General features: G+C 63.1%; 53 protein-coding genes (2 of these 53 cut by a window edge). 13 read left to right on the top strand and 40 right to left on the bottom strand.

What is annotated here, in order from left to right:
- The 4 genes from JFU57_RS05715 to JFU57_RS05730 all read right to left on the bottom strand — a co-directional run.
- Window positions 1-20: the start of an SGNH/GDSL hydrolase family protein gene (locus JFU57_RS05715; RefSeq protein ID WP_078473508.1), read on the bottom strand. It extends 1,207 nt beyond the left edge of the window; only the first 20 of its 1,227 coding nucleotides appear in the window; the start codon lies at window positions 18-20; its stop codon lies off the left edge, out of view.
- Between the two features lies 1 nt (window position 21).
- A complete protein-coding gene (locus JFU57_RS05720; RefSeq protein WP_201128429.1) occupies window positions 22-1,215 on the bottom strand; it encodes an SGNH/GDSL hydrolase family protein in 1,194 nt (397 codons plus the stop codon).
- Window positions 1,202-2,602, bottom strand: coding sequence for an MBOAT family O-acyltransferase (locus tag JFU57_RS05725; RefSeq protein WP_238596238.1), 1,401 nt, complete (start codon window positions 2,600-2,602; stop codon window positions 1,202-1,204). Before JFU57_RS05725 ends, JFU57_RS05720 begins: the two co-directional genes overlap by 14 nt.
- A gap of 189 nt (window positions 2,603-2,791) precedes the next feature.
- The gene (locus JFU57_RS05730; RefSeq protein ID WP_201128430.1) at window positions 2,792-3,850 is read right to left on the bottom strand and encodes a haloacid dehalogenase-like hydrolase; all 1,059 of its coding nucleotides are present in this window, start codon (window positions 3,848-3,850) and stop codon (window positions 2,792-2,794) included.
- 241 nt (window positions 3,851-4,091) lie between these two features.
- Between JFU57_RS05730 and JFU57_RS05735 the strand changes: the two genes are divergently transcribed.
- Entirely contained in the window at window positions 4,092-5,483 is a 1,392-nt protein-coding gene (locus tag JFU57_RS05735; protein WP_078473504.1) for an L-cystine transporter, read from the top strand.
- A gap of 116 nt (window positions 5,484-5,599) precedes the next feature.
- Here the strand turns inward: JFU57_RS05735 and JFU57_RS05740 are convergent, their stop codons facing one another.
- Complete coding sequence (locus JFU57_RS05740; RefSeq protein WP_201128432.1) at window positions 5,600-6,112, bottom strand: dihydrofolate reductase; 513 nt, start codon at window positions 6,110-6,112, stop codon at window positions 5,600-5,602.
- Between the two features lie 96 nt (window positions 6,113-6,208).
- On the opposite strand from JFU57_RS05740, the gene JFU57_RS05745 reads away from it, so the two are divergent.
- Window positions 6,209-7,588, top strand: a complete 1,380-nt coding sequence (locus JFU57_RS05745; protein ID WP_201128434.1) for a DUF2868 domain-containing protein — start codon at window positions 6,209-6,211, stop codon at window positions 7,586-7,588.
- Window positions 7,581-8,957, top strand: a complete 1,377-nt coding sequence (locus tag JFU57_RS05750; RefSeq protein WP_201128437.1) for a GTPase/DUF3482 domain-containing protein — start codon at window positions 7,581-7,583, stop codon at window positions 8,955-8,957. Before JFU57_RS05745 ends, JFU57_RS05750 begins: the two co-directional genes overlap by 8 nt.
- A gap of 42 nt (window positions 8,958-8,999) precedes the next feature.
- Here the strand turns inward: JFU57_RS05750 and JFU57_RS05755 are convergent, their stop codons facing one another.
- From JFU57_RS05755 to JFU57_RS05785, 7 genes are all read right to left on the bottom strand, one after another.
- Window positions 9,000-9,611 carry a phosphonate degradation HD-domain oxygenase gene (locus JFU57_RS05755; protein ID WP_078473500.1) on the bottom strand — a complete coding sequence of 204 codons (612 nt, stop codon included), beginning with the start codon at window positions 9,609-9,611 and terminating at the stop codon, window positions 9,000-9,002.
- Window positions 9,611-10,744: a TIGR03364 family FAD-dependent oxidoreductase gene (locus JFU57_RS05760; RefSeq protein ID WP_078473499.1), complete on the bottom strand. Its 1,134-nt coding sequence runs from the start codon at window positions 10,742-10,744 to the stop codon at window positions 9,611-9,613. Before JFU57_RS05760 ends, JFU57_RS05755 begins: the two co-directional genes overlap by 1 nt.
- A 217-nt stretch (window positions 10,745-10,961) precedes the next feature.
- Window positions 10,962-11,987: a putative 2-aminoethylphosphonate ABC transporter substrate-binding protein gene (locus JFU57_RS05765; RefSeq protein ID WP_201128439.1), complete on the bottom strand. Its 1,026-nt coding sequence runs from the start codon at window positions 11,985-11,987 to the stop codon at window positions 10,962-10,964.
- 40 nt (window positions 11,988-12,027) lie between these two features.
- Window positions 12,028-13,752 carry a putative 2-aminoethylphosphonate ABC transporter permease subunit gene (locus tag JFU57_RS05770; RefSeq protein WP_020295856.1) on the bottom strand — a complete coding sequence of 575 codons (1,725 nt, stop codon included), beginning with the start codon at window positions 13,750-13,752 and terminating at the stop codon, window positions 12,028-12,030.
- Window positions 13,752-14,828, bottom strand: a complete 1,077-nt coding sequence (locus tag JFU57_RS05775; RefSeq protein WP_020295857.1) for a putative 2-aminoethylphosphonate ABC transporter ATP-binding protein — start codon at window positions 14,826-14,828, stop codon at window positions 13,752-13,754. The genes JFU57_RS05770 and JFU57_RS05775 overlap by 1 nt, the downstream gene beginning before the upstream one ends.
- A gap of 137 nt (window positions 14,829-14,965) precedes the next feature.
- Window positions 14,966-15,829, bottom strand: a complete 864-nt coding sequence (locus JFU57_RS05780; protein ID WP_201128441.1) for a LysR substrate-binding domain-containing protein — start codon at window positions 15,827-15,829, stop codon at window positions 14,966-14,968.
- A 15-nt stretch (window positions 15,830-15,844) separates the two neighbouring features.
- Window positions 15,845-18,181, bottom strand: a complete 2,337-nt coding sequence (locus tag JFU57_RS05785; protein WP_201128443.1) for a heavy metal translocating P-type ATPase — start codon at window positions 18,179-18,181, stop codon at window positions 15,845-15,847.
- 86 nt (window positions 18,182-18,267) lie between these two features.
- Here JFU57_RS05785 and cadR point away from each other — a divergent pair, with 86 nt between their 5' ends.
- On the top strand, window positions 18,268-18,717 hold the full coding sequence (gene cadR / locus JFU57_RS05790; RefSeq protein WP_020295860.1) for a Cd(II)/Pb(II)-responsive transcriptional regulator: 450 nt from the start codon (window positions 18,268-18,270) through the stop codon (window positions 18,715-18,717).
- Between the two features lie 23 nt (window positions 18,718-18,740).
- Here cadR and JFU57_RS05795 read toward each other — a convergent pair whose 3' ends face one another.
- The 4 genes from JFU57_RS05795 to JFU57_RS05810 all read right to left on the bottom strand — a co-directional run bounded on the left by JFU57_RS05795 (window position 18,741) and on the right by JFU57_RS05810 (window position 22,210).
- Window positions 18,741-19,328, bottom strand: a complete 588-nt coding sequence (locus tag JFU57_RS05795; RefSeq protein WP_201128444.1) for an undecaprenyl-diphosphatase — start codon at window positions 19,326-19,328, stop codon at window positions 18,741-18,743.
- Between the two features lie 183 nt (window positions 19,329-19,511).
- Complete coding sequence (locus JFU57_RS05800; RefSeq protein ID WP_201128445.1) at window positions 19,512-20,483, bottom strand: thymidylate synthase; 972 nt, start codon at window positions 20,481-20,483, stop codon at window positions 19,512-19,514.
- A gap of 48 nt (window positions 20,484-20,531) precedes the next feature.
- Entirely contained in the window at window positions 20,532-21,344 is an 813-nt protein-coding gene (lgt, locus tag JFU57_RS05805; protein ID WP_020295863.1) for a prolipoprotein diacylglyceryl transferase, read from the bottom strand.
- A gap of 83 nt (window positions 21,345-21,427) precedes the next feature.
- Entirely contained in the window at window positions 21,428-22,210 is a 783-nt protein-coding gene (locus JFU57_RS05810; protein WP_020295864.1) for a sulfite exporter TauE/SafE family protein, read from the bottom strand.
- Between the two features lie 123 nt (window positions 22,211-22,333).
- Here JFU57_RS05810 and JFU57_RS05815 point away from each other — a divergent pair, with 123 nt between their 5' ends.
- Window positions 22,334-23,080 (top strand): NRDE family protein, encoded by a 747-nt coding sequence (locus tag JFU57_RS05815; protein WP_201128451.1) that lies wholly within the window; start codon window positions 22,334-22,336, stop codon window positions 23,078-23,080.
- Window positions 23,081-23,141: 61 nt separating this feature from the next.
- On the opposite strand, the gene ptsP is transcribed toward JFU57_RS05815, so the two are convergent.
- Window positions 23,142-25,421, bottom strand: coding sequence for a phosphoenolpyruvate--protein phosphotransferase (gene ptsP / locus JFU57_RS05820; protein ID WP_020295866.1), 2,280 nt, complete (start codon window positions 25,419-25,421; stop codon window positions 23,142-23,144).
- A 22-nt stretch (window positions 25,422-25,443) separates the two neighbouring features.
- Window positions 25,444-25,923, bottom strand: coding sequence for an RNA pyrophosphohydrolase (locus JFU57_RS05825; RefSeq protein ID WP_007927344.1), 480 nt, complete (start codon window positions 25,921-25,923; stop codon window positions 25,444-25,446).
- A 144-nt stretch (window positions 25,924-26,067) separates the two neighbouring features.
- On the opposite strand from JFU57_RS05825, the gene JFU57_RS05830 reads away from it, so the two are divergent.
- Window positions 26,068-26,724, top strand: coding sequence for a histidinol-phosphatase (locus JFU57_RS05830; protein WP_078470568.1), 657 nt, complete (start codon window positions 26,068-26,070; stop codon window positions 26,722-26,724).
- A gap of 55 nt (window positions 26,725-26,779) precedes the next feature.
- Here the strand turns inward: JFU57_RS05830 and JFU57_RS05835 are convergent, their stop codons facing one another.
- Genes JFU57_RS05835 through ilvA form a run of 4 tightly spaced genes read right to left on the bottom strand, consistent with a single transcriptional unit; the run spans window position 26,780 to window position 30,495 of the window.
- On the bottom strand, window positions 26,780-27,247 hold the full coding sequence (locus tag JFU57_RS05835; protein ID WP_078470567.1) for a DUF2269 family protein: 468 nt from the start codon (window positions 27,245-27,247) through the stop codon (window positions 26,780-26,782).
- Window positions 27,244-28,500, bottom strand: a complete 1,257-nt coding sequence (locus tag JFU57_RS05840) for an SDR family oxidoreductase (protein ID WP_201128452.1) — start codon at window positions 28,498-28,500, stop codon at window positions 27,244-27,246. Before JFU57_RS05840 ends, JFU57_RS05835 begins: the two co-directional genes overlap by 4 nt.
- A gap of 18 nt (window positions 28,501-28,518) precedes the next feature.
- The gene (locus JFU57_RS05845) at window positions 28,519-28,941 is read right to left on the bottom strand and encodes a DUF2269 family protein (protein ID WP_201128453.1); all 423 of its coding nucleotides are present in this window, start codon (window positions 28,939-28,941) and stop codon (window positions 28,519-28,521) included.
- A gap of 39 nt (window positions 28,942-28,980) precedes the next feature.
- On the bottom strand, window positions 28,981-30,495 hold the full coding sequence (ilvA, locus tag JFU57_RS05850; RefSeq protein ID WP_201128454.1) for a threonine ammonia-lyase, biosynthetic: 1,515 nt from the start codon (window positions 30,493-30,495) through the stop codon (window positions 28,981-28,983).
- A 136-nt stretch (window positions 30,496-30,631) separates the two neighbouring features.
- Between ilvA and rpiA the strand changes: the two genes are divergently transcribed.
- On the top strand, window positions 30,632-31,303 hold the full coding sequence (gene rpiA / locus JFU57_RS05855; protein ID WP_078470564.1) for a ribose-5-phosphate isomerase RpiA: 672 nt from the start codon (window positions 30,632-30,634) through the stop codon (window positions 31,301-31,303).
- 58 nt (window positions 31,304-31,361) lie between these two features.
- On the opposite strand, the gene JFU57_RS05860 is transcribed toward rpiA, so the two are convergent.
- The 4 genes from JFU57_RS05860 to JFU57_RS05875 all read right to left on the bottom strand — a co-directional run bounded on the left by JFU57_RS05860 (window position 31,362) and on the right by JFU57_RS05875 (window position 35,599).
- On the bottom strand, window positions 31,362-32,276 hold the full coding sequence (locus tag JFU57_RS05860) for an SdiA-regulated domain-containing protein (protein WP_078470563.1): 915 nt from the start codon (window positions 32,274-32,276) through the stop codon (window positions 31,362-31,364).
- Between the two features lie 117 nt (window positions 32,277-32,393).
- Complete coding sequence (locus JFU57_RS05865) at window positions 32,394-33,320, bottom strand: SdiA-regulated domain-containing protein (RefSeq protein ID WP_078470562.1); 927 nt, start codon at window positions 33,318-33,320, stop codon at window positions 32,394-32,396.
- 178 nt (window positions 33,321-33,498) lie between these two features.
- Entirely contained in the window at window positions 33,499-34,164 is a 666-nt protein-coding gene (locus JFU57_RS05870; protein ID WP_201128456.1) for a fumarylacetoacetate hydrolase family protein, read from the bottom strand.
- A gap of 40 nt (window positions 34,165-34,204) precedes the next feature.
- Window positions 34,205-35,599, bottom strand: a complete 1,395-nt coding sequence (locus tag JFU57_RS05875) for an FAD-binding oxidoreductase (RefSeq protein WP_078470560.1) — start codon at window positions 35,597-35,599, stop codon at window positions 34,205-34,207.
- Between the two features lie 204 nt (window positions 35,600-35,803).
- On the opposite strand from JFU57_RS05875, the gene serA reads away from it, so the two are divergent.
- Entirely contained in the window at window positions 35,804-37,033 is a 1,230-nt protein-coding gene (gene serA, locus JFU57_RS05880; protein WP_020295877.1) for a phosphoglycerate dehydrogenase, read from the top strand.
- Between the two features lie 60 nt (window positions 37,034-37,093).
- On the opposite strand, the gene JFU57_RS05885 is transcribed toward serA, so the two are convergent.
- Window positions 37,094-37,387 carry a hypothetical protein gene (locus JFU57_RS05885; protein ID WP_201128458.1) on the bottom strand — a complete coding sequence of 98 codons (294 nt, stop codon included), beginning with the start codon at window positions 37,385-37,387 and terminating at the stop codon, window positions 37,094-37,096.
- Window positions 37,388-37,409: 22 nt separating this feature from the next.
- Entirely contained in the window at window positions 37,410-37,847 is a 438-nt protein-coding gene (locus JFU57_RS05890; RefSeq protein WP_201128460.1) for a DUF4399 domain-containing protein, read from the bottom strand.
- A 132-nt stretch (window positions 37,848-37,979) separates the two neighbouring features.
- Between JFU57_RS05890 and JFU57_RS05895 the strand changes: the two genes are divergently transcribed.
- The gene (locus JFU57_RS05895) at window positions 37,980-38,753 is read left to right on the top strand and encodes a transporter substrate-binding domain-containing protein (RefSeq protein WP_201128461.1); all 774 of its coding nucleotides are present in this window, start codon (window positions 37,980-37,982) and stop codon (window positions 38,751-38,753) included.
- Window positions 38,754-38,875: 122 nt separating this feature from the next.
- Here JFU57_RS05895 and JFU57_RS05900 read toward each other — a convergent pair whose 3' ends face one another.
- Together JFU57_RS05900 and JFU57_RS05905 are read right to left on the bottom strand one after the other, a co-directional pair.
- Window positions 38,876-39,364, bottom strand: coding sequence for a DUF523 domain-containing protein (locus JFU57_RS05900; RefSeq protein WP_078470557.1), 489 nt, complete (start codon window positions 39,362-39,364; stop codon window positions 38,876-38,878).
- 2 nt (window positions 39,365-39,366) lie between these two features.
- Entirely contained in the window at window positions 39,367-39,999 is a 633-nt protein-coding gene (locus JFU57_RS05905; RefSeq protein WP_020295882.1) for a 2OG-Fe(II) oxygenase, read from the bottom strand.
- 159 nt (window positions 40,000-40,158) lie between these two features.
- Here JFU57_RS05905 and JFU57_RS05910 point away from each other — a divergent pair, with 159 nt between their 5' ends.
- Window positions 40,159-40,911, top strand: a complete 753-nt coding sequence (locus tag JFU57_RS05910) for a DUF2059 domain-containing protein (protein ID WP_020295883.1) — start codon at window positions 40,159-40,161, stop codon at window positions 40,909-40,911.
- A 174-nt stretch (window positions 40,912-41,085) separates the two neighbouring features.
- Here JFU57_RS05910 and JFU57_RS05915 read toward each other — a convergent pair whose 3' ends face one another.
- On the bottom strand, window positions 41,086-42,024 hold the full coding sequence (locus JFU57_RS05915) for an alpha/beta hydrolase (protein WP_078470556.1): 939 nt from the start codon (window positions 42,022-42,024) through the stop codon (window positions 41,086-41,088).
- A 107-nt stretch (window positions 42,025-42,131) separates the two neighbouring features.
- Between JFU57_RS05915 and JFU57_RS05920 the strand changes: the two genes are divergently transcribed.
- Complete coding sequence (locus JFU57_RS05920; RefSeq protein WP_201128463.1) at window positions 42,132-42,713, top strand: DUF6436 domain-containing protein; 582 nt, start codon at window positions 42,132-42,134, stop codon at window positions 42,711-42,713.
- A gap of 105 nt (window positions 42,714-42,818) precedes the next feature.
- Window positions 42,819-45,230, top strand: coding sequence for a penicillin acylase family protein (locus JFU57_RS05925; protein WP_201128465.1), 2,412 nt, complete (start codon window positions 42,819-42,821; stop codon window positions 45,228-45,230).
- 17 nt (window positions 45,231-45,247) lie between these two features.
- Here the strand turns inward: JFU57_RS05925 and JFU57_RS05930 are convergent, their stop codons facing one another.
- The gene (locus tag JFU57_RS05930) at window positions 45,248-46,213 is read right to left on the bottom strand and encodes a GlxA family transcriptional regulator (protein WP_078470553.1); all 966 of its coding nucleotides are present in this window, start codon (window positions 46,211-46,213) and stop codon (window positions 45,248-45,250) included.
- A 222-nt stretch (window positions 46,214-46,435) separates the two neighbouring features.
- On the opposite strand from JFU57_RS05930, the gene JFU57_RS05935 reads away from it, so the two are divergent.
- Window positions 46,436-47,077, top strand: a complete 642-nt coding sequence (locus tag JFU57_RS05935) for an HD domain-containing protein (protein ID WP_078470552.1) — start codon at window positions 46,436-46,438, stop codon at window positions 47,075-47,077.
- Between the two features lie 64 nt (window positions 47,078-47,141).
- Here the strand turns inward: JFU57_RS05935 and JFU57_RS05940 are convergent, their stop codons facing one another.
- From JFU57_RS05940 to JFU57_RS05975, 8 genes are all read right to left on the bottom strand, one after another.
- Window positions 47,142-48,032, bottom strand: a complete 891-nt coding sequence (locus JFU57_RS05940; protein WP_020295889.1) for an ABC transporter permease subunit — start codon at window positions 48,030-48,032, stop codon at window positions 47,142-47,144.
- Window positions 48,029-48,910 (bottom strand): ABC transporter permease subunit, encoded by an 882-nt coding sequence (locus tag JFU57_RS05945; protein ID WP_177326759.1) that lies wholly within the window; start codon window positions 48,908-48,910, stop codon window positions 48,029-48,031. The genes JFU57_RS05940 and JFU57_RS05945 overlap by 4 nt, the downstream gene beginning before the upstream one ends.
- 35 nt (window positions 48,911-48,945) lie before the next feature.
- Complete coding sequence (locus JFU57_RS05950; protein ID WP_020295891.1) at window positions 48,946-50,088, bottom strand: ABC transporter ATP-binding protein; 1,143 nt, start codon at window positions 50,086-50,088, stop codon at window positions 48,946-48,948.
- 71 nt (window positions 50,089-50,159) lie between these two features.
- Complete coding sequence (locus tag JFU57_RS05955) at window positions 50,160-51,254, bottom strand: polyamine ABC transporter substrate-binding protein (protein ID WP_078470551.1); 1,095 nt, start codon at window positions 51,252-51,254, stop codon at window positions 50,160-50,162.
- A gap of 254 nt (window positions 51,255-51,508) precedes the next feature.
- Window positions 51,509-52,606 carry a polyamine ABC transporter substrate-binding protein gene (locus JFU57_RS05960; protein ID WP_078470550.1) on the bottom strand — a complete coding sequence of 366 codons (1,098 nt, stop codon included), beginning with the start codon at window positions 52,604-52,606 and terminating at the stop codon, window positions 51,509-51,511.
- 200 nt (window positions 52,607-52,806) lie between these two features.
- Entirely contained in the window at window positions 52,807-54,171 is a 1,365-nt protein-coding gene (locus JFU57_RS05965; protein ID WP_078470549.1) for an aspartate aminotransferase family protein, read from the bottom strand.
- Window positions 54,172-54,224: 53 nt separating this feature from the next.
- Entirely contained in the window at window positions 54,225-55,583 is a 1,359-nt protein-coding gene (locus JFU57_RS05970) for a glutamine synthetase family protein (RefSeq protein ID WP_078470548.1), read from the bottom strand.
- 36 nt (window positions 55,584-55,619) lie between these two features.
- Window positions 55,620-55,948 carry the 3' end of a gamma-glutamyl-gamma-aminobutyrate hydrolase family protein gene (locus JFU57_RS05975; protein WP_020295896.1) on the bottom strand. It continues 448 nt past the right edge of the window, so the window shows 329 of its 777 coding nt (coding positions 449-777); the start codon falls outside the window, past its right edge; it ends in the stop codon at window positions 55,620-55,622.

Below are 55,948 nucleotides of genomic sequence, written 5' to 3' on the forward strand. Positions count from 1 at the left end.
ATGCCGTGCAGTCGCCGCATGTCAGTGCTCCGTTATTTGTTGGGTTGGAAAGTTGATCATGGAGATCACGCGTTCGGCGATCAGCCGTTGCCCGGTAGGGGTGAAGTGGATGCCGTCATCGACCCGGGTCTTGACCTTCTTCTGGTTGGCGTCCGTCAGGTAATAGGAGAACTGGTCGTTCTGATAGCCCAGGATCTCGTTGGCCGAGACAAAGTGCTGGTGGTACTGCTCGATCTGGCTTTTATACAGCACGTTGAGGTAGGCCATGGCCGCCGACAGCTTGGCTTTCTCCATATTCGGCGGACCGACCCAGATCACCTGCACGTTGTGCTCGCGCGCGGCGTCGAGGATCGAATCGATGCGCTGGCGGTAAGCCACTTCCCAGTCCGGCGCCTTGAAGCGCAGGAAGGGTTTGCCTTTGCCATCGGGCATGTCCCACGGGTCGTTGGGCCCGAGGAAAATCACCATCAGGCGGATGTTCGGATTGGCGGCCAGGGTGCTTTCCACGGTCTTGGGCCAGTTGAAAAAGTTCGGGTAGGCCAACCCCGTGCTCTGCCGGCTGAGGTTCACGCTTTTGACGTTGTAGCGTTTGCGCAAGGTATTGGCCATGTGCGGCGCCACGCCTTGCATCAGCGAGTCACCGACAAAAAAAACTTCATCGCCCAAGGCCAGGGACGCCATCAACGGCGTGACCTGGGCACTGTCACCAGGGGTGGGGCTGGCCTGGGTCGAGGGTTCGACCGCTACGGCCACTGCAGGTTCATGCACCGGCTCGTGCACGGCCGGCTGGGCCGGTTCATGTACCGGCGCCTGGACCGCCACCGGATGGCTGGCCGGGTGCGCGGCCGGCGCTACGGGTGCCAGGACCACCGGCTCGACAGAGGTCGGGGCGAGGGTCGGCAATGGCGCCAGCGGTTCGTCTTCCGAGGCTTCGGCCTGGGCCACCAGGTCAAGCCCGTCCTGCCCGGTGAACTGGCTGACCAGCCGTTGCCGGCCATCCTCCAGCGTCTGGTTCAACTGCGCGCCCCAACGCCACTGCGGGTTCTGCGCCAGCCCGGGAATCTCGCAACCCTCGTGGTACTTCTGCTGGCAGTACAGGCGGATCGAGTTCTGGTTGAACCACACCAGCATCAGGCTGATGACCAGCACGGCGTACAGCACTTTGGCGGCAGCGCCCTGGCTGCTCAACCACGGCGACCTGTTAGAAACTGGCATAGATAAACCCCGGTACGCCCGACGGCGAGGCAAAGATGACCAAGCAAATGAACAACCCCAACGGCAGCGGATACAGCAGCCACGGCAACCGGGTACTGGCATCGAACAGGCGGCGCAACAGCGCCACGATCTGCGGGTAAAGGGCGACAAACAGCAGGCACGCCAGGAGCGAGGCGCCCTGGCTGGTCAAGCCGGCCAGCGACAGGTTGCCAAGGCCGGCGAACATGTCCATGGCATCGCTGAAGGACGCACAGCGGAAGAAAATCCAGGCAAACGCCACATAGTGGAAGGTCAGCAAACGGGCCAGCAGGTCGGCGCCGATCCAGGTCGGGCGCTGCGGCAGCCATTGGCTGAAGAGCTTGTACAGCGCCAGGCCGATGCCGTGCAGGGCACCCCAGATAATGAAGTTGGCGCTGGCGCCGTGCCACAGCCCGGAAATCAGCATCGCCAGCAGCATGTTCAGGTTGCCGCGCCACACGCCCCGGCGGTTACCGCCCAGGGGGATGTACACGTAGTCGCGGATAAAGGTCGACAGGCTGATGTGCCAGCGGCCCCAGAATTCCTTGAGGTTGCGTGCCGCGTAGGGAAAGTTGAAGTTCTCCGGCAGACGGAAGCCCAGGAGCAGCGCGATGCCGGTCACCAGGTCGGTGTAACCGCTGAAGTTGAAGTAAATCAGGAACGAGTAGCCGTAGACGCTGCGCAGAATCTGCTCGGCGGAAAAGCTCACCGGGCTCTCGAACACCGGGTCGACCCATTCATTGGCCAGCCACGAGCTGAGGAAAAACAGTTTGACCACCGCCAGGGCAATCAGGCCCAAGGCACGCTGCGGCTCCAGCACCTGGCGCACGGTTTGTGGGCGGATCTGCGGCAGCATGTGGCTGGCACGGTTCACCGGGCCGGCGATCAGGCTTGGGAAAAATGCCAGGTACAGCGCCAGGTCGAAGGGCGATGCCGGGTTCATCTCGCGCCGGTTGATCGACACCAGGTAGCTGACCGAATGAAAGGTATAGAACGACAGCCCCACCGGCAGCAGCACTTCCAGCAGAGGCACCGACACTTCCAGGCCGAACTGGGCCAGGGCGCTTTGCAGGCTGCTGGTAAAGAAGTCCTGATACTTGAACAGGTAGAAGGTGCCGAGCACCAGCAACAGCATCAAGCCATTGACCCAGCCACGCCCCGGATACCGATGGCTCAACAGCCCCAGCAGGTACACCAGGCTGGTATAGCCGAGCAGGATGTACAGGAAGTTCAGGCTGAAGCTGGCGAGGATCGCGTAGCTCGCGCCCAATAGCAGCACGTTCTGTAGACGCGGGCTCGCGCACAGGCACCAGTACAGGACGAAAAACAGGATGAAGCAGAAGCCGAATTCGATCGAGAGATAGCTCACAACGTATTCCATTACGCGCAGACGGAAGGGAGCCCAGCACGCAAGGAACAAGCCGCGGCGTTAAGCGGCGGCGATTATGGCAGAGGGCCTTTATTTGTCACAAGTTGAAACACTCTGCAACGATCTTATCCACAACCCCGAGCCGGCACCTGCAACCGGAGGCTGCAGGATCCGGCGTCGGTCACCGGGTTACTGAATGTCCTCGGGCTTGACGATCACCCAGTTCTTGTCGGCGGTCACCGGCAGCCCTTCCTTGGCCTGGGCGGCGGCGTGCTTGGCCATCATGCCGTTGAGTTGGGTCATGTACTTGTCCTTGCGATTGATCCACAGGTGGATGCCGCCCTTGGCCACATCCACATCGTGAAACAGCATGTAGCCATCACTGGTCGGGGTGTCGCCGCCCACCAGCACCGGTTTCTTCCATTCGTCGATGTAGGTCAGGATCGCCGCGTGCTTGCCTGCCATCCAGGTGGCCGGGGTCCACAGGTAGGGGGTCAGCTCCAGGCCGAGGTTGGCCTTCTCGTCATATTTGCCGTCGCTGATCTGCTTGCGCGCGGTGGTCAGGGCGCCGGTCTTGCGATCCTTGAGCAGGGTGGTCACGCCGATCACGTTCTGCGGCTTGACGTTGTAGCCGTACTTGGGATCGGCGGCGACCATGCGCACCAGCTCTTCGGAAGCGGCGGTCATCACGTAGACCTCGATACCGTTCTCCATCAGCTTGTTGTACAGCTCGGCCTGGCCGGTGAAGACCTTGGGCGGGTTGACCTCGATGGTCTTGACCACGTCGCCGTCGTAATAGGTGCTCGGCACCGGCTTGCCGGACGCCATCAGCTCGTCGACGTAGCCCTTGAGTTCCTTGAGGGTGAAACCCGAGAACACTTGCGCGACCCAGGGGTAGCAGACCATGTCGTCGACTTCACACAGGCGGTAGTAGTAGCTGAACAGGCTTTCCTTGTGCTCGGCGGTGTCCTTGAACGGCATCAGTTTCAGTGACGGGTCGAGGGTCTCGCGGGTAATCAGGCCCTTGTTCTCCATAAAGGGCAGCAGGGATTCTTCCAGGTCGTAGCGGTAACTGGTGTTGTCCATGTCGAACACCGCGTAGTTACCCTTGTTGGCGTTGGCCGCAATCATCGCGTCCAGCTGCTTGGCCTGCGCCGCCGGCCAGTGCTTGAGTTCGGTAGCGGCAAGGGCCTGGCCAGCCAGGCCCAGGCAGAGTGCGACAGCCAGAAATTTCGGAGCAAGTTTCATCGGCGGTTCTCCCTGATTCAAAGAGATCGACGCTAACAAATAAGTGTGACGATCCTCGTCTCGACGCGACCGCCTGCGTCCTGATTCCGCCACCGACATTCGTCTGCACGCCAGCCGCTTATTCCAAAAACGACAGTCAACCTGCTTTTTTGGTATTAAATCTTTTAGTTATCAAGCTGTTAGGATTTCCGGTTCGCAATCGCAGCCACACTCGATTGGCACCTATCTTTTCGGAGCTTCAATGAATCTGCCGCTGATCCTCAATCTGCTGGTATTCCTCGCCTTGCTGCTGGGCCTGGCGCAAACCCGCCACAGCTCCTGGAGCCTGGCCAAGAAAGTGCTGCTGGCACTGGTCCTCGGAGTGCTGTTCGGGGTCGCTCTGCACAGCATCTATGGCGCGGGCAACCCGGTGCTCAAGGCCTCGATCGGCTGGTTCGACCTGGTCGGCAACGGCTACGTGCAGTTGCTGCAAATGATCGTGATCCCGCTGGTGTTCGCGTCGATCCTCAGCGCCGTGGCCCGTCTGCATAACGCCTCGTCCCTGGGCAAGATCAGCTTCCTGACCATCGGCACCCTGCTGTTCACCACCGCAATTGCCGCACTGATCGGTATCGGCCTGACCAATCTGTTCGGCCTCACCGCCGAAGGCCTGGTGGCCGGCACCCAGGAGATGGCCCGCCTGCAGGTGATCCAGAGCGATTACGCGGGCAAGGTCGCCGACCTCAATGTGCCGCAGTTGCTGCTGTCGTTCATTCCGCAGAACCCCTTCGCCGACCTGGCCCGGGCCAAGCCGACCTCCATCATCAGCGTGGTGATCTTCGCCGCCTTCCTCGGCGTGGCCGCCCTGCAACTGCTCAAGGACGATGTCGAGAAAGGCCAGAAAGTGGTCAACGCTATCGACACCCTGCAAGCCTGGGTCACCCGCCTGGTGCGCCTGGTGATGAAGCTCACGCCCTACGGTGTGCTGGCGCTGATGACCAAGGTCGTGGCCGGCTCCAACCTGCAGGACATCATCAAGCTCGGCAGTTTCGTGGTGGTGTCCTACCTCGGCCTGGGCCTGATGTTTGTGGTCCACGGTGTGCTGGTGTCCCTGGCCGGGATCAACCCGCTGCGCTTCTTCCGCAAGATCTGGCCGGTGCTGACCTTCGCCTTCACCAGCCGCTCCAGTGCCGCGAGCATCCCGCTGAGCATCGAAGCCCAGACCCGGCGCCTGGGTATCCCGCAGTCCATCGCCAGCTTTGCCGCCTCGTTTGGCGCCACCATCGGCCAGAACGGCTGCGCCGGCCTGTACCCGGCGATGCTGGCGGTGATGGTGGCTCCGACCGTGGGCATCAACCCGCTGGACCCGCTGTGGATCGCAACCCTGGTAGCCATCGTGACCCTGAGTTCGGCCGGCGTCGCCGGGGTGGGTGGCGGCGCGACTTTTGCCGCGCTGATCGTGCTGCCGGCCATGGGCTTGCCGGTGTCCCTGGTGGCGCTGCTGATTTCGGTGGAACCGCTGATCGACATGGGCCGCACCGCCCTCAACGTCAGCGGCTCGATCACCGCCGGCGCCATCACCAGCCAAGTCATGGCTCAAACCGACAAAACCCTGCTCAACGCCGACGAACACGAAGAACTGGCCCAAGCCTGACCCGTAGCCGCTGCCGAGCAGCGCGAGAGCAGAATGGGCGACGTGGGAGTGTCAGGTACAGGGATGTAGCTGCTCAGGGCCAGCGTCCAAACGCGGCCCGAGCCTCGCGGCAGCGGCTACCGCCGCTCCCAGACCTCAAAACTATAGGCGGGCTTGTCGCCTTCGGCCGGGGTCGGCAGGTCCGACACCAACTGCCACTGCTGCTGATCGAACTCGGGGAACCACGCGTCCCCCTCCGGGCTCAACGCCACGCGGGTCAGGTACAGGCGGTCGGCGTGCGCCAGCCCTTGACTGTACAACTGCGCCCCGCCAATCAGCATCAGCTCGCTTGCGCCCTGCTCCAGCGCCCATTCCTCGGCCCGGGCCACGGCGGCCTCCAGCGATGGAAAGACCTCGGCCCCTTCGAGCTGCAGCTGCGCCTGACGGCTGACCACAATATTCAAGCGACCCGGCAGCGGCCGACCCAGGGAGTCCCAGGTCTTGCGCCCCATGATGATCGGCTTGCCCAGGGTGGTGGCCTTGAAGTATTTGAAATCCCCCGGCAAGTGCCAGGGCATGCTGTTGTCGATGCCGATCACACGGTTTTCACCGAGGGCTGCGATCAGGCTGAGGGGGAGAGTTTTTTTCATGGCGGCGAGGATACCAGAGGCTCGCGCCCTCGCCACGTACCCCGATCAGCGTGACAGCGGTTATGCTCAGCGCACATTTGAGCAACGGACCACCGCGTGACAGACCTGACGCCCCTGCAACAACTCTGGCTCACCGAAACCGTGCGCCTGCGCGAGGAACACGCCGGCCCACTCGAGGATCAGGAAGCCAATCGCCTGGCCCGCCACGCCGGCGGCGACCTGGCAACCCGGGTCCACGCCCGCGCCCGCTGGCTGGCCGACCGCGATGGCCTGAGCGAGGCCCTGGGCCATTGGCTGCAAGGCGCGCGCCTGGCGCTGCTGGCCATGGCGCTGCTGGCAATCATCAGCGGCGCCGGCCTGGCGTTCGCCGCCCTGGGTGACGGTCAGCTCCCGGTCAATGTGTTCTGGGCCCTGGGCAGCCTGCTCGGCCTGAACCTGATCCTGCTCCTGAGCTGGGCCCTGGGCCTGCTGTTCGCCGGCGAACACGGCGCCAGCCTTGGCCGTTTGTGGCTGTGGCTCAGCGAGAAACTCGCGCGCGACGCCAAGGCCGCGCAGCTGGCGCCGGCCCTGCTGCTGTTGCTGCAACGCAAAAAGCTCAATCGCTGGGCCATCGGTCTGCTGGTGCATGGCCTGTGGCTGCTGGCGATGCTCAGCGCCCTGGTGCTGTTGCTGACGCTGATGGCTACCCGGCGCTACGGCTTTGTCTGGGAAACCACCATACTGCGCGGCGACACCTTCGTCGCCCTGACCCAGGCCCTGGGCGCCCTGCCCGCGCTGATCGGCTTCAGCCTCCCCAGCGAGGCCATGATCCGCGCCAGTGGCGACAGCGCCCTGAATATCGAAAACGCCCGCCAGGCCTGGGCCGCATGGCTGGTCGGCGTGGTGCTGGTTTACGGCCTGCTGCCGCGCCTGCTGCTGGCCCTGCTGTGCCTGTGGCGCTGGAAGCGTGGCCGCGCAGCCCTGAGCCTGGACCTCAACCTGCCGGGCTACAGTCAACTGCGCAAAGCGCTGATGCCGAGCAGCGAACGCCTGGGGGTCAAGGATGCCGCCCCACAGCAGTTGCATCGCGTCGAAGGCGCGACCGGCACCCAGGACAGCGACGGCGCCCTGCTGGTGGCCATCGAACTCGACGACCAATACCCCTGGCCGCCGCAATTGCCTCACGGCGTGAAAGACGCCGGCATCCTCGACAGCCGCGAGTCGCGCCAAAAACTCCTCGAACAGATGACCCGCTTCCCCCCGGCGCGCCTGGCCATCGCCTGTGACCCCCGGCGCTCGCCGGATCGCGGCAGCCTGGCGCTGATCGCCGAACTGGCGCGCAATGCCGGTGCCAGCCGCGCCTGGTTGCTGCCGGCGCCGCCCGGCCAGGCCCTGGATGCCGAACGCCTGGGCGACTGGCACGCTGCGCTGCAGCAGTTGGAATTGCCCTTCAGCGATGGCGCCCCCTTGAGTTGGCTGGAGACCGGTCATGACTGATACCCGCAAACCGCCCCTGAAACTGGCGGTGGTCGGCCACACCAATGTCGGCAAGACCTCGCTGCTGCGCACCCTGACCCGGGATGTCGGCTTCGGCGAAGTCTCCCACCGGCCGAGCACCACCCGGCATGTCGAGGGCGCGCGCTTGTCGGTGGACGGCGAAGCCTTGCTGGAGCTGTACGACACGCCCGGGCTGGAGGACGCCATCGCCCTGCTCGACTACCTCGAACGCCTGGAGCGCCCGGGCGAACGCCTGGATGGCCCGGCGCGGCTGACGCGGTTTCTTGAAGGCAGCGAAGCTCGCCAGCGCTTCGAGCAGGAGGCCAAGGTTCTGCGCCAGTTGCTGGCCTCGGACGCCGGGCTGTATGTGATCGACGCCCGCGAACCGGTGCTGGCCAAGTATCGCGATGAGCTGCAAGTACTGGCCAGCTGCGGCAAGCCGCTGCTGCCGGTGCTGAATTTTGTCAGCAGCGCCAACCACCGCGAACCTGACTGGCGCGAAGCCCTGGCACGACTCGGGCTGCACGCCCTGGTGCGTTTTGACAGCGTGGCGCCACCGGAAGACGGCGAGCGCAGGCTGTATGAAAGCCTGGCCCTGCTCCTGGAAAGCTCGCGCCCGCAGCTGGAACGGCTGGTTGCAGACCAACAGGCGCAACGCCAGGCCCGCGAGCAGAGTGCGAAGCGGCTGATCGCCGAATTGCTGATTGATTGCGCGGCCTGCCGCCGCAGCGTGGCCAGCGATGCGGCGCTGGAACAACAGGCCATCGGCGAACTGCGCAGCGCCATCCGCCAACGGGAGCAGCGTTGTGTCGAAGCCCTGCTCAAGCTCTATGCCTTTCGCACCGGAGACGCCGCCGCCAGCGACCTGCCGCTGCTGGACGGACGCTGGGGCGATGACCTGTTCAACCCGGAAACCCTCAAGCAACTGGGGGTTCGGGTCGGTAGCGGAATCGCGGCCGGGGCCGCCGCCGGGGCTGGCGTCGACCTGCTGGTGGGCGGCCTGACCCTGGGCGCGGCGGCGCTGGCCGGTGCAATTGCCGGCGGCGCCCTGCAAACCGCCCGCAGCTATGGCAGCCGCCTGCTGGGCAAGATCAAGGGCCAGCGCGAACTGACGGTGGATGACAGCGTGCTGCGCCTGCTGGCCTTGCGCCAACGGCAGTTGGTGCAGGCCCTGAACCAGCGCGGGCATGCGGCCATGGACAGCATCCAGGTGGCGACGCCGGAGGACAAAAGCTGGCGCGAAGGCAAGCTGCCCGACGCCCTGCACAAGGCCCGGGCCCACCCTCAGTGGTCGTCGCTCAACCCTCAGCCGCGGCTGAATCAGGCAGAACGCCAGGAACAGGTGGAGCTACTGGCCCAGTCGTTATAACCAACCTGTAGCCGCTGCCGAGGCACGAGGCTGCGCCGGCCATCACTGACGACGGGGTTCCCCCGGCATAACCTCGGCGTCCGAACCGCCCAGCGGCAGCGGCGCCAGCAGGGCCAGCGCCTTGTCCTTGAGGATCTGCATATCAATCACCGGCACCCACAGCTCCTTGGCCTGTTCGTCCCAGTGCCGCAAGCGCAGGCTGATGGCCCATAGCGGGTCTTGCTCGAAAGCTATCGCCTCCTGTGCACTCATCACCCCGCCCTGAAACTCCAGGGTCCGGCGGCTGGCTTCGCTGAGGCGCTGGTAATAACCCGGCTCCTTGAGGGTCAGGTAGCGCTTGGCCTGCACGTGATACTCCACCAGCCGCGCCAGGCGCTCGCTGAAGCCGATCCGACGCAGGTAGTCGGCACCGAGGCGCTCATGGCTGACCACGCCGAAACCATCCATGGTTGCCGCATCTTCGGCGCAAATGTGCCCGATATCGTGAAAGAACGCCGCCAATACCACTTCGTCGTCAAAGCCTTCGGCCATGGCCAGTTGCGCCGCCTGGGACATGTGCTCGATCTGCGATACCGGCTCGCCAATGTAGTCGTGGTCGCCAAAGCGCTCGTACAGCGCAAACACCTCGGCAACCGCCCGGGCTTGATGCTCCATCAGCTTTCTCCCAGCAGGCGGGCGATATTGTTTTCCGCCATCGCCGGACCAACGCTCATCCCCACTCCGGTGTGCATCAGGGACGCATGCACCCCCGGCGCCGCCTGCAGGAACGAAAACGGCTGCTGCCCGCGCGCGCCGTACACGCCCTGCCAGCGCTCCAGCACCTGAACCTTGCAACCCAGGGTCTGCTCGGCCAGCTCGATCATCCAGTCGTCCACTTGTTCGGCATTGAATGGCGAAGGATCGCGACCGTAATCGTGGGAGTCGCCGATGATCAACTCACCGTAAGGGGTCGGACTGATCAACAGGTGAATGCCATGCTCATGCAGATGGGGCGCCTGGGCCAGGATTTGCGCCTGGACCGCCGCCGCTTGCGGCAAGTCGGAAAACGCACCGTAGTGCACGCAACTCAGGCCGGTAAGCAGCGCGTGCTGCAGCTTCAGGTCGACTTGGGGCCGGGCGCGGAGCATTTGCAGGCGACAGATTTGCGGCTCGAGCCGGGCCAGGGGTTCAGCGAGCAGGGTCTGATAGTCGTGGCCGGAACAGAGCACGATCTGCGCGCCACGAAAGGTACCGGCGGTGCTGTGCAACTGCCCGGGTTCGATGTCGCGGACCAGGGTCGAAAAATGGAACTCCACCCCCAGGTCGCGGCGCAGGTACTCGATCAGCGTCGGAATCGCTTCGCGGGAATACAACTGCTGGTCGTCCAGGCCGTGGAGCGCCGCGCGATGATGACGAAACTGGCCGCCGTACAGGTCATTCAGGGCCGCGCCTCGCAGCAGCTCGACCCGATAACCGTGCTCCACTGCACGCCCATTGCAAAAGGCTTGCAGCAGATGCTCTTCGGCCTCGGTGCGGGCAAACAGGTAGGAGCCATTGCGCTTGAGCTGCAACCCCGCCAACTGCGCCCAGTCACCCCAGATCTCCCGGCTGGCCCGGGCCAGCTCAAGCATGATGCCCGGCGGCTGGCCGGTGACCAGGGCCTGGCCGAAGTTGCGCACCGATGCGCCCAGGGGTGTGGCGCTGCGCTCGAATACCCGCACCCGCAGGCCGCGCTTGGCGGCCGCATAGGCATGGGACAGGCCCAGGATGCCGGCGCCGATAATCAGCATATCGCTGTGTCGAGTCATGTACGTGTCCTGAAAAGATTAGGCGGGCGTGGCGAGGGAGCTGGCTCCCGCTGGACCGCTCAGCGGTCCCAAACCCGGGTACTGCGGTGCTTCAAAAACACCGCAAGCTCTGTTGCCAGGAGTGCGCTGCACTCCAGCGGAAGCACGCTCCCTCGCCACAAAAAGCCACTCGCCCCCCGCTGACAGGCCCTTGGCCAGTAGGGGTCGTCCCTGGCGCTTACTGCGCCGCCACTTTTTCCGACTTGCCGTCGTAGCGCTTGCGCCATTCAGCGAGGATCTGGTCGCGGTTCTTCGACGCCCAGGCAAAGTCGTTCTTGATCAGGCGCTGCTCATAGTCGGCCGGCAGTTCGGTCTGCGGCTTGGCGATACCCGGCTGGGCCAGCACGGCGAAGTTTTCCTTGTACAGCTCCATCGCCGCCGGGCTGGCGGAGAAGTCGGCGAGCTTCTTCGCCGCCTCTTCATGAGGGGTGCCCTTGATCACCGCAGTGGCTTCGATTTCCCAGCCCAGGCCCTCTTTGGGCAGCACGATGTCCAGCGGCGCGCCCTGGCGCTTGAGCTGCACCGCCGGGTACTCAAAGGAAATGCCGATCGGGAATTCGCCGGCAGCGGCCAGCTTGCACGGCTTGGAGCCGGAGTGGACGTACTGGCCGATGTTCTGGTGCAGCTCATCCATGTACTGCCAGCCCTGCTTCTCGCCGAAGGTCTGCAACCAGGCGCTGACATCGAGGAAGCCCGTGCCGGAGGACGCCGGGTTGGGCATCACGATCTTGCCCTTGTACTCGGGCTTGGTCAGGTCCTGCCAGCTGACCGGCTTGGTCAGGCCCTGCTTCTCCGCTTCCACGGTGTTGAAGCAGATGGTCGCGGCCCACACGTCCATCCCGACCCAGGCGGGCGGGTTGGCGGCGTCGCGGTAGTTGGGTCCGATCTGGCCCAGGTCCTTGGGGGCGTAGCTTTGCAGCATGCCCTGTTGATCGAGGATCGCCAGGCTCGACGCCGCCAGGCCCCAGACCGCATCGGCCTGTGGCCGGGCTTTTTCCGCCAGCAGCTTGGCGGTGATGATCCCGGTGGAATCGCGCACCCACTTGATCTCGACGTCCGGGTTGGCCTTTTCGAAGGCTTGCTTGTAGGACTTCAGCTGCTCGGCTTCGAGGGCGGTGTACACCGTCAACTCGGTCTTGGCGGCAAAGGCATTCAGGCTGAAGGCGGTGAGGACAGCAGCGGCAAGAGCCAGGGGCTTGAACATGGTGCGGTTCCTTTTAATGAGTGTGGGTGGAGGGGCGTAATCAGTGGCCCGGCGCGGTCTGGCGCCAAGCCTGGGAGCGGCGCAGCAAACCGCGCGAGGCCCAGGCCAGCAGCAGCGAAACGCCGGCCGAGGTGAAGAGGATCAGGGTCGACATGGCCGCCGCGCCGCCGACGTTGCCGGCGTCGTCCATGTTCAGCACGGCGACGGCGGCGAGAATGGTGTCCGGGCTGTAGAGGAAAATCGCCGCCGACACCGTGGTCATGGCCGAGACGAACAGGTAGCGCACGATGTCCAGCAGTGCCGGCAGGCAGATCGGCAGCGTGACCCGCCAGTAGTGCCGGTACAGCGGCGCCTTGAGCGACAGCGCGGCAGCTTCGAATTCGGCGTCGAGTTGGCGCAGGGCGGTGGTGGCGGTCATCTGCGCGGTGGTCAAATAGTGAGCGATGGTGCACACCACCAGCAGGCTCATGGTTCCGTAGAACACATGCAGCGGGTTGCCGTTGAGGTTGAAAAAGAACACGTAGCCCAGGCCCAGAACCAGGCCCGGCACTGCCATCGGTACAAAACTCAGCATGCGCAGCAGCAGGTTCAGGCCGCGCTGCCCCTGGGTCTTCTCCATCAGGTAGGCGCCGGTGAAAATCAGCCCACTGCCGATCAGGGCGGTGCACAGGGCCATGGTCAGGCTGTTGCGATAGGCCAGCCAGCCACCGCCGGCGGTGTCGCTGAACTGGTAGTGATTGAGCGATAGCGACAGGTTGTACGGCCAGAATTTGACCAGGGACGAGAACACCGCCATGCCGAACACCAGCAGCAACGCCGCGCAGATCAGCAGCACGATGGCCAGGTAGCAGCCATCCCGGACGCGACTCGGCAGCGGCTTGAAGACCTGGGCCCGGCCGCTCATGGAGTCGCCATGGCGCCGGCGCAACCAGGCATCGACCGCGAAGCTGAACAGCGCCGGCAGCAACAACACCATGCCGATCAGGGCACCACGCCCGAACTGTTGCTGACCGACCACCGCCTTGTAGGCCTCCAGTGCCAGCACCTGATAGTCGCCGCCGACCACCACGGGCACGCCGAAGTCGGTGATGGTCAGGGTGAACACCAGGCAAAACGCGGCGAACACCGCCTGCCGGGTCGCAGGCCAGGTGATGCTGCGAAAGGCCTTGGCCGGGCTCGCGCCCATGCTCGACGCTGCGTCGAACAGCCGCGCATCGGCCAGGGACAGCGCCGAGAGCAAAATCATCAAAGCGTGGGGAAAGGTGTAGATCACCTCCCCCAGGACAATCCCCCAGAAGCCGTAGATGTTGTCCGACAGCAGCCCGCGCAGCAGGCCCTGGTTGCCGAACAGATACACCAGGGCGATACCCGGCAGCATCGAGGGCGCCATCAGCGGCAGCAGCGACAGCCCGCGCCAGACAGCCTTGCCCGGGATCAGGGTGCGTTGCAGGGCGTAGGCGAACAGATAAGCCAGCGGCACCACGATGGCCGCCACGCTGAGGGAGACTTTCAGGCTGTTGCCCAGCAGCCAGTGGAAGTTTTCGCTGCGCAGCAGTTCCCGCGCCGCCACCAGCCCACCGCCCTGCCCGGCTTCACTGCTGAAGCCGCGCCAGAAGATCGCCAGCAACGGCATCAGCACAGCAACCCCCAGCAGGCACAGGAGCAGGACCTTGCCGCCGACCACAAACAGCCGATCACCCAGCTCGGCGCGGGAGGCCTGGCGTACCTGCTTGCCCGGCAGCGGCAGGGCGATCTGCGCGCCCATCAGGCAAACACCTGCAGGCTGCGCGGCGGCAGGGCGACCATGATGTTCTGCGCCCCCAGGCGCGGCATGGCTTCGGGCGCCAGTTCGGCGAGCAGCGCATGGCCGGGCAAATGCTCCAGCTCAAAACTCATGCGGCAGCGGTTACCGAGGAAGGTGATTTCACGGACCTTGGCCGGGAACAGGTTTTCCTCGTGCACCAGCGGGTTGACGCTGATCGCCTCCGGGCGGCAGAACAGCCGGCCCGACGCGGCTTTGCCGCTGTTGTCGGCCAGGCGCATGCTCATTCCGCCGACCTGGGCATGGCTCTCGCTGTTACGGCTGAAGGGCAGCCAGTTGCCCTGGCCGACGAACTCGGCGACGAAAGGCGTCGCCGGCCGGTCGTAGATTTCCTGCGGCGTGGCGTACTGCTCGACCTTGCCGTTGTTCATCACCGCGATGCGGTCGGCCATCAACATGGCCTCGTCCTGGTTGTGGGTCACCATCAAGGTGGTCACGCCCAGGCGCCGCTGCAATTGGCGCAGCTCGGTGCACAGGTGCTCGCGAACCCGGGCATCCAGGGCCGACATCGGCTCGTCGAGCAGCAGCAGGGAAGGCGCCGGTGCCAGGGCACGGGCCAGGGCCACCCGCTGCTGCTGGCCGCCGGACAGCTGGCCGGGGTACTTCTTTTCGCTGCCGGTCAGGCCCACCAGCTCAAGCATCTGCCCTACCCGCTGGCGCACCTCGTCGCGCCCGCTGCCAGCCAGGCCGTAGGCGATGTTGGCCTCGACGCTGAGGTTGGGGAACAACGCGTAGGACTGGAACAGGATCCCGTAGTCCCGGGCCTGGGGCGCCAGGCGCGACACATCGCGCTCACCCAGGTACAACTCGCCCTGGTCCTGGCGCTCAAGGCCGGCGATGCAGCGCAGCAGCGTGGTCTTGCCGCAGCCGGACGGGCCGAGCAGGCACACCAGCTCGCCGGCCGCCACGTCCAGGGACACGTTATCCAGCGCCGCAAAGGCGCCAAAGCGTTTCTGCAGACCGCGCACCTTCATCGGTGCACCGGGGTTGCTCAGGGCAGTGGCAATCGAGTTGTTCATGGAGGGGCCTCATCAAGCAGATGCAGGCCATCCTAGGGAACGAATGCGTAGTTACTGTGGCAGCGAGGCAAAAGTTGCCGATAGTGGTATTGGCAGATTTGGGTTGGCCCGGGGCCAGGCAACCCTGCACGGCAGGTTCAGCAGCCGGCCATTTCCTGGGCCAACCCGAGGAAGGCCGCCGGCAGGCGCGCGTTTTTACGCTCCTTGAGGCAGTACAGGTACTCGGCGATCTGTGGGGCGTTTTCGAAGGTCAGCACGCGCAATTGCGGGTCGTGGGGCACTTCCTGGCGGGCGATGATACTGATGCCGATGTTGCGCAGCACGGCTTCGCGGATCGACTCACGACTGCCGATCTCCAGCAGCGGGCCGAAGCTGACCTGGGCACTGTTGAGCAGTTCTTCGGTCAGGCTGCGGGTGGTCGAGCCGGCTTCGCGCATCAACAGGGTATGCCCGGCCAATGCACTCAGGGGCACGTGGTCCAGCGCCGCCAGCGGATGGTTGCGATGCACCGCCAGCACCAGAGGGTCGGTGCCCAGCACCCGGCGGATCAAGCGTGGGTCTTCGAGCAGTTGCGACGAGGCGGCGATGTCCACTCGGTACTCTTCCAGCGCCTCCAGCACCTGCTGCGAATTGCCGATTTCCACGGCCACCTGGACCTGGGGCAAGCGCTCGCGGAAGGTCTTGACCAGGTCGAGGATGTAATACGGCGCGGTGGCGGCGATGCGCAGGCTGCCCTGCATCTGGCCGCTGTTGCGCAGGAAGAACTCGATGTCCGCCTCCTGCTGCAACAGTTGCTTGACCATCGGCAGCAGCCGCGCGCCCTCGTCGCTCAGGCTCAGGCGGCGACCGCCACGGTAGAACAGCTCAACCGCGTACTGGCTTTCCAGGTGGCGAATCTGGGTGGTGACCGTCGGCTGGCTAAGGCCGAGCTTTTTCGCCGCCAGGGTAATGCTGCCCAGGCGGGCGACCATGTAAAAAGCCTTCAGCTCGGCACTCAGCACTGCGCACTCTCGTCGTTATTTGCGCAACAGGCGCAAACCATTGAACACCACCAACAGGCTGACCCCCATGTCGGCAAAGACTGCCATCCACATCGTGGCCAGGCCGGCAAAGGTTACTCCAAGAAAGATCGCCTTGATCACCAGCGCCAGGGCGATATTTTGCACCAGGATATTGGAGGTCTGACGCGACAGGCGGATAAACGCCGGAATCTTGCGCAGATCGTCGTCCATCAGGGCGACATCGGCAGTTTCAATCGCGGTGTCGGTGCCAGCGGCGGCCATGGCGAAACCGATTTCGGCCCGGGCCAGGGCCGGCGCGTCGTTGATGCCGTCGCCGACCATACCCACGCGGTGCCCCTGGGCATACAGCGCTTCAATCGCTTGCAGCTTGTCGGTGGGCAGCAGGTCGCCTCGCGCCTGGTCGATGCCCACCTGGGCCGCAATGGCCTGGGCGGTGTGCGGGTTGTCACCGGTCAGCATCAGGGTCTTGACCCCCAGCTCATGTAGCTGGGCAATGGCTTCGCGGCTGGTGTCCTTGACCGTATCGGCCACGGCAAACAGCGCCAGCGGCCCGGAGCGGTCGAGGAGCAGGACCACGGTCTTGCCTTGTTTTTCCAGGGCGAAGAGTTTTTCCTCGAGGGCGGGCGAGCACAGGCCCAGTTCTTGCACCAAGCGGTGGTTGCCCAGGTGGTACAGCTCACCGTTGATCTCGCCACTCACGCCGCGCCCGGCCAGGGCCTGGAAGTTATCCACAGCGTGCAGCGCCAGTTTTTTATCCACAGCCGCATTGGCGATGGCCAGCGACACCGGGTGGTCCGAACGCCCGGCCAGGCTGGCGGCCAATGCCGGCGCGGTGTTTTCGGCCAGGGGGTCGAGGGGCAGGAAGTCGGTCTGCACCGGCTTGCCGTGGGTGATGGTGCCGGTCTTGTCCAGGGCCAGGTAGTCGAGCTTGTAACCGCCCTCCAGGTACACCCCGCCCTTGACCAGGATCCCTTTGCGCGCGGCGGCGGCCAGGCCGCTGACGATGGTGACCGGGGTGGAAATCACCAGTGCACACGGGCACGCCACCACCAGCAGCACCAGGGCGCGGTAGATCCAGTCGAACCAGGCCGCGCCCATGAACAGCGGCGGAATCACGGCCACGGCCAGGGCAAAAACAAAGACTACCGGGGTGTAAATGGTGGAGAACTTGTCGACAAAGCGCTGGGTCGGCGCCCGTGCGCCCTGCGCCTGCTCCACGGCGTGGATGATCCGCGCCAGGGTCGAGTTGTTGGCCGCGGCGGTGACTTTATATTCCAGGGAGCCGGCCTGGTTGATGGTGCCGGCGAAGACCTTGTCGCCCACGGTCTTTTCAATCGGCAGGCTTTCACCGGTAATCGGCGCCTGGTCAATGGTCGAACTGCCCGAGACCACCTCGCCATCGAGGCCGATGCGCTCACCGGGGCGTACCCGGACCAAGGCTCCGAGTTCGATGCTCTTGGCTTCACGTTCGACCCAGGTTCCGTCCGGCAACTGCACCGTGACCTGTTCCGGGGTCATCTGCATCAGGCCACCGATGGCGTTGCGCGCCCGGTCCAGGGAACGCGCTTCAATCAGCTCGGCCACGGTGAACAGGAACATCACCATCGCCGCTTCCGGCCACTGGCCGATCAGCACCGCGCCGGTCACCGCGATACTCATCAGCGCGTTGATGTTGAGGTTGAGGTTCTTCAGGGCAATCCAGCCCTTTTTATAGGTGCCCAGGCCACCGCTGAGAATCGACACCAGCGCCACCAGGGCAATCACCCACGACGGCGCACTGTCGGTGAAGTGGATCACTTCTGCCGCCAATGCCCCCACGCCGGACAGGGCCAGCGGCCACCAGTGTTTCTTCACCGGCGGCGCTGCCGGCCCGGCGTCGACGCCCTGCTCGATCGGCTCGGCCTGCATGCCCAGGGACTTGATGGCTTCGATGATCGGCGCGGTGCTCGGCAAGTCGTGGGTGACACCCAGGACCCGGTTGATCAGGTTGAACTGCAATTGCTGCACACCGGCCAGCTTGCCCAGTTTGTTCTGGATCAGCGTCTGCTCGGTCGGACAGTCCATGGCTTCGATACGAAAACTGCTCAAGCGGGCGCTGGCGCTGATGGTCGCGCTCAACTGGACCTGCGCCGGCGCGACTTTGGACGAGCAGCAGGAATCGCCATGGCTGCCGTGGTCATGCTTGGGGATGGCCTGCAGCTTCGGCTCCTGGCCGTGATCGTGATCGTGATCGTGATCGTGATCGTGATCGTGATCGTGATCGTGATCGTGATCGTGATCGTGATCGTGATCAGCGTGGGGCTTGCCGGAAGTGTGGAGCGAATTGTTCATTGTGGTGACGTCCATGAAAGGTGCCTGTTGCCAAGTGAACACCCTGTAGCCACTATAGGGTCAAGCACCCAAAACGAGACGGCCCCATGAAAATTGGTGAATTGGCGAAACTGACCGACTGCCAGGTCGAAACCATCCGCTATTACGAACGTGAAGGGCTGCTGCCGGAACCGGCTCGCAGCGAAGGCAACTACCGTCTTTACACCCAGGCCCACACCGAACGCCTGACGTTTATCCGCAATTGCCGCAGCCTCGACATGACCCTCGAGGAGATCCGCAGCCTGCTGGGCCTGCGCGACAGCCCGCAAGGACAGTGCGAGAACGTCAACGCCCTGATCGACGAACACATCCACCACGTCAAATTGCGCATCGACGGCTTGCTGGCGCTGCAGGAACAACTGCTCGACCTGCGCCAACGCTGCTGCGAAGGGCCGGACCTGGACCAATGCGGGATCTTGCAGCGCCTGGAGGTCAGCGGTTCGGTCGCGCCCAGCGACGCCGAGCACTCCCATGTCGGCCGCAGCCACGGGCACTAGGCCCGTGGCCGGGCGCCATGTTTTCAGGAGCCGTGGCGGCCCAGGGGTATCAGCCGCTGGTAGATCCCCTCAAGCAGCGTCAGCAGCCGTTGATCCAGATCGCGCCAGGCCAGGCCCTGGCGCACCAGGCAGGCGCTGAGCAACCCGACCAGGCAGCCGCCAAGGATATCGAACGAGAAATGCACCCCCAGGTAGACCCTGGCCCAGCTCACCAACAGCGCCAGCGCCAGCATCACCAGCCCGGTTCGGTACAGGGACACCAGGATCAGAGCGAACGCCATGGCAAACATGCCGCTGGCATGATCGCTGGGAAAGGACGCCCCAGGCGCGTGGGCCAGGAAGTTCTGCCCCAGGCCCAGCATGAACGGCCGTGGGTGAAACCACAGATCGCGAATCAGCAGGTTGCAGGCCAGGGCGAAGACAATGCTCAAGGTCGCGATCAGCACGATCATTCGTTGCCGCCGCCCGCCGAACACCCACAACACCAGGAGCAGCAGCGGCACGCTCAGGACCAGCCATTGCGCCAGGAACACCGCCAGTTCGCGCATCGGCAACGATGCTTCGGCGCTGGCATTGATGGCCAGGAACAGGCTGCGGTTGAGTTCTTCCATTCAAGGGCTCGCATTCAATATCAGAAGGACTGCACCCCGAACGAACCGAGGCTGCTCCTGAGAGCGTAGCCGCCCGCCAGGTACAGCAATGCCCGGGAGGGTTCCCGGGCACAGGTCGATAAAGGTCATGGATGAAGCGACAAGGGCCGCGCGGTGTCGGCCCCACGGCCCCCGGGTAAAGGCCTAAACCGCCATCGGCGCGGTCATTGGCGCATGGTGCTGGTAGCCGTCGAGGGAGAAGTCGCTCGGCTCGATCAGCTCCAGCCACTCCGGCTGGTAGACACCGGTCTTGGCAAACTCCGGCACCCGATCACTGATCACCAGCTTAGGCATCGGGAATGGCTCGCGCTTGAGCTGTTCATTGAGCATGTCCAGGTGGTTTTCGTAGACGTGGGCATCACCGATGAAATAGGTGAACCAGCGTGGGGTGTAGCCGGTGAGGCGCCCGATCAGGCTCAGCAAGGCGGCGCCTTCGGTGAGGTTGAACGGCGTGCCCAGGCCCAGGTCATTGGAACGGATATAGAGGGTCAGGGAGATTTCCCGGGTCTCGACATTCGGGTGGAACTGATACAGCAGATGGCACGGCGGCAAGGCCATTTCATCGAGCTGAGCGCAGTTCCAGCCGTGGAACAGGATCCGGCGGCTGCCCGGGTCCTTGATGATGGTGTCGACACACTGGCGGATCTGGTCGATGGCCTTGTACAGCACCACATAGGCCTGACCGTTTTCCTCGCCTTCGGCGATCTGCCGATAGCCCTGGGCCAGGGTCTGCTCGATGGCGGCCGGGTTGCTCAGGGCGATCTGCTTGTAGGCCGGCCATTTGCGCCATTGCACGCCATAGATTTCACCCAGGTCGTCTTCGCCCTGGCGGAACGGGTTGGCCAGCCATTGCACGTTTTCGTTGGCGTTCTGGTCCCAGACCTTGCAGCCCAGGGCACGGAACTCGGCGGCGTTGTTCACGCCACGCAGAAAACCGCACATCTCGCCGATGGCCGACTTGAAGGCCATCTTGCGGGTGGTGATGGCCGGAAAGCCTTCCTTGAGGTCATAGCGCAGCATGGCACCGGGAAAACTGATGGTGTTCACACCGGTGCGGTTGGCCTGCTTGGTGCCGTTGTTGATAACGTGGGCGACCAGATCGAGATATTGCTTCATGAATTACCTGCATCCTTGAACCCGGGGCCAGGGCCCCGGTATTCGAATTTAAAGCGCGGCGCTCGTGTTCGCCGGAGCGCGGTGATAAGCCAGCCAGATCAGGAACAGGCCACCGATGATCATCGGCAGGCACAGTACCTGGCCCATGGTCAGCCAGTTCCACGCCAGGTAGCCGAGCTGGGCATCCGGCACCCGGACGAACTCGACGATAAACCGGAAAATCCCGTAGAACAGGGCAAACATGCCGGAGACCGCCATGGTCGGCCGCGGCTTGCGCGAGAACAGCCACAGGATCACGAACAGCGCCACGCCTTCCAACGCGAACTGGTACAGCTGCGACGGATGCCGCGGCAACTGCGAAGGGTCACTGAACGGCGGGAAAATCATCGCCCAGGGCAGGTCAGTCGGCTTGCCCCACAATTCGGCGTTGATGAAGTTGCCGATCCGCCCGGCGCCCAAGCCGATCGGCACCATCGGCGCGACGAAATCCATCAGCTCGAAGAATGACTTGTTGTTGCGCTTGCCGAACCACAAGGCCGCCAGCATCACCCCGATAAAGCCGCCATGGAACGACATGCCGCCCTTCCACACCTCGAAGATCAGGGTCGGGTTGGCCAGGTACGCGTTCAGGTCGTAGAACAGCACATACCCCAGACGGCCACCGACAATGACCCCCATCGACATCCAGAACACCATGTCGGAGAGCTTCTCCTTGTTCCAGGTCGGGTCGAAACGGTTCAGCCGGCGCGATGCCAGCAGCCAGGCACCGCCGATGCCGATCAGGTACATCAGCCCGTACCAGTGGATTTTCAGCGGACCGATGGCCAGGGCCACCGGATCGATCTGCGGGTAAGGCAGCATTGCGACTCCTCGTAAGAGTAGAAAACTCAAGATTGCGGGCGTGACAGTGGCACGCCGGGATTAAGCCAGGATTGCGGCCCCTTTCAGAGCAGGAAACTCAGCCCTACACCAAACAGCAGCGCGGCAAACAGACGCTTGAGCAGGCGCGGCGACAGGCTGTGGGCCAGGCGCGCGCCAAAGCGGGCGAATACCATGCTGGTCAGCGCAATGCCCAGCAGCGCCGGCAAATACACAAAACCCAGACTATGGGCCGGCAGCAACGGATCATGCCAGCCCAGAATCATGAAACTTAAGGCACTGGCCAGGGCAATCGGCAGGCCGCAAGCCGATGACGTCGCCACCGCCTGTTGCATGGGCACGCTGCGCCAGGTCAGGAACGGCACGGTGAGCGAACCGCCACCGATGCCGAAAATCGCCGAAGCCCAGCCAATCACGCTGCCGGCCAGGGTCAGACCCACTTTGCCGGGAACCGTTCGGCTGGCCTTGGGCTTGAGTTCAAGGACCATCTGCAGGGCGATCACCAGGGCGAATACACCAATGATCTTTTGCAGGTGGGGACCGGAAATCGCCTCCGCCGTCAGCGCACCAAAGCCGGCGCCGATCAGAATCCCTACGGTCATCCAGACAAAGATCGGCCAGCGCACCGCGCCCCTGCGCTGATGCTCGCGAATCGCATTGACCGAAGTGAAGATGATGGTCGCCAGCGAGGTGCCCACCGCCAGGTGGGTCAATACCAGCGGGTCGAAGCCCTGCGCCTTGAAACTGAACACCAGCACCGGAACGATGATGATCCCGCCACCCACGCCAAACAGCCCGGCCAGCACGCCCGCACAGGCGCCCAACAGCAGATAGAGCAGAAATTCCATGGGTGCACCCCAAAATAAGACCGGCATGGTAACGGATGCACGGCCCTCGGCTCCACTGGATGGCGATGGATACCCGCTTCATCTGTGCGTAGAGTGGGCAAAAACACAAAAGGGATAAGCCCGATGTGCTTGATCGTTTTCGCTTGGCGGCCGGGCCACGCCCAACCGCTGATCGTCGCGGCCAACCGCGACGAATTCTATGCCCGCCCCAGCCTGCCCCTCGCCCAGTGGCCTGAAACTCCGGAAATTCACGCCGGACGCGACCTGGAAGCCGGCGGCACCTGGCTGGGGGTCGGCGCCGATGGCCGTTTCGCCGCACTGACCAATATCCGCGACCCTCATCAACCCCCGGCGCGCCGTTCCCGGGGCGAACTGGTGGCACGCTTTCTCGCCGGAAAAATCCCGCTGGATGACTATTTGACCGACGTTGTCGGCCGATCGGTGGAATATGCCGGCTTTAACCTGCTGCTCGGCACCGCCGAAGCGCTGTGGCATTACAACGCCAATGACCTGCAACCCCAACGCCTGGGCAGCGGCGTGTATGGCTTGTCCAACGCCGGCCTGGATACGCCCTGGCCGAAACTGCTCAAGGCCCGCGCCGCCCTCGGCGAACTGCTGGACGATCCGCAGCCCCAGGCGCTGCTGGCCTTGCTCAGTGATCCGCAGACCGCGCCCTTTGCCGACTTGCCGGACACCGGCGTCGGCCTGGCCACCGAGAGTCTGCTGTCCAGCGTGTTTATCGCCAGCCCCAGCTATGGCACCCGCGCCAGCACCGCGCTGATCGTCCACGCCGATGGCACCCGGCACCTGGTGGAGCGCAGTTTCGGGCCCTATGGCGGACATTTGGGAGAGGTCGAGCTGAAGGTTTAAAACGCCCAGGCCGGATGCTGCAGAGCAGGATCCGGCCGGGTGGTGAGTAGAACCGCGCGGTTTAAAGCGTCTTGGCCGAAGCGGGATTGATCATCCGCGCCAGGCCGAGCTTTTTCAGCGCCAGTTGCAGCGAGCTGTGGATAACTTGCGGGTTGTCGATGGTCATCAGCTCGGCCAGCAGTTCCTTGGCCTTGGTCAGGTTGATCTGACGCAGCATCCACTTCACTTTCGGCAGGTTGGTGGCGTTCATCGACAGGCTGTCGAACCCCATCGCCATCAGCAGCACCGCTGCCGCCGGATCACCGGCCATCTCACCGCAAATGCTCACCGGCTTGCCTTCGGCATGGGCGTCGCGCACTACGTTTTGCAGGGCTTGCAGCACCGCCGGGTGCAAGTAGTCGTAGAGATCGGCAACCCGCGGGTTGTTGCGGTCCACGGCCAGCAGGTATTGGGTCAGGTCGTTGGAGCCGACCGACAGGAAGTCCACCTGGCGCGCCAGCTCCTTGGTCTGGTAGACCGCAGCCGGAATTTCGATCATGACCCCGATCGGCGGCATCGGCACATCAGTGCCTTCGTCACGCACTTCACCCCAGGCACGGTGGATCAGGTGCAGGGCTTCTTCCAGCTCGTGGGTGCCGGAGATCATCGGCAGCAGAATGCGCAGGTTGTTCAGGCCTTCGCTGGCCTTGAGCATGGCCCGGGTCTGGACCAGGAAGATTTCCGGGTGGTCGAGGGTGACGCGAATGCCGCGCCAGCCGAGGAAGGGGTTGTCTTCCTTGATCGGGAAATAAGACAGTGACTTGTCGCCGCCGATGTCCAGGCTGCGCATCGTCACCGGCTGCGGATGGAAGGCCGCCAGTTGCTCGCGATAAATCGCCAGCTGCTCCTTTTCACTCGGGAAACGCTGATTGATCATGAACGGCACTTCGGTGCGGTACAGACCCACACCTTCGGCGCCGCGCTTCTGCGCCCGCGCCACATCGGCCAGCAGGCCGGTGTTGACCCACAGCGGCATGCGGTGGCCATCCAGGGTCACGCACGGCAGGTCGCGCAGCGCATCCAGGCCCTGGGCCAGTTGCCGCTCTTCCTCGACCACCTCGGCGAACTGCTTGCGCAGCACATCGCTGGGGTTGGTGTAGACCTCGCCGTGGTAGCCATCGACGATCATCTGGATGCCGTCGACCTTGGAGTAAGGCAGGTCGACCAGGCCCATCACCGTCGGAATCCCCATGGCTCGCGCCAGGATCGCAACGTGGGAGTTGCCCGAACCCAATACCGACACCAGGCCGACCAGCTTGCCTTCCGGCACCTCGCCGAGCATGGCCGGCGTCAGTTCTTCGCTGATCAGGATGGTGTTGTCGGGGTAGACCAGGGTTTGCTGGCGCTCTTCCTGCAAGTAGGCCAGCAGTCGGCGGCCCAGGTCCTTGACGTCGGACGCCCGCTCGCGCAGGTAGGCGTCGTCCATCAGCTCAAAGCGGTTGACGTGATCGGTGACCACCTGCCGCAGTGCGCCCTGGGCCCACTGACCGGTCTTGATAATGGTGGTGACTTCGCTGCCCAGCGAGGCATCGTCGAGCATCATCAGGTAGACGTCGAACAAGGCGCGCTCTTCCGGGCGCAGCTGGGTCGCGAGTTTTGCCGACAGTGCGCGCATATCGGCACGCACGCCTTCAATGGCGGTCTTGAACAGCCCGAGCTCGGCATCGATATCGCTGATGGTTTTATCCGGCACCACGTCCAGGTCGGCCGGCGGCAGCATGACCACCGCCGTACCCACCGCGGCACCCGGCGAACCCGGGACGCCGACGAACTTGGCTTCCTGAATCCCCTTGCCCTGGCGCCCCAGGCCGCGGATCGAGCCGGTGGCTTCGGCGTGGGCGATAACCCCCGCCAGCTGCGCGCTCATGGTCACCAGGAAGGCTTCTTCGCCCTCGTCGAACTGGCGACGCTCCTTTTGCTGGATGACCAGCACGCCCACGACCCGGCGGTGGTGGATGATCGGTGCGCCGAGGAAAGAGGCGTAACGCTCCTCGCCGGTTTCGGCGAAGTAGCGATAGCGCGGGTGATCGGCGGCATTTTCGAGGTTGAGCGGTTCTTCGCGCGTGCCGACCAGGCCGACCAGACCTTCATTGGGTGCCATGCTGACCTTGCCGATCGAGCGCTTGTTCAAGCCCTCGGTGGCCATCAGGACAAAACGGTTGGTCTCGGGGTCCAGCAGATAGACCGAGCAGACCTGACTGCCCATGGCCTCTTTGACGCGCAATACAATAATCCCTAACGCCGCCTTGAGATCCTTGGCGGAGTTAACTTCCTGGACGATCTTGCGCAGCGTATTGAGCATGGCTCGGGGTCGAACTCCGTCGTCAGTCGCGCGCTAATAGGCGCGGGGCAAGCTCTTTGAGAGCGCGGCGATAAACCTCGCGCTTGAATGTCACCACCTGGCCCAACGGATACCAATAACTGACCCAGCGCCAGCCATCGAATTCCGGTTTACCGGTCAAATCCATCCGCACCCGCTGCTCGTTGGAGATCAGGCGCAGGAGAAACCATTTCTGTTTCTGGCCGATGCACAGCGGTTGGCTGTGTGTCCTGACCAGACGTTGCGGCAAACGATAGCGCAACCAGCCCCGGGTGCAGGCGAGAATTTGCACATCTTCGCGCTCCAGGCCCACTTCTTCGTTCAACTCGCGGTACAAGGCGTCTTCCGGAGTCTCCTCGGGGTTGATCCCCCCTTGAGGAAACTGCCAGGCATCTTGATTGATACGGCGAGCCCATAGCACCTGGCCGGCATCATTCGTCAGAATAATCCCGACATTGGGGCGGAAACCATCGGGGTCGATCACGGCAACAACCTCGCAAACGCATGTCGCCGCATTGTTCCACAAAGGTTGTTAAAGCAGCAACGAGGCGGCTTACCTTATGTGCACTCTTGTGAAAAGACCGTATTCTGGACGCCTTTTTCAGCCTTCTGTGAGCGAGTAACTGCAATGCGCCTGGCTTTATTCGACTTGGACAACACGCTTCTGGGCGGTGACAGCGATCACGCCTGGGGCGATTACCTGTGCGAAAGAGGCTTCCTCGACGCCGTCACCTACAAGGCCCGCAACGACGAGTTCTACCAGGATTACCTGGCGGGCAAGCTCGATAACGCCGCCTACCTGAACTTCTGCCTGGAAATTCTCGGCCGCACCGAGATGAGCGTGCTCGATCAATGGCACCGCGACTATATGCGCGACTGCATCGAGCCGATCCTGTTGCCCAAGGCCCTGGCGCTGCTGGCCAAGCACCGCGAGGCCGGCGACAAGCTGGTGATCATCACCGCCACCAACCGCTTCGTCACCGCGCCGATCGCCGAGCGCCTGGGCGTGGAACACCTGATCGCCACCGAATGCGAGATGGTCGACGGCCGCTACAGCGGGCGCAGCACCGATGTACCCTGCTTCCGTGAAGGCAAAGTGACACGCCTGAACCGCTGGCTGGAAGAAACCGGCCACACCCTGGACGACAGCTACTTCTACAGCGACTCGATGAACGACCTGCCGCTGCTGGAGCAGGTGGCGAACCCGGTGGCGGTCGACCCCGACCCGAACCTGCTGGCCGAAGCCCAGAAACGTGGCTGGCCCGTGCTCAGCCTGCGAGGCTGATGCCGCTGCCCGGTCCGCTTGAGCACGCGGACCGGGGCCCAGGCCACGCCCGCCATCATGCCGGCTTGGCCACCATCAAATAGAAAATCGCCATGAACGCCAGGAACGCCGGCCAGCCCAGGGCAAACCACCAGCGCATGTAGGTGGCGGCCTTGAGCGGCATCGGCGTGCCGTCGCGCAACGCCTGCTCGGCCATGCGGTGGACCCGGATCTGCAACCAGACCACCGGCAACCAGCAAATACCCGCCAGCACATACAAACCCAGGCTCCACATCAGCCAGCTCTGCCCGATCGACCAACCCGCCAGGTGAATCAGCCCCAGGCCACTCAGCGGCTGGAACACCGCCGTGGTCGCGGTAAACGCCCAGTCGGCGAACACCAGGTGCTTGAAGGTCACGGCGATCACTTCGACCTTGCCGCTGCGCCAGGCACGCAGGGCGTAATAGGCCGAGCCGGCGCCCAGCCCGAACAGAATGGTCGAAGACAGGATGTGCAAGGTTTTAAGCAGCAGGTAAACACTCATCGACGCGGTTCGGTCCAGAGAAGCCAAAGGGTCGCCACCATCAGCACCAGGTTCTTGGCAACGGCGGCATAAGGGTCAAACCAGTAGTGCGGCAGCACCAGGCTGATAAACAGGGTGTAACCCAGCATCAACAGCAGCTGCACCTGCAGGGTTCGTCGCCGCCAGCGCTTGAGCAGCAGCCCGACGCCCAACAGCGCATCGCACAGCGAGCCGCCGACCACCGCCAGCATGGCCATGACGCCGTGGACCCCGGCCTCGCCCATGATCCGCAGCCCCCAGTCGTAACCGGGGCCGATGCACACGGCTGCCGTGCCCAGCCAAATCAACACCATCACTGCCAGCATCAGCGGGCGCAGCGCCAGCTGGCTGCTCTGGCTCGCCGTCGGCCAGTCGTGCAAACGCGTCGGCAGCGGCGCCGCACGGTAGCCGCAGACCGACTCCAGCACCTGCGGATCGGCCAGGTTGTCGCGCTGCGCCATGCGCAGGCTTTGTCGATTCAGGGCACGCCAGCCCAGGCGCTCCCCCAGCCAGGCGCCAACCGCCAGCAGCCCGGACGGCACTTTGATGTAGCGCCCCGGCGCCCAGCCCTGGGCCGCGCGCAACTGGTCCAGGACCCGGGCCAAAGTCAGGCACTGCGGGCCCACCAGCGGCAAGACCATGGCCTGCGCCGGCCATTGGCGCAGCAATGCCAGGACCGCGCCACTCAGGTCGTCCACATGCAATGGCTGCGACTGCGCCTTCAGGTCGAGCAAGGCAATCAGCGGCCAGGGCGAGAGCCGGGCCAGCCAGCCACTGCTGGCGCCGCCCTGCCCCAGCACCAGCGAAGGGCGCAGCACCACCGCGTCGATACCCAGTTGCAGCAGATAGTCATCCGCCGCGCCCTTGCTGGCGAGAAAGGCCACGTCCGATTGCGCCGCCGCGCCGAGGGCCGAGATCTGCAATACCCGCACGCCTCGTTGGGCCGCCAGATCAAACAACGCACGGGCGCCCCGATCCTGGGTCAGCGCCAGCGCCGTGGTGTCGGTAGTCAGCAGCCCGGCTGCGTTGATCAGCAGGTCGACCTGCTCGGGAAAGGCAAAATAATTCGGGTCCCGGGCCAGCAGGTCGAGGTCCAGGCTGCGCCACTCAACCCCGGGCAACCCAGGCGCCTGGGGCTGGCGACTGGTGGCGATCAATTGATGGCCAGCGGCGTGCAGCGCCGTCAGCAGATGGCGACCGATAAACCCCGTGGCCCCCACCAGAAGGATTTTCATCAGATTCCCCAGTGCGGCTCAGACCGGCTTGGCGCCCATCAACCCGGCGATGGCGAAAAAACACACAAAGCTGAATATCGCCAACGCCAGGGTGAATTTCAGGCCGCTGGCCGCCTTGGCCAGCCGCAGGCGGTTGAGCCGCACCAGCAACCACAACCAGGCCAGCGCGCCCAGGGTGTAGAGCACGCTGGAGGCGAGGATCCAGGTCTGGCCCAGCGGCCAGCCCACCAGGTGCACCATCCACCAGCCGCTGAAGGGCAGGCTCAGGACGCCCAGCGCCATCAGCAACCAGCCGAACAGCCCCGGCCGACGCAGCACCCGGCTGTAAAAGGTGGCGTCACCCCGGTTGCGCCAGACCCAGACCGCCAGGCCCAGGGCGCTGCCCAACAGCAGCACCGTGGCCAGCACATGCAGCAACTTCAGCGTGGTCAATATTTCCATGTCATCTCTTCCTTAGGCCGTGCCCATCAGCGTAGCCGTTCAGCCCAGGAACAGCTGATACGCCGGGTTGTCGCTTTCATCCCAGTACGGGTAGCCGATTTGCGCCAGTGCCGCCGGCACCAGATGACGCTCGGCAGCCGGGACTTGCAGGCCGGCAACCACCCGGCCATCGGCTGCGCCGTGGTTGCGGTAGTGGAACATCGAGATGTTCCAGCGCCCGCCCAGCTTGTGCAGGAAGTTGAACAAGGCGCCCGGGCGCTCCGGAAACTCGAAGCGAAACACCACTTCGTCACTGACCTTTTCCGCATGGCCACCGACCATGTAGCGGATATGCAGCTTGGCCAGCTCGTTGTCGGTCAGGTCGATGACCGGGAAGCCCTGCTCGGTCAGGCTGGCGATCAAGGCGCTGCGCGGGTCGTTTTCCGGGTGAGTCTGGACCCCGACGAAAATGTGCGCTTCGCTGCCGGTGTTGTAGCGGTAGTTGAATTCGGTGATCTGGCGCTTGCCGATGGCTTCACAGAACGCCTTGAAGCTGCCCGGCTTCTCGGGAATGGTCACGGCGATGATGGCTTCACGGCCCTCGCCCAACTCGGCGCGCTCGGCCACGTGACGCAGGCGGTCGAAGTTGACGTTGGCGCCGGAATCGATGGCCACCAGGGTCTGGCCGGTGATGCCGCGCTGCTCGACGTACTTCTTGATCCCGGCCACGCCCAGAGCGCCGGCAGGCTCGGTGATCGAGCGGGTATCGTCGTAGATATCCTTGATTGCCGCACAGATCTCGTCGGTGCTGACGGTGATGACTTCGTCGACGTAGTCTTTGCAGATCTCGAAGGTGTGCTGGCCGATCTGCGCCACCGCCACGCCATCGGCAAAGATGCCCACGGTCGGCAGCACCACTCGCTCACCGGCGGCCATGGCCGCTTGCAGGCAGTTGGAGTCGTCCGGCTCGACGCCGATGATCTTGATTTCCGGGCGCAGGTACTTCACGTACGCCGCGATGCCGGCGATCAGGCCGCCGCCGCCCACTGGGACAAAGATCGCATCCAGGCGCCCGGGGTGCTGGCGCAGGATTTCCATCGCCACCGTGCCCTGCCCGGCAATGGTGTGCGGATCATCGTAGGGGTGGATGTAGACGTAGCCTTTTTCGTCGACCAGCTTCAGCGAGTAGGCCAGGGCTTCCGGGAAGGAGTCACCGTGCAGCACCACCTTGCCACCGCGCGAACGCACACCTTCGACCTTGATCTCCGGGGTGGTCTTGGGCATCACGATGGTCGCCTTGACCCCCAGGACCCTGGCCGCCAGGGCCAGGCCCTGGGCGTGGTTACCCGCAGAGGCCGTGACCACGCCCCGCGCGCGCTCTGCCTCGCTGAGCTGGGTGAGCTTGTTGTAGGCGCCGCGAATCTTGAACGAGAACACCGGCTGCAAGTCTTCACGCTTGAGCCAGACCTGATTGCCCAGCCGCTCGGAAAGCTGGCGGGCGGTCTGCAGGGGGGTTTCTACGGCAACGTCGTAAACGCGCGAGGTGAGGATCTTTTTGACGTACTGTTCAAGCATCGGAAAGCATCACTGAGCGGGTTGGGCAGGGCCAGGGAGTCTAACCCAGCGTTTGGGCGGGCGACCACACGAAAACAGAGGTTTTGTTGGGTTATACTCGCGCCCCTCTTTACTCCCCGCCCGCTCCGGAGCCCGCATGACCCAGGATCAACTCAAACAGGCAGTGGCCCAGGCCGCCGTCGATTTAATCCTTCCGAAACTCGATGACAAAAGCATCGTCGGGGTCGGCACCGGCTCCACCGCCAACTGCTTTATCGATGCCCTGGCCCAGCACAAGGGCGCCTTCGACGGCGCGGTCGCCAGCTCCGAAGCCACCGCCGCGCGCCTCAAGGGCCACGGGATTCCGGTGTATGAGCTCAACACCGTCAGCGACCTGGAGTTCTACGTCGACGGCGCCGACGAAAGCGACGCGCATCTGAACCTGATCAAGGGCGGTGGCGCGGCCCTGACGCGCGAGAAGATCGTGGCCGCCGTGGCCAAGACTTTCATCTGCATCGCCGACGCCAGCAAGCTGGTCTCGGTGCTGGGCGCCTTCCCGCTGCCGGTGGAAGTGATCCCCATGGCCCGCAGCCACGTGGCCCGCGAGCTGGTCAAGCTCGGCGGCGACCCGGTGTACCGCGAGGGTGTGCTGACCGATAACGGCAACATCATCCTCGACGTGTTCAACATGCAGATCACCAACCCAGTGGAGCTGGAGCGCCAGATCAACGCCATCGTCGGCGTGGTCACCAACGGCCTGTTCGCCGCGCGCCCGGCCGACGTACTGCTGCTGGGCACCAGCGAAGGCGTGAAAACCCTCAAGGCCTGATCCCGCAGTCGCCTGCCGGCGCTGACCCTTGAATGGGGCCAGCGTCGGCAGGCTCGCCTTACAATGCGGGTTTCTTGAACACGTAGAACAGGTTCGGCTCGCTCACCAGGTACAGGCTGCCATCGTCATCCATGGCGATCCCTTCCGCCTGCGGCACTGTCGCCCGCAACCCCTGCTGACCCTTGGTCAGGGACAGGGTGCTCAGCGGTCGCCCGTCGACATCCAGCTCCAGCACCAACCGCGACTCATCCGACAGCGCCAGCAAATGCCCGGTGCGTTCGTCGTACTGCAGGCTGGACAGGTCACGGACAAACATCCCGGCATCGCGCTTGGGGTTGTTGACCACGTGCACCGCGTAGGACTTTTCCGGGTTGTAGTGAGGAAAGCCCTGCACCTCATAGATCAACATCGGATCACGTTCCTTGGCGACGAACAGGCGCTTGCCCACCGAGTCGTACGCCAACCCTTCAAACCCCTTGTTGCTGCTCATGTGCACACCCAGGGTCATTTGCTCGGCATCGGCCGCATCGAGAAACTGCGTATCGTCCTCAAGGTGGATCTTGATCAGGCGCTGCCGGCGCTCGTCCGTCAGCACGTAAGTGTCGGCGCTGATGAACTCCACCGCCTCCGGATCGCCAAAGCCGACCAGGGCCACCCGGCGCAGGATCTGCCCCTCGAGCGACAGCTCGATCAGTTCGGCATTCTTGTTGGTGACGGTAAACAGGCTCTTGCGCACCGGGTCGTAGGTCAGTGCCGACACGTCGTCGTCCAGGCCCGGGATCTGTTGCGCCTCGATCTCCACCCGGTAATCGCCCAGGCCGATGGAACGGGCATCGGCCGGTTGCCACAGGCCTTGCACATTGAACCAGGCGCGCTCGAACAATCGGTACTGCTGGGCGGCGACCCCGACCAGCAACAGAGCGACCAGGCACAGCATCAGGGAAAGGGCTTTGGGACGGGCAAGTCGGCGCATTCAGGCAAGCTCGGGATCAGGACGGACGGATGAAATATCACGTCTGACTGAATTTAAACTTAATTGCCCGGGGTGTCTGGCCCGCCTTGCCATCACCGCAGGGCGCAGCCGTGTGACTCAGCGCTTCTCGAAGCGGTAAAAAAGGTCGGGCTCGCTGACCATGTACAACACACCGGCGTCGTCCATGGCCACGCCCTCGGCGCGGGGAATGGTGCTCTTCAAACCGTTGAAACCGCCCAGCAGGGTCATGAAGCTGACCTGCTCACCGGCTTCGTCCAGCTCCAGCAACAGATGGGAATCGGCGGACAGGACCAGGGTGTGACCGGTGCGCGGGTCGATGCCCAGGGCCGACAGGTTGCGCAGGTCCAGCTCGTCACTGGCCAGCTTCTGCTTGTCCCCCTTGAGCACCTGGCTGCCGTCGCTGCTCCAGGTGAACAACGCCGGCGGCCGCTCCTCGCCCAGCAGCAGCTGCTGCTTGCGCGGGTTCCAGGCGATGGCTTCAAAGGCTTTGTTCTGGTCTTTCGAAGGGCCCAGGTCGTATTTGGGGAAGTCAGCGATGTTCAGTTCGCGGGTGCTGGCGTCGACCTTGACGATGGTCAGCAGGTGTTGGCGTTCGTCGACGATGGCCAACAGCCCGTTTTCCAACGCCGCCACGCCTTCCGGATTGCCCCAGCCCACCAGCGGCATCTTGCGCAGCACATCGCCCTGCAGGCTCAACTCCACCAGGAACGGGTTCTTGCCCATCACCGAAAACAGGGTCTTGGTCTGCGGGTTATAGGTCAGGTCGGAGGCCTCGTCCTTCTCCATACCCGGCAGCACCTTGGCATCGATCACCGCACGGTAGTCGGGCAGCCACACGCTTTCCTGGCGCTCCACCGGCGTTTCAAACCCCTCCTGGACCCACAACCAGCCGCGATCATCCCAATGCATGGCGTACGCCAGGCCGTAGACGATCACGCCTACCAGCAGCAACCAGGAATACCAGCGCATGACGAAGCGCGAGCGGTGAGCGGTTTTGAGTTTGGGAAGGGGATGCACGGCCATCAATGACATTCCAGAAAATCAGTCATTTGTAATAGCACACGGGATAAGGATCCATGCACCTTGGGCGGGTATTTATCCAGACAAGATGTGAAAAAAATGCCAAACACCCAGGGCGAGTGCTTGCAGGCTGGCGCGACCCAATCAGGAACGGCCAGCCCGGACGATCGGCAGCGAAGGCTCAGCGAACGCTGCTGCTGAAGGAGCTGGCACCCGGAAGCTCCAGGACCAACTCGTCACTGACATTCAGCGGACCGACGCCCACCGGCGTGCCGGTCAGGATCACATCGCCGGCCTGCAGCGAGAAGCAACCGGCCATGTGCTGGATCATCGGCACGATGGGGTTGAGCATCGCGCTGCTGTTACCGTCCTGGCGAACTTCACCGTTGATGGTCAGGCGGATGCCGATGTCGGTCAGGTCGGCGAAGGTGCTGCTGACCACGAACGGTGCCAGGACCGCCGCGCCGTCGAACGACTTGGCGATTTCCCAGGGCAGGCCCTTGGCCTTGAGCTCGGACTGCTTGTCACGCAGGGTCAGGTCCAGGGCCGGGGCGAAACCGGAAATCGCATCCAGCACCTCTTCGCGGCTGGGCTTGGTCGACAGCGGCTTGCCGATCAACACGGCGATTTCCGCCTCGTAGTGCACCGAGCCACGCTCGGTCGGAATGCTGAACCCGCCTTCCAGCGCCACTACACAACTGCCCGGCTTGATAAACAGCAGCGGTTCGGTGGGCACCGGGTTGTCCAGTTCCTTGGCGTGCTCGGCGTAGTTGCGGCCGATACATACCACCTTGCCTACCGGGAAGTGGATTTTCGTACCGTCGACATATTGGTGCTGATAGCTCATTACCGACTCCTGCTCGTTGGGTTCTTCAGGGACTGCGGCTTCAAACGGCGAAAATCTTGCCCGGGTTCATGATCCCGTTCGGATCGAACACGGCCTTGACTGCTTTCATGTACTCGATCTCGACCGCAGAGCGGCTGTAGGTCAGGTAATCGCGCTTGGTCATGCCCACGCCGTGTTCGGCGGAAATCGAACCGTTGTACTTCTCGACGGTTTCGAACACCCACTTGTTGACCGTGGCGCACTTGGCGAAAAACTCGTCCTTGCTCAAGTTGTCCGGCTTGAGGATGTTCAAGTGCAGGTTGCCGTCGCCGATATGGCCAAACCAGACGATTTCGAAGTCCGGGTAGTGTTCGCCGACGATCGCGTCGATTTCCTTCAGGAAAGCCGGCACTTTCGACACAGTGACCGAAATGTCGTTTTTGTACGGGGTCCAGTGGGAAATGGTCTCAGAGATGTACTCGCGCAGCTTCCACAGGTTGTGCAGCTGGGTTTCGCTCTGGCTCATCACGCCATCCAGCACCCAGCCCTGCTCCACGCAGTGCTCAAAGGTTTCCAGGGCGTGGTTGGCCACTTCTTCAGTGGTCGCTTCGAATTCCAGCAGGGCGTAGAAGGGGCAGTCGGATTCGAACGGCGCCGGTACATCACCCCGGGCCATGACCTTGGCCAGGGCCTTGTCGGAGAAGAATTCGAACGCAGTCAGATCGAGCTTGCTCTGGAAGGCGTGCAGCACCGGCATGATCGAGTCGAAATCGGCGGTGCCCAGCACCATCGCGGTGAGGTTCTTCGGCGCACGATCCAGACGCATGGTGGCCTCGACCACAAAACCCAGGGTGCCTTCAGCGCCGATGAACAGCTGACGCAGGTCGTAGCCCGTGGCGTTCTTGATCAGGTCCTTGTTCAGCTCCAGCAGGTCACCCTTGCCGGTGACGACTTTCATGCCGGCGACCCAATTACGGGTCATGCCGTAGCGAATAACCTTGATCCCGCCGGCATTGGTGCCGATATTGCCGCCAATCTGGCTGGAACCGGCAGAGGCGAAGTCCACGGGGTAGTACAGGCCCTTGTCGCTGGCCAGGTTCTGCAACTGTTCGGTGACCACGCCGGGCTGGCAGACTGCCGTACGGTCGGTGAGGTTCACGTCGAGGATCTGGTTCATGTAGTCGAAGGACACTACCACTTCACCATTGGCCGCCACCGCAGCAGCGGAAAGCCCGGTGCGTCCGCCCGACGGCACCAGCGCGATCTTGTGCTGATTGGCCCAGCGCACGATGGCCTGAACCTGCTCGGTGGTCTTGGGAAACACGATGGCCGTGGGGGCCGGAGCGAAATGCTTGGTCCAATCCTTGCCATAAGCATTCAGGGAGTCGGCATCGGTCAGCACCTTGCCAGGCTCAACCAGGGTCTTCAGCTCATCAATCAGGGCAGGATTGGTCATCGACAGAACTCTCGAACAATTCATGGTCATCCTGAGAACGCTTCACGTCGCAGGAATGAGTGTTTAGCGGGGTGCGTATGCTAGCATACCGCCCCCGCAGGGTAGTGCCCAAAGGCGCTCTGCGGTGACGGCTTTCCTGCCGTCCGGGTCAGCTATCGCTGTCCGATTCCCTGCCATTTTTCTCCGGGACACAGGTTTACGCAGATGAGCAAGACTTCTCTCGATAAGAGCAAGATCAAGTTCCTTCTTCTCGAAGGCGTCCACCAATCCGCTGTCGACGTCCTCAAGGCCGCCGGCTACACCAGCATCGAGTACCTCACGGGCTCCTTGCCGGAAGCCCAGCTCAAGGAAAAGATCGCTGACGCTCACTTCATCGGCATCCGTTCCCGCACGCAACTGACTGAAGAGATCTTCGACCACGCGAAGAAACTGGTCGCGGTCGGCTGTTTCTGCATCGGCACCAACCAGGTTGACCTCAACGCCGCTCGCGAGCGCGGGATTGCGGTGTTCAACGCGCCGTACTCCAACACCCGTTCGGTTGCCGAGCTGGTATTGGCCGAGGCAATCCTGCTGCTGCGCGGCATCCCGGAGAAGAACGCTTCCTGCCACCGTGGTGGCTGGATCAAAAGCGCTGCCAACTCGTTCGAGATCCGCGGCAAGAAGCTGGGCATCGTCGGCTACGGTTCGATCGGTACGCAGTTGTCGGTCCTGGCCGAAGGCCTGGGCATGCAGGTGTTCTTCTACGACACCGTGACCAAGCTGCCGCTGGGTAACGCGACCCAGGTTGGCAAGCTGCACGACCTGCTGGCCATGTCCGACATCGTGACCCTGCACGTTCCCGAAACCGCTGCGACCCAGTGGATGATCGGCGAGAAGGAAATCCGCGCCATCAAGAAGGGCGGGATCCTGATCAACGCAGCACGCGGCACCGTGGTCGAGCTGGACCACCTGGCCGCCGCGATCAAGGATAAGCACCTGATCGGCGCCGCCATCGACGTATTCCCGGTGGAGCCGCGCTCCAACGATGAAGAGTTCGAAAGCCCGCTGCGTGGCCTGGACAACGTGATCCTGACCCCGCACATCGGTGGCTCCACTGCTGAAGCCCAGGCCAACATTGGCCTGGAAGTGGCAGAGAAACTGGTCAAGTACAGCGACAACGGTACGTCGGTGTCCTCGGTCAACTTCCCGGAAGTGGCCCTGCCGGCTCACCCGGGCAAGCACCGCCTGCTGCACATCCACGAGAACATCCCGGGTGTGATGAGCGAGATCAACAAGGTCTTCGCCGAAAACGGCATCAACATCTCCGGTCAGTTCCTGCAGACCAACGAGAAAGTCGGTTACGTGGTAATCGACGTCGACGCCGAGTACTCGGACCTGGCGCAAGAGAAGCTGCAACACATCAACGGCACCATCCGTTGCCGCGTGTTGTTCTAAGCGTTCAGCGCTGGACTAAAAAGGAGCCCTTCGGGGCTCCTTTTTTATGGGGCCTGTTTTTTATGGGGCCTGTTTCGGAGACTTTTCCCTGGGCCAGAACACCACGGCCAGGTTGGCGAACAGGCTCAGGAAGAACAGCGGCAGGACCAGATACACGGGCGCCCAAAACACCTCGGGCGCCGTTCCGAACATAATCGCGCCGACGATGACCGATACGAGCGGCAGGACCGCACACAGCGCACACCACCAGAACAGCCTGGAGCCGATCCTTGCAAGCTTTCTACGCATCCCTGCCCTCTTCAATCGGTCCACAAAAAAGGAAGGCACATTGGCCTCCCCCGTTTCAATTGTCATTACCCAAAGCTGGGAATAACGATTATTTCACCGTCACTGTGATCTTCTTCGACACAATCACTGGCTTGAACGGCACGTGGTTCTTGTCCGCAAGCTCCAGTTGCAAGGTGTGCTTGCCCGGCGCCAGGGTGACTTCGGTTTCAGTCTGGGCCTTGCCGAAATGCAGGTGGTTGGCGTCCATCGGAATCGGCAGGTTTTCCGCCGGCAGTTGGTCGACATCGATCAGCAGGTGATGGTGGCCGGTGTTCGGGGTCTGGTCGCCGGCAGGTGCCAAGGCCATGCCTTCGACACCGAATTTGACCTTGAAGGTCTTGTCCACGGTTGCCCCGTCTTCAGGGGACACGATGTTCACCTGGGCACCGGCAGGCGCTGGCGTACGAGGAATTTCCGCGGCACCGGCGAACATCGAAGCACCCAGCAACAGGCTGGCCAGTGCAGTACGAGAGATGAAGCTTTTCATTATTTTCTCCAGTTTTTCGGCAAAATCTTTACGTTTGTGACAACTTCGGAGCGATTCGTTGTCGAAGGCACTCAACACCATAGCAAAGCGAGCCTGAACGGCGAACCGCACCTATAAATTCAAGGAGTGACCATGCGCTTTCTGCCTGGCCTGATACTTTTGCTACCCCTTGTGAGCCCTTACGCTCAAGCCGAACTGATTGATGACATCAATGATCGTGGGGAGCTGCGCATTGCCCTCGAGGCCAACAGCCCGCCCTTCAACTTCAAGGACGACGGCAAACTCAGCGGGTTCGAGGTTGAACTGGGACAACTGCTGGCCGGCGAGCTCGATGTGCGCGCCGACTTCGTGGTCACCGATGCCGCCGACTTGCTGCCAGGCGTCGAAAGCGGCAAATACGATGTGGCCATCAACCACATAGCAGTGACCCCGGAACTCAAGGATCGTTTCGATTTCAGCGAGCCCTACAGCTACTCCAGCGCACAATTGATCGTGCGCCAGGAAGAACAGCGCCCGCTGGGTACGCTGCAGGCCCTGCAAGGCCAAGCTTTGGGCGTGGCCCAGGGCAGCCAGTTCGTGGACCAGGCGCGGACCGTCGAAGGCATCAACCTGCGCAGCTACCCGGACGCGCAACAGCCCCTCAAGGACGTGGCGGACAAGCAGATCGACGCCGCCATCAGCGACCGCCTGCTGATTCCCTATGCCATTCGCGACAGCCGCCTGCCGGTCAAGGAAGGCGCCAAGGTCGGCCCCACGCTGAGCCTGGCGATTCCGTTTCAGAAAGGTAACCCGGCCTTTCAGGCCAGCCTGGATGGCGCCCTGCAGCGCATCAAGAGTGACGGGCGCCTGATGGCGCTGTCGGAGAAATGGTTCGGCATGGATGCGAGCAAGCCGCCAAAGCCTTGAGCCGGTAGCGGCTGGGCTGCGTTCTAGCCGAAGCGGTGGCTGTCTGGTGTCTTTGCAGTGATGTACAGGGCCAGCGCAACCTCGCCCGCTCGGCAGCGGCTACGGCTTACGGGTGTGCTGCCTTATTCTGCGAGGCTGGCCAGGGCGGCGGCCGCTTCGGGCAACTGCAACTCGCTGAACACCTGCACCCCGTGGCGCGTCAACAGCGCTGCGGTGACGCCCGCGCCCTGGACCTTGACCCCACTGAACGAGCCATCGTACGTCAGCACATTGCCGCAGGACGGGCTGTGGGCCTTGAGCACCGCGATGCGAATGCCATGGCGCTGCACCAGCGCCAGGGCCTGCCGGGCGCCGTCCAGAAACTCGCCACTGACGTCTTCACCGTCGCTGGTCAGTACCTGCGCACGACCATCTAGCACCTCGCTCCCCTGCCCGCCAGGAATCTCGGCCGCCGCTCGCGGTGTCGGCAAGCCGCCGGCCACTTCCGGGCACAAGGCAACCACCCGCCCCTCGGCCTGCCAATGGGCCAATTGATCGAATGGCCCGCTGGCTCCCCCGTCATAACGTACGCGGTGGCCCAACAGGCAGCGGCTTACCAGAATCTTGTGCATGATCAGAACGGCTCGTTACCGCGCCGCCGGAACCAGCCGGTCAACGACAGGCGATCGCGGGTCGCGGGCATGACTTCATGAGGCACTTCGCCGGATAGAAACACCACCAGCCGGCCTCCCGTGGGGACCACATCGTATTCGACGTCGCCCTTCAGATACATCCGCAGCTGACCACCGTATTCAGGCAGCCACCCCGGGTTGAGGTAGATCACCGCCGACACCATGCGCCGATCATCGTCGCGAAAACGGTCGAGGTGCTTCAGGTAGAACGCTCCCGGCGGGTACAGGGCGAAATGGCTTTCGAAATCCTCCAGCCCCAGGTACAGGCCGCGATTGAGCGCCACGCGCAGGCTGTCCATCAGCCCCAGATAAGTGTCGCAAGCCTCGGCCTGGCCGGGTTCGAGCCACTGGATATGATCCCCCCGGATCCCCTCGCGGATCTCCTGGAATGGCCCGCGCCCTACTGCCGCCGGAGCCAGTTCACCTTCGGCTGCACGTTTACGGCACTCAGCCGCCAACTCCAGGGTCAGAGCCTCTGGCAGAAAGATATTCTGCTGCGACCAGCCACAGGCGGCCAAGTCGTCGACGATACGTAACAACAATGGGTGATCAGAGGGTATTTGCATGGCGCGCATAGTATCCAGCCTCAGATGAATCTGACAGAGCCGTGTAGCGGAGGACCGCGCAAAAATTCAACGCACCGGTATCGGACACTTTGCACCCTGATCCTGATACGAATTCTCGACAACCATCGCCTCGCCCCGGAGAATAGTGGGCTGCTGACAGGAGTCCTTATGCGCCGTTTGCTTTTTTCACTGTTGATGTTCTGCGTTTTGCCCGCGTGGGCAGACAGCCTCGACCAGCTGTACAAGGTCGCCGGCTGGCCAGAACAACGCGCGCATTTCAACGATGCCCTCACCGCGGCTCAGCAACGCTACCAGAACAGCCTGCCACCGGCGGTCTACCAGGCGTTGGTGAACAACAGCAACCAACGCTTCGCCCCCCAGGCGATGGATCGGCGCGCCCAGGCGCAGCTGAGGCAGAACCTCGCCGACCCGCAGCCGGCTCTGGCGTTTTTCCAGTCGCCCCTGGGACGCAAGATCACCGCCGCCGAACTGCTGGCGACGCGTCGCGACCAATTGGCCAAGAACGCTCAGGGTCTGCCAAAGATGCAGGCCAGTGACAATCGTCAATTGATCATCGGCCACCTGGCCCAGGCCCTGCCCGCCCGCGAGGCCGGTGCCGAAGTCAGCCTGGCGATTGCCGGGGTGGCCGCCGACAGCCTGAGCCAGATGATTCCCGGGCTGTTGGGCGGTGGCCAGGCCCAGGGCATGCTCAACGGCCAGCGCCAGCGGCTGATGGAGCAAATCGGCGCCGATTTGAACAACACCTTGCTGTACGTCTATCGCGACCTGTCGGATACCGAACTGGAAGAGTTCGCGACCTTCGCCGAATCCACCGAAGGCAAGGCCTACTACCAGGCCGCCCTCGCCGCCATCCGCGCCGGTCTGGCCGTCGGCCAAAGCAGCTCCAGCCTCGCCCCATAGCCCTGTCGCCGCCCTGCCGAAATACATCCGTTACAGGTGCATCGCTTCACAGGGCCTGCGGCAGCGGCTACAGCACGGATGTGTAGCCGCTGCCGACAGGCTGCGTTGTCCCGCACAGACGCCGCAAATTTCCCCCACTGAAACTGCCTCGCCCCAAAGGACCTGCCGCAGCCCCTACAGGTGCTGGTCGAGGAAGGCGAAATACTGCTCGCGAAATTCAGGGGTTTCATTGGCCAGGTGATGTCGCGCACGCGGCAGCATCAGTACCTGGGGCTGATCGAATTTGCCGCAGATCACCTGCAGGTTGTGTCGCCAATCCACCGTCATGTCCTGTTCGCCCTGCACGATCAACGGACGCCGGGGGCTGCGGGGCGCGGCTTCCAGACGTTTGATCCAGCGCGACAAGGCGCCGACCCAGGCCGTTGGCAGGCGCTGCGGCTGCAAGGGGTCGGCCTGCAGGAACGGCATGAAATCGGGATCGTTGGTGTTCTCGCTGAAGCGCCGGGCAATCCCGCTGACGAAGGGTTTGAGCAGGTAATAGCTGAGCATCGACCAACCCCAGGAGCGCGGCCGCACCAAGGGTGACAGTAGGATCACCCGGCCCTGGGCAGGACTCTGCTCGCCCTGATGGAGCAAATGATCAACCACGATTGCGCCACCGGTACTCTGCCCGAACAGATGCCAGGGTTGGGGCAAATCCAGGGACCGCGCCTCGGCAAACAACCCCTGCACCACCGCCTGGTACACCGCGAAATCATCGATGCTGGCGCGCTCGCCGCTGGACAGCCCGTGCCCCGGCAAATCACAGGCAATCACCACGAACTGATGCTCCAGGGCCCACTCGATCACGTGCCGGTACAGGCCCATGTGGTCGTAATAGCCGTGGTACAGAAACAGGGTCGCCACCGGATTTTCCGGCCACCAGACCTGGCTGACCACTTCAAACCCCGGCACCTCAAACCGCCCCAAGCGGCAACGGAACGGCGTCGCACGCTGGGCAAAATCCAGCCCGTAGAAGCGCTGATAGGCCCGCGCCTGCGCCGACAGTGGCTGCGCGGCAGCCAACGGTTGCAGGCTGGCACGCAATTGATCGGGGTCGAACGTCGCAGGCATAGGGCTTTCCAAAGGTGGCGCGAAGCGCAAAACAGGCTTTATGGACCTGCGATATTCATCTGTCGCGGCAAGCATGGCAAGCTACGCGACCTCGAGGACCGATCCGCATGCCCAAGCCTTACCGCACGACACTCCTTGCCAGCCTGCTTGCACTCATCTGCGCCGGGGTGCTGTGGGCAGCCTACGACTGGTTCCAGGGCCGCTACCTGCGCGCCTTCAGCGAACACACCGCGGTGTTTTCCGGCGACCCGCTGCAACTGCCCGCCGAACTGGCCGGCCCCGGCGCGATCCGCCTGGTGCACTTTTGGGACCCGGCCTGCCCGTGCAATGTCGGCAACCAGCAGCACCTGGGCGAATTGATCGAACACTTCGGCCCCCTGGGCGTAGAGTTCTACGCCGTGCAAAAGCCCGGCAGCCATGGCCAGCTCCCCGCCACCCTGAGCGCACTCAAGCCCATCGCCACGCTGCCCGGCGCCGAGCAGATCCCCGCCAGCCCGGCCGTGGCGATCTGGGACCGCAACGGCAAGCTGGCGTACTTCGGCCCCTACAGCGAAGGCCTGACCTGCAACTCCAGCAACAGCTTTATCGAACCCATCCTGCAGGCCCTGCATCAAGGACGCGCGGTAGACGCGACCCACACCCTGGCGGTGGGCTGCTATTGTCCATGGCCGGTGAACCCTCTGAACTAGGGCATTCCCGACTTTTCAAGGACAGGGCTGCCCAGCCGTCGACGGGCCGTGCTAAATGTCTGCGGTCCAGCCGGACGGCATTCGAAGATCGAACCAGGAGCCTCCATGAAACGCAGCTTGCGCGTACTCGCCGTGTTGATCCTCGCCCTTGCCGCCGGGGCCGGCGGGTACCTGTACAGCAAGCAGCCTTCACGCCAGGGCCAGGTCGAACTGGCCGGCCTCCAGGGCTCGGTCACCGTGCGCTATGACGAGCGCGGCATACCGCATATCCGCGCCGAGAACGAAACCGACCTGTACCGCGCCCTCGGCTATGTCCACGCCCAGGACCGCCTGTTCCAGATGGAAGCCATGCGCCGCCTGGCCCGCGGCGAACTGGCCGAGGTGCTCGGGCCCAAGCTGCTGGACACCGACAAACTGTTTCGCAGCCTGCGCATTCGCGAACGGGCAGCCAGCTATGTGGCGACGCTGGATCGGGAGTCGCCGGCCTGGAAGGCGCTGCAAGCCTATCTGGACGGCATCAACCACTATCAGGACAGCCACGCCAGCCCGATCGAGTTCGACGTGCTGGGCATCCCCAAGCGGCCCTTCACCGCCGAAGACACCATCAGCGTCGCCGGCTACATGGCCTACAGCTTTGCCGCTGCCTTTCGCACCGAGCCGGTGCTGACCTATGTGCGCGATCAACTGGGCAGTGACTACCTGAAAGTCTTCGACCTCGACTGGCAGCCCAAAGGCGTGCTGGCAAGCCACAAGAACCCGCCGGCCCCGGCCCTTTCCGCCCGCGACTGGCAAGGCCTGGGCGCCCTCGCCCAACTCAGCCGTCAGGCCCTGGAAGATGCCGGCCTGCCGCAGTTCGAGGGCAGCAATGCCTGGGCGATCGCCGGCAGCCGCACCAAAAGCGGCAAGCCATTGCTCGCCGGAGACCCGCACATCCGCTTCTCGGTACCTGCGGTGTGGTATGAGGCGCAGCTTTCGGCGCCGGGCTTCGAGCTCTACGGCCACCACCAGGCCCTGGTGCCCTTCGCGTTCCTCGGGCACAACCTGGATTTCGGCTGGAGCCTGACCATGTTCCAGAACGACGACCTCGATCTGATCGCGGAGAAGGTCAACCCGGACAACCCCAACCAGGTGCGCTACCACGACCAGTGGGTCGACCTCATCAGCAGCGAGCAACAGATCGCGGTCAAGGGCCAGGCCCCGGTGACCCTGGTGCTGCGCCAGTCGCCCCATGGTCCGATCGTCAACGACGCCCTTGGCGCCAACGCCGGCCAGGCACCGATCGCCATGTGGTGGGCGTTTCTGGAAACCCCCAACCCGATCCTCGAAGGTTTCTACCAGCTCAACCGCGCCGACACCCTGGCCAAGGCCCGCAACGCCGCGAGCAAGGTCCAGGCGCCCGGCCTGAATATCGTCTGGGCCAACGCCCGTGGCGATATCGGCTGGTGGGCCGCGGCCCTGCTGCCCAAGCGTCCGCTGGGGGCCACCCCGGGCTTTATCCTCGACGGCAGCAGCGTGCAGGCCGACAAGGACGGCTTCTACCCGTTCAGCGCCAACCCCCAGGAGGAGAACCCGGCACGCGGCTACATCGTGTCGGCCAACTTCCAGCCGGTGTCGCCCAGCGGGATGGAGATCCCCGGGTACTACAACCTGTCCGACCGTGGCCAGCAGCTGGATCGGCAACTCAGTGACAAAACCGTGAAGTGGGACATCGACGCCAGCCAGAAGCTGCAACTGGGCACCACCACCGCCTACGGTCCGCGTTTACTGGCTCCGCTGCTGCCGGAGCTGCGCAGCCTGGTCAGCGATCCCCAGGAACTGAAACTGGTGGAGCAACTGGCGCAATGGCCGGGCGACTACCCGCTGCAGTCCACCAGCGCCACCCTGTTCAACCAGTTGCTGTTCGAGCTGACCAATGCGGTCTTCCATGAAAAATTGGGTGACTCGCTGTTCGACACCCTGCTCACCACCCGCGTCATCGATGCCGCCCTGCCGCGTCTGACCGCCGACGCCAACTCGCCGTGGTGGGACAACCGCCTGACGCCGCAACGGGAAACCCGCGCCGACACCCTCAAGCTGGCCTGGCGCGCCAGCATCGACCACCTCAAGCGCACCCTGGGCGACGATCCGGCGCAATGGCGCTGGGGCGATGCCCACACCTTGACCCACGGCCACCCGCTGGGCACGCAGAAGCCCCTGGAGCGGGTGCTCAATGTCGGCCCGTTTGCCGCTCCCGGTGCCCACGAAGTGCCGAACAACCAGACCTCGAAAATTGGCCCGGCGCCCTGGCCGGTGACTTACGGCCCGTCGACCCGCCGCATCATCGACTTCGCCGACGCGGCCCACAGCCTGACCATCAACCCGGTCGGGCAAAGCGGCGTGCCCTTCGACAAGCACTACCAGGACCAGGCCGAAGCCTATATCGAAGGGGTCTACCAGCAGGCGCACTTCAGCGAGGAAGAAGTCGTCGCCAATACCCGCAGCACCCTGAAACTGCTGCCGGCACGCCCGGCACACTGAAGCCCGGCGCCGGTCACTCAGGCCGGCGCGGCGAAGTTCAGGCGAAACTGCTGCGGCGTTACCCCCAGGCGGCGGTTGAAAACGCTGCGCATGTGCTGGGCATCGCGGAAGCCGCACTGATAGGCCACGGTCTTGAGCGGCGCGCGGGTGCTTTCGAGCATCACCCGTGCCGCGTCCAGCCGTGCGCGCTCGACGAACTCCGCCGGAGTGACCTTGGCCTCCCGGGCAAAGACTCGGGAAAAGTTGCGCGCGCTCATGTTGGCCGCTCGCGCCAGGTCGGCGATGTTCAGGTCGCCATTGAGGTTGGCCAGCACGTAGTGCTGCACCAGCGCCACCGCCGAGGTCGCTTCGGCATGGGGCGTGAGGAACGGACTGAACTGCGACTGCCCGCCCGCGCGCTGGGTGAACACCACCAGGCGCTTGGCCACGCTCAGGGCTACTTCGGCGCCGTGATCACGGGCCAGCAGGTACAGCGACAAATCGATCCCGGCCGTCACCCCGGCCGAGGTGAACAGCTCGCCGTCCTGCACATACAGCCGATCGGCCTCGACCCGGGCCGAGGGACAGAGCGCCGCCAGGGCCGTGGCATCGTTCCAGTGGGTGGTGACCGTGCGCCCCTCCAGCAGACCGGCCCGAGCCAGCATGAACGCGCCATTGCAGATCGAGCCAAAGCCGCCGGCGCCCAGGCTCGCCTGCCGCAGCCAGGCATCGAACTGCGGGCCGAAATCCAGAAACGGCAACTGCGGCCCGCCCGCCGCCAGCAGCAGGTCGTAGTGAGCGTCGGCTTCGCTGAAATGCCGGTGCGCCTGCAGCGTCAACCCATTGGAACAAGCCAGCAGGCCGCGCTCGACGCCGATGACCTGCAACCGGTAGTGGGCCTCGGGGGCCAGGAAACGATTGGCCTCGGCAAACACATCCATGGGGCCGGTAACGTCCAGGGACTGCACCCCGGGAAATACGATGATGGCAACGCTTTTGCCCATGGGATCGATCACCTGCCGGGAGTTGAAGGGCGGACCAGAGGCTGGATGCCAGCCTGGGGCGAAGGGGCATAACCCTAGCGAATCGCCGGCCAGTAAGCGAGCTGGCACGAAATGCACGCCGATTGGCCGGGATCGCAGCCATGGCTCGATTGTCGGCCCTGGGGCTCGGGAACAGACTGGATCGATCAGCGCCACACCGGCGCCCGCCCCGAGGACCACCCCATGAGCAACCGCATCGCCGGCATCCCGATCCCCGACAGCGCCCTGGCCCGGGCCACCACCGAATACATCCGCGACCTCGAGCCCGACCTGCTGTACCACCACTCGCGGCGGGTGTTCCTGTTCGGCGCCCTGAGTGGCGAACGCCGACAACTGGCCTACAACCCGGAGTTGCTGTACGTCGGCGCGATGTTCCACGACCTGGGCCTGGTCCAGGGCCAGCGCAGTGCCGACCAACGTTTTGAAGTGGACGGCGCCAATGCAGCCAAGGCCTTCCTCCAGCCTTACGGCCTGAACGACGATGATCTCGAGCAGGTCTGGCTGTCCATCGCCCTGCACACCACGCCAGGGGTCACCCAGCATTTGCGGCCGAACGTGGCGCTGGTCACCGCCGGTGTGGAGATGGACGTGCTGGGCATCGACTACGCGGCCTTTCCTGCCGCGCAACGCGAGGCCGTGGTTCACGCGCACCCACGGGGCGAAGGCTTCAAGGAATGCATCCTCTGTGCGTTCGCCGAGGGCTTCAAACACAAGCCCTTGACCACCTTCGGCACGGTGAACGCCGATGTGCTGGTGGACAGCGAGCCCGGTTTCAAGCCGCTGAATTTTGTCGAGGTGATCCGCCAGTCGCCCTGGAGCTCTTGAGCAGGGGCCAACGGCAGAAACAAAAACGCCCCTTCGACAGGGGCGTTTAGTGCATCGCTGGGGCTTAAACGGCTTCCGGCGCCTGGGCCCGACGAACGTCAGGCTGTTTCCAGGAATCGGCCGCGCTTTCTTCGATGGCCTGCTGGATCGCACGTTTGCGCGCTTCTTCGGCGCGGCGGCTGAAGAACCAGACCAGGAAGGTCACCAGGGACACCGCCAGCAGAATCAGGCTGGCCACGGCGTTGATTTCCGGTTTGACCCCCAGGCGCACCGCCGAGAACACTTCCATCGGCAAGGTGGTGGAACCCGGGCCGGAAACGAAGCTGGCCAGTACCAGGTCATCCAGGGACAGGGCGAACGACATCATGCCGCCGGCTGCCAGCGAGGGCGCGATCATCGGGATGGTGATCAGGAAGAACACCTTCCACGGCCGTGCCCCGAGGTCCATGGCCGCCTCTTCGATGGACAGGTCCAGCTCCCGCAGGCGCGCCGACACCACCACCGCCACATAGGCCGAGCAGAAGGTGGTGTGGGCGATCCAGATGGTCACCAGGCCACGTTCCTGCGGCCAGCCGATCATCTGTGCCATGGCCACGAACAGCAGCAACAGCGACAGACCGGTGATCACTTCGGGCATCACCAGCGGCGCGGTCACCAGGCCGCCGAACAGCGTGCGGCCCTTGAAGTGGGTGATCCGGGTCAGCACGAACGCCGCCAGGGTCCCCAGCGCCACCGCAGCGATCGCCGTATAGCAGGCGATCTCCAGGGAGCGCAGGACCGAGCCCATCAGTTGGGTATTGTCCAGCAGGCCGACGTACCACTTGATCGACCAGCCGCCCCAGACCGTCACCAGCTTCGAGGCGTTGAACGAGTAGATCACCAGGATCAGCATCGGCAGGTAGATGAACAGCAAGCCGAGCACCAGCATCAGGGTAGAAAAACTGAAGCGCTTCATTCTTTGCCCTCCATCTCTTTGGCCTGACTACGGTTGAAGAGGATGATCGGCACAATCAGGATCGCCAGCATCACCACCGCCAGGGCCGACGCCACCGGCCAGTCACGGTTGTTGAAGAACTCTTGCCAGAGCACTTTACCGATCATCAGGGTTTCCGGGCCGCCCAGCAGTTCCGGGATCACGAACTCGCCCACCACCGGGATGAACACCAGCATGCAGCCGGCGATGATGCCGTTCTTGGACAGTGGGATGGTGATCTTCCAGAAGCTGTTGAAGGTGCTTGAACCGAGGTCCGACGCGGCTTCCAGCAGGCTGTGGTCGTGCTTCACCAGGTTCGCGTACAGCGGCAGGATCATGAACGGCAGGTAGGAATAGACCACGCCGATGTACACCGCGATGTTGGTGTTGAGGATCTGCAGCGGTTCGTTGATCCAGCCCATGCCCATCAGGATGCCGTTGAGCAGGCCGTTGTTGCTGAGGATGCCCATCCAGGCATAGACGCGGATCAGGATCGCGGTCCAGGTCGGCATCATGATCAGCAGCACCAGCACGGTCTGGATCTCTTTGCGTGCCGTGGCGATGCCGTAGGCCATCGGGTAGCCAATCAGCAGGCAGAGGATGGTGCTGAAAAACGCCATCTTCAGCGAGCCGAGGTAGGCGGCGATGTACAGCTCGTCGTCGCCCAGCATCGAGTAGTTGCCCAGGTTCAGCAGCAGCTGCACCTTCTGGTCGACGTAGCTGTAGATCTCGGTGTACGGCGGGATGGCCACATCGGCTTCAGCGAAGCTGATCTTCAGGACGATGAAGAACGGCAGCATGAAAAACAGGAACAGCCAGATGAACGGGACCCCGATGACCAATTGACGGCCACCGGGAATTATTCGATTGAGTCGGCGCTTGAGCTTTCGCATGTTCATGAGCGAAGTACCACGCCGCTGTCGTCTTCCCACCAGACGTAGACCTGGTCACCCCAGGTCGGACGGGCGCCGCGGCGCTCGGCGTTGGCCACGAACGACTGGACCAGCTTGCCGCTCGGCAGTTCGACATAGAACACCGAGTGTCCGCCCAGGTAGGCGATGTCGTGCACCTTGCCGCTGGACCAGTTGTATTCGCAGGTCGGCATTTCGGCAGTGACCAGCAGTTTTTCCGGGCGAATCGCGTAGGTCACCGACTTGTCCTGCACCGAAGTGCTGATGCCGTGGCCGACGTAGATCTGGCGATCCAGGTCTTTGCAGGTGATGGTTGCGTGGCCTTCGGCGTCGTCGATCACTTCGCCTTCGAAGATGTTGACGTTGCCGATGAACTCGCAGACCAGGCGGCTGACCGGGGTTTCGTAGATGTCGATCGGGCTACCGATTTGCGCGATCCAGCCCAGGTGCATGATGGCGATGCGTTCGGCCATGGTCATGGCCTCTTCCTGGTCGTGGGTCACCATCACGCAGGTCACGCCGACGCGCTCGATGATCTCCACCAGCTCCAGTTGCATCTGCGAGCGCAGTTTCTTGTCCAGGGCGCCCATCGGCTCATCGAGCAGCAGCAGTTTCGGACGCTTGGCCAGGGAGCGAGCCAGGGCCACGCGCTGGCGCTGGCCACCGGAAAGCTGGTGCGGCTTGCGCTTGGCGTATTGGCTCATCTGCACCAGCTTGAGCATTTCCGCGACCCGGGCGTCGACTTCCGCCGCCGGGATCTTGTCCTGCTTGAGGCCGAAGGCAATGTTCTGGGCCACGGTCATGTGCGGGAACAACGCATAGGACTGGAACATCATGTTGATCGGCCGCTCGTAGGGCGGCATGTCGGTGATGTCCACGCCATCGAGGAAGATTCGCCCCTCGGTCGGCCGCTCGAAGCCTGCGAGCATGCGCAGCAAGGTGGATTTGCCCGAACCCGATCCGCCGAGCAAGGCGAAGATCTCGCCTTTCTTGATTTCCAGGGACACGTCGTCCACGGCAATCGTCTCGTCGAACTTCTTCGTGACCCGGTCGATTTTGACCAACACCTGCTTAGGTGTCTGGTCGCCCTCGAGGGCTTTCTTGTAGGCGCCGGAGGCAACAGCCATTTGCGAAACTCCCAACAAAATTTGCAGCTCGCCCGATACAGGCGAGCCTTGGATAGTTTGAGCCTTTGAAGCTACTTACCCGACTTGACCTTGGTCCAGCTACGGGTCATGAGACGTTGAATCTTGGGCGGCAACTCGGAGTTGACGTACAGCTTGTCGACGATGGCTTGCGCTGGGTAAACCGCCTCGTCGGTTCGTACTGCCTGGTCCATCAGCTCGCCCGCCTTGGGGTTGGGGTTGGCGTAACCGACGGCGTCGCTGACCTGAGCGATGACCTCAGGCTTGAGCAGGTAATTGATAAAGGCATGGGCTTCCTTGACGTTGCCGGCATCCCGCGGGATGGCCAGCATGTCGAACCAGAGGTTGCCGCCTTCCTTGGGGATCACGTAGGCGATTTCCACGCCCTTGCCGGCCTCTGCCGCACGGGCCTTGGCCTGAAATACATCACCGGAGAAACCGGCGGCGACGCAGATCTCGCCATTGGCCAGGTCGGAGATGTACTTGGAAGAGTTGAAGTACGTCACGTAAGGGCGCACGGCCAGCAACTTGGCTTCGGCCTTCTTGTAGTCTTCGGGGTTCTGGCTGTTGGGCGACAGGCCCATGTAGTTGAGCACCGCCGGCAGCATTTCATCGGCCGAATCGAGGAAAGCCACGCCGCAGCTGGACAGCTTCTTGATGTTTTCCGGCTCGAACAGCATGGCCCAGGAATCGATCTTGTCGACGCCCAGTGCGGCCTTGACCTTCTCCACGTTGTAACCGATGCCATTAGTGCCCCACAGGTAAGGCACGGCGTACTGGTTGCCCGGGTCGTTCTTCTCCAGGCGCTTGAGCAGCACCGGGTCGAGGTTGGAATAGTTGCTCAACTGGGCCTTGTCGAGCTTCTGAAAAGCCCCGGCCTTGATCTGCTTGCCCAGGAAGTGATTGGACGGCACCACCACGTCATAGCCGGTATGCCCGGCCAGCAACTTGCCTTCCAGGGTTTCATTGGAGTCGAACACGTCATAGACCGGCTTGATGCCCGTGGCTTTTTCAAAGTCCGCCAGAGTGCTCTGACCGATATAGTCGGACCAGTTATAAATATGCACGGTAGGTGCTGCCTGGACACTGACGGCCAGCGTCAGCCCGGCGCCGACCAGCAAGGCTTTGCGAAATAAAGAAATAGGCAAGTGGAGGTCCTCTAAATAGTTGGGCCCAAGTTGCCCCGTGTCACATGACAGCCCGAAGCTGCCCGGCAACAAAACCGGCGCGCAACTTACCCTCGATAAACCGTTCCAGCAAAACTTTCTGTCATTTAATTACGGCAAAACCGATGTAGCCGCTGCTGGCAGGCTGCCAGCGCTGACGAAGAAAACCCTGCTTTCATCAGCGCCAGGCCCCTTTCGGGGCCATCGCGGCCTTGGGCAGCGGCTACAGGTTTGCGTTATTTACCGGATTTGATCTTGGTCCAGCTGCGCGTCAGGATCCGCTGGGTCGCGGCTGGCAAGTCGGCAATCGCATACAACTTGGCCTGCACGTCCGCTGGCGGGTAGATGCCTGGGTCGCTGGTGATGTCTTTATCGACCAGGGCGGTTGCAGCCGCGTTACCGTTGGGGAAACGCACGGCGTTGGTGATCTCGGCCATGATTTCCGGCTTCTGCAGGAAGGTCATGAACTTGTAGGCGCCTTCGACGTTTTCCGCATCTTTCGGGATGGCGACCATGTCGTAGAAGCTGCCAGCACCTTCTTTCGGAATGTTGTAGCTGACTTTCACCTTGTCACCGGCTTCGGCAGCACGGGACTTGGCCTGGTAGATATCGCCCGAGTAACCGACCGCGACGCAGATGTTGCCGTTGGCCAGGTCAGAGATGTACTTGGAAGAGTGGAAGTAGCCGATCGAAGGACGGATCTTCAGGAACAGTGCTTCAGCTTCGGCCAGTTGTTTCTTGTCCTGGCTGTCGGTTGGATAGCCCAGGTAGTGCAGTGCCACCGGAATCATCTCGGTTGGCGAATCGAGGAAGCTGATGCCGCACGATTTCAACTTGGCTGCGTTCTCAGGCTTGAACAGCAGGTCCCAGGAGTTGGTCGGTGCATCGGCGCCCAATGCAGCCTTGACCTTCTCGGCATTGAAGCCGATACCGATCGAGCCCCACATGTAAGGGAATGCGTGTTTGTTGCCCGGGTCGCTGACGGATACGGCCTTGAGCAGGGATTCGTTGAGGTTTTTCCAATTAGGCAGTTTGGAGCGGTCCAACTCTTGGTAGACACCGGCCTTGATCTGTTTGGCCAGGAAGTTGTTGGACGGCACCACGATGTCGTAACCGGACTTGCCGGCCAACAACTTGGCTTCCAGGGTTTCGTTACTGTCGAACACGTCGTACACGACTTTGATACCGGATTCGGTTTCAAACTTCTTGATGGTGTCCGGCGCGATGTAGTCGGACCAGTTGTAAACGTGCAGAACCTTGTCATCGGCCTGGGCTGCGCCAGCGAATGCGCCCATCAGGGAGATCGCGAGGAGGGTCTTGCCAGCTATCTTCATACCTAATGCCTTCATGCGTAATGCTCCAATTATTCTTTTTAACCACATTCTTGTTAACCAAGAGCCGGCGGCCGATTCCCGGGCAACTAAAAACAGCGGGTAGTCTGGCAAGATCCAAGGCAGGCTTTCAAGGAAAGACCCATCCTTTATAACTGCTCAGGGCGAAAGTACCGCGAGATACTCCGCCCAGAGCCTAGCACTTAGCCTTGCAGCGCACTCAAGGTCAGATCCAGGCACTTGCGTGCCTTGGCCACCAGTTCATCGATCTCCGCGTGGCTGATCACCAGCGGTGGAGCGATGATCATGGTGTCGCCCACGGCGCGCATGATCAGGCCATTGTCGAAGCAGAATTGACGGCAGATCATGCCGACGCCCTTGCCCACATACCGCGCCCGTGTCGCCTTGTCCTGAACCAGCTCGATGGCGCCCAGCAGACCCACTCCACGAACTTCGCCCACCAGGGGGTGATCGTTGAGTTCGCGCAGACGTTTCTGCAAATAAGGTGCCGTTTCTGCATGAACGCGTTCGATAATTTTTTCATCGCGCATGATGCGGATGTTTTCCAGGGCCACGGCCGCCGCCACCGGGTGCCCGGAATAGGTGAAGCCGTGGTTGAAATCACCGCCTTCATTCAACACCGCGACCACTTCGTCGCGCACGATCAGGCCACCCATCGGGATGTAGCCCGAGGTCAGGCCCTTGGCGATGGTCATCATGTCCGGCTTGAGGTCGTAGAAGTCGCTGCCGAACCATTCGCCGGTACGCCCGAAACCGCAGATCACCTCGTCGGCGACGAACAGGATGTCGTACTTGGCGAGGATTTCCTTGATGCGCGGCCAGTAGCTTTCCGGCGGAACGATCACGCCACCGGCGCCCTGGATCGGCTCGGCAATAAAGGCACCGACGTTATCCACGCCGATTTCCAGAATCTTCTCTTCCAACTGGTTGGCGGCCCAGACCCCGAACTCTTCGGGGCTCATGTCGCCACCCTCGCCGAACCAGTAGGGTTGCGGGATGTGGACAATGCCCGGGATCGGCAGGTCGCCCTGTTCGTGCATGTAAGTCATGCCGCCCAGGCTGGCGCCGGCCACGGTGGAACCGTGATAGCCGTTGACCCGGCTGATGATGGTTTTCTTGTTCGGCTGGCCCTTGATCGCCCAGTAGTGGCGGACCATACGCAGCATGGTGTCGTTGCCTTCGGAGCCGGAACCAGTGAAGAACACGTGGTTCATGCCTTCAGGGGCAATGTCGGCGATGGCCTTGGACAGCTCCAGCACCGGCGGGTGGGCGGTCTGGAAGAACAGGTTGTAGTACGGCAGTTCTTTCATCTGCTTGGCGGCAGCATCCGCCAGTTCATCGCGACCGTAACCGATGGCCACGCACCACAGGCCGGCCATGCCGTCGAGGATCTTGTTGCCTTCGCTGTCCCACAGGTACACGCCCTTGGCGGTGGTGATGATCCGCGGGCCTTTCTCTTTCAGCTGCTTGAAATCGCTGAAGGGGGCCAGGTGGTGATCGTTGCTGAGGGCTTGCCATTCACGGGTTTGCGGGTTGTTGCTGGTCATACGGCTCTCCTAGAGTCAGTTGGGCGCCGCTTGCGGCCGCGGCGCCCGGTGTGTCAGACGGCGAACAGCAGGAATTCCCGCTCCCATGAGCTGATCACGCGCTTGAAGTTTTCATGCTCGGCCCGCTTGACCGCGACGTAGCCAGTGATGAATTTTTTACCCAGGTATTTTTCGACGGTGGCGCTGTTTTCCATACGCTCCAGCGCGTCTTCGATGGTCAGCGGCAGGCGCAGGTTGCGGCGCTCGTAACCACGACCGACCACCGGCGCGCTCGGATTGATCCCCTCGACCATGCCGATAAAACCGCAGAGCAGGCTCGCGGCAATCGCCAGGTAAGGGTTGGCGTCAGCCCCCGGCAGGCGGTTTTCCACACGACGGTTCTGCGGGCCGGCATCCGGTACGCGCAGGCCGACGGTGCGGTTCTCTTCGCCCCACTCCACGTTCACCGGCGCCGACGTATCGGGCAGGAAGCGGCGGAACGAATTGACGTTCGGTGCGAACAGCGGCAACAGCTCGGGAATCAGCTTCTGCAAACCACCGATGTGGTGCAGGAACAGCTGGCTCATGGTCCCGTCTTCATTGGAGAAGACGTTCTTGCCGGTCTCGATGTCGATGATGCTCTGGTGCAGGTGCATGGCGCTGCCGGGTTCGCCGGTCATGGGCTTGGCCATGAAGGTCGCCGCTACATTGTGCTTGAGCGCGGCCTCGCGCATGGTGCGTTTGAACACCAGGATCTGGTCGGCCAGGGACAGGGCATCGCCGTGACGGAAGTTGATTTCCATCTGCGCCGTGCCGTCTTCGTGAATCAGGGTATCGAGGTCCAGTTCCTGCAGCTCGCACCAGTCGTAGACGTCTTCGAACAACGGGTCGAATTCGTTGGCGGCTTCAATGGAGAACGACTGGCGGCCGGTTTCCGGGCGACCGGAGCGGCCGATGGGCGGCTGCAGCGGGAAGTCCGGGTCTTCGCAGCGCTTGGTGAGGTAGAACTCCATTTCCGGCGCGACGATGGGCTGCCAGCCGCGATCGGAGTAGAGCTTCAGGACTTTCTTCAAGACGTTGCGCGGCGACAGCTCGATCGGGTTGCCTTGCTTGTCGTAGGTGTCGTGGATCACCTGCGCCGTGGGCTCGATGGCCCAGGGCACGAGGAATACGGCGTTCTGGTCAGGGCGGCAGATCATGTCGATGTCGGCAGGATCGAGCAGCTCGTAATAGATGTCGTCTTCGACATAGTCGCCGGTGACCGTCTGCAACAGCACGCTCTCGGGCAGGCGCATGCCTTTTTCGGCAATGAACTTGTTGGTCGGCGAGATCTTGCCCCGGGTGATACCGGTCAGATCGCCAATCATGCATTCGACTTCTGTGATCTTGTGGTCTTTCAACCAATCGGTGAGCTGGTCGAGGTTGTTACTCATAAATGCCTCTAGGCTGAGTTTCCTGACTCTTATAAGTCAGGCGTTTTGTGACGCATCGGCGTCGCGTTGTGTTGCCCGCTTGCGGCAGGCCTCACCAAAGGCCTGGAAAATGGCCAGGTAGTGAGGGTTGGAGCTTACCTGCCATTCGGGATGCCATTGCACGCCTAAAGCAAAAGCCTTGCCCGCCGTCACGGAAATCGCCTCGATCAAGCCGTCGGGCGCTACCGCCTCGACCCGCAGGCCGGGGGCCGGGCGATCGACGCCCTGGGCGTGGATCGAGTTGACCTGGATCTCGCTCGGCAAGCCCAGGCCGGCCAGCACGCCGCCGGCCTGAATGTGCACGGCATGGGCCGGGGCATACTGCA

Origin of the sequence: Pseudomonas sp. TH07, assembly GCF_016651285.1 — a bacterium.
Taxonomy (GTDB): domain Bacteria; phylum Pseudomonadota; class Gammaproteobacteria; order Pseudomonadales; family Pseudomonadaceae; genus Aquipseudomonas.

Bases quoted from the DNA above. Each gene is read 5' to 3' on its own strand.
- JFU57_RS05760 (WP_078473499.1), bottom strand. From the start codon at position 10,744: ATGACTCGACACAGCGATATGCTGATTATCGGCGCCGGCATCCTGGGC.
- ptsP (WP_020295866.1), bottom strand. From the start codon at position 25,421: ATGCTCAATACGCTGCGCAAGATCGTCCAGGAAGTTAACTCCGCCAAG.
- rpiA (WP_078470564.1), top strand. From the start codon at position 30,632: ATGACCCAGGATCAACTCAAACAGGCAGTGGCCCAGGCCGCCGTCGAT.
- JFU57_RS05910 (WP_020295883.1), top strand. From the start codon at position 40,159: ATGCGCCGTTTGCTTTTTTCACTGTTGATGTTCTGCGTTTTGCCCGCG.
- JFU57_RS05970 (WP_078470548.1), bottom strand. From the start codon at position 55,583: ATGAGTAACAACCTCGACCAGCTCACCGATTGGTTGAAAGACCACAAG.
- JFU57_RS05800 (WP_201128445.1), bottom strand. From the start codon at position 20,483: ATGAAGCAATATCTCGATCTGGTCGCCCACGTTATCAACAACGGCACC.
- JFU57_RS05765 (WP_201128439.1), bottom strand. From the start codon at position 11,987: ATGTTCAAGCCCCTGGCTCTTGCCGCTGCTGTCCTCACCGCCTTCAGC.
- JFU57_RS05860 (WP_078470563.1), bottom strand. From the start codon at position 32,276: ATGCGCCGACTTGCCCGTCCCAAAGCCCTTTCCCTGATGCTGTGCCTG.
- JFU57_RS05755 (WP_078473500.1), bottom strand. From the start codon at position 9,611: ATGGAGCATCAAGCCCGGGCGGTTGCCGAGGTGTTTGCGCTGTACGAG.
- JFU57_RS05925 (WP_201128465.1), top strand. From the start codon at position 42,819: ATGAAACGCAGCTTGCGCGTACTCGCCGTGTTGATCCTCGCCCTTGCC.
- JFU57_RS05735 (WP_078473504.1), top strand. From the start codon at position 4,092: ATGAATCTGCCGCTGATCCTCAATCTGCTGGTATTCCTCGCCTTGCTG.
- JFU57_RS05890 (WP_201128460.1), bottom strand. From the start codon at position 37,847: ATGAAAAGCTTCATCTCTCGTACTGCACTGGCCAGCCTGTTGCTGGGT.
- JFU57_RS05905 (WP_020295882.1), bottom strand. From the start codon at position 39,999: ATGCGCGCCATGCAAATACCCTCTGATCACCCATTGTTGTTACGTATC.
- JFU57_RS05750 (WP_201128437.1), top strand. From the start codon at position 7,581: ATGACTGATACCCGCAAACCGCCCCTGAAACTGGCGGTGGTCGGCCAC.
- serA (WP_020295877.1), top strand. From the start codon at position 35,804: ATGAGCAAGACTTCTCTCGATAAGAGCAAGATCAAGTTCCTTCTTCTC.
- JFU57_RS05915 (WP_078470556.1), bottom strand. From the start codon at position 42,024: ATGCCTGCGACGTTCGACCCCGATCAATTGCGTGCCAGCCTGCAACCG.
- JFU57_RS05885 (WP_201128458.1), bottom strand. From the start codon at position 37,387: ATGACAATTGAAACGGGGGAGGCCAATGTGCCTTCCTTTTTTGTGGAC.
- JFU57_RS05835 (WP_078470567.1), bottom strand. From the start codon at position 27,247: ATGAGTGTTTACCTGCTGCTTAAAACCTTGCACATCCTGTCTTCGACC.
- JFU57_RS05875 (WP_078470560.1), bottom strand. From the start codon at position 35,599: ATGACCAATCCTGCCCTGATTGATGAGCTGAAGACCCTGGTTGAGCCT.
- cadR (WP_020295860.1), top strand. From the start codon at position 18,268: ATGAAAATTGGTGAATTGGCGAAACTGACCGACTGCCAGGTCGAAACC.
- JFU57_RS05930 (WP_078470553.1), bottom strand. From the start codon at position 46,213: ATGGGCAAAAGCGTTGCCATCATCGTATTTCCCGGGGTGCAGTCCCTG.
- JFU57_RS05845 (WP_201128453.1), bottom strand. From the start codon at position 28,941: ATGGAAATATTGACCACGCTGAAGTTGCTGCATGTGCTGGCCACGGTG.
- JFU57_RS05920 (WP_201128463.1), top strand. From the start codon at position 42,132: ATGCCCAAGCCTTACCGCACGACACTCCTTGCCAGCCTGCTTGCACTC.
- JFU57_RS05865 (WP_078470562.1), bottom strand. From the start codon at position 33,320: ATGGCCGTGCATCCCCTTCCCAAACTCAAAACCGCTCACCGCTCGCGC.
- JFU57_RS05965 (WP_078470549.1), bottom strand. From the start codon at position 54,171: ATGACCAGCAACAACCCGCAAACCCGTGAATGGCAAGCCCTCAGCAAC.
- JFU57_RS05770 (WP_020295856.1), bottom strand. From the start codon at position 13,752: ATGGGCGCGCAGATCGCCCTGCCGCTGCCGGGCAAGCAGGTACGCCAG.
- JFU57_RS05795 (WP_201128444.1), bottom strand. From the start codon at position 19,328: ATGGAAGAACTCAACCGCAGCCTGTTCCTGGCCATCAATGCCAGCGCC.
- JFU57_RS05720 (WP_201128429.1), bottom strand. From the start codon at position 1,215: ATGCCAGTTTCTAACAGGTCGCCGTGGTTGAGCAGCCAGGGCGCTGCC.
- JFU57_RS05785 (WP_201128443.1), bottom strand. From the start codon at position 18,181: ATGAACAATTCGCTCCACACTTCCGGCAAGCCCCACGCTGATCACGAT.
- JFU57_RS05810 (WP_020295864.1), bottom strand. From the start codon at position 22,210: ATGGAATTTCTGCTCTATCTGCTGTTGGGCGCCTGTGCGGGCGTGCTG.
- JFU57_RS05870 (WP_201128456.1), bottom strand. From the start codon at position 34,164: ATGAGCTATCAGCACCAATATGTCGACGGTACGAAAATCCACTTCCCG.
- JFU57_RS05740 (WP_201128432.1), bottom strand. From the start codon at position 6,112: ATGAAAAAAACTCTCCCCCTCAGCCTGATCGCAGCCCTCGGTGAAAAC.
- JFU57_RS05940 (WP_020295889.1), bottom strand. From the start codon at position 48,032: ATGAAGCGCTTCAGTTTTTCTACCCTGATGCTGGTGCTCGGCTTGCTG.
- JFU57_RS05775 (WP_020295857.1), bottom strand. From the start codon at position 14,828: ATGAACAACTCGATTGCCACTGCCCTGAGCAACCCCGGTGCACCGATG.
- JFU57_RS05950 (WP_020295891.1), bottom strand. From the start codon at position 50,088: ATGGCTGTTGCCTCCGGCGCCTACAAGAAAGCCCTCGAGGGCGACCAG.
- JFU57_RS05730 (WP_201128430.1), bottom strand. From the start codon at position 3,850: ATGAAACTTGCTCCGAAATTTCTGGCTGTCGCACTCTGCCTGGGCCTG.
- JFU57_RS05815 (WP_201128451.1), top strand. From the start codon at position 22,334: ATGTGCTTGATCGTTTTCGCTTGGCGGCCGGGCCACGCCCAACCGCTG.
- ilvA (WP_201128454.1), bottom strand. From the start codon at position 30,495: ATGCTTGAACAGTACGTCAAAAAGATCCTCACCTCGCGCGTTTACGAC.
- JFU57_RS05900 (WP_078470557.1), bottom strand. From the start codon at position 39,364: ATGCACAAGATTCTGGTAAGCCGCTGCCTGTTGGGCCACCGCGTACGT.
- JFU57_RS05935 (WP_078470552.1), top strand. From the start codon at position 46,436: ATGAGCAACCGCATCGCCGGCATCCCGATCCCCGACAGCGCCCTGGCC.
- JFU57_RS05830 (WP_078470568.1), top strand. From the start codon at position 26,068: ATGCGCCTGGCTTTATTCGACTTGGACAACACGCTTCTGGGCGGTGAC.
- lgt (WP_020295863.1), bottom strand. From the start codon at position 21,344: ATGCTGCCTTACCCGCAGATCGATCCGGTGGCCCTGGCCATCGGTCCG.
- JFU57_RS05840 (WP_201128452.1), bottom strand. From the start codon at position 28,500: ATGAAAATCCTTCTGGTGGGGGCCACGGGGTTTATCGGTCGCCATCTG.
- JFU57_RS05960 (WP_078470550.1), bottom strand. From the start codon at position 52,606: ATGAAGATAGCTGGCAAGACCCTCCTCGCGATCTCCCTGATGGGCGCA.
- JFU57_RS05895 (WP_201128461.1), top strand. From the start codon at position 37,980: ATGCGCTTTCTGCCTGGCCTGATACTTTTGCTACCCCTTGTGAGCCCT.